54 protein-coding genes and 3 pseudogenes (1 of these 57 cut by a window edge) are annotated in these 57,313 nt (G+C 60.5%); 30 read left to right on the forward strand and 27 right to left on the reverse strand.

What is annotated here, in order from left to right; all coding sequences use genetic code 11:
• Nucleotides 1–455 precede the first annotated feature (455 nt).
• On the reverse strand, nt 456–728 hold the full coding sequence (locus tag Pla111_RS14820) for a hypothetical protein (protein WP_146575234.1): 273 nt from the start codon (nt 726–728) through the stop codon (nt 456–458).
• Nucleotides 729–1,329: 601 nt separating this feature from the next.
• Between Pla111_RS14820 and Pla111_RS14825 the strand changes: the two genes are divergently transcribed.
• Complete coding sequence (locus Pla111_RS14825) at nt 1,330–2,439, forward strand: Fic family protein (protein ID WP_146575235.1); 1,110 nt, start codon at nt 1,330–1,332, stop codon at nt 2,437–2,439.
• A 472-nt stretch (nt 2,440–2,911) separates the two neighbouring features.
• On the opposite strand, the gene Pla111_RS14830 is transcribed toward Pla111_RS14825, so the two are convergent.
• The 8 genes from Pla111_RS14830 to Pla111_RS14865 form a co-directional block, all read right to left on the reverse strand.
• Complete coding sequence (locus Pla111_RS14830) at nt 2,912–4,363, reverse strand: glycoside hydrolase family 130 protein (protein WP_146575236.1); 1,452 nt, start codon at nt 4,361–4,363, stop codon at nt 2,912–2,914.
• Entirely contained in the window at nt 4,353–6,680 is a 2,328-nt protein-coding gene (locus Pla111_RS14835; RefSeq protein ID WP_146575237.1) for a glycosyltransferase family 4 protein, read from the reverse strand. The genes Pla111_RS14830 and Pla111_RS14835 overlap by 11 nt, the downstream gene beginning before the upstream one ends.
• A gap of 33 nt (nt 6,681–6,713) precedes the next feature.
• The gene (locus tag Pla111_RS14840) at nt 6,714–7,769 is read right to left on the reverse strand and encodes a glycoside hydrolase family 130 protein (RefSeq protein WP_146575238.1); all 1,056 of its coding nucleotides are present in this window, start codon (nt 7,767–7,769) and stop codon (nt 6,714–6,716) included.
• Nucleotides 7,766–7,999 carry a hypothetical protein gene (locus tag Pla111_RS14845; RefSeq protein ID WP_146575239.1) on the reverse strand — a complete coding sequence of 78 codons (234 nt, stop codon included), beginning with the start codon at nt 7,997–7,999 and terminating at the stop codon, nt 7,766–7,768. The genes Pla111_RS14840 and Pla111_RS14845 overlap by 4 nt, the downstream gene beginning before the upstream one ends.
• Nucleotides 8,000–8,123: 124 nt before the next feature.
• Nucleotides 8,124–8,360, reverse strand: coding sequence for a CsbD family protein (locus Pla111_RS14850; protein ID WP_146575240.1), 237 nt, complete (start codon nt 8,358–8,360; stop codon nt 8,124–8,126).
• Nucleotides 8,361–8,427: 67 nt separating this feature from the next.
• Entirely contained in the window at nt 8,428–8,841 is a 414-nt protein-coding gene (locus tag Pla111_RS14855; protein WP_146575241.1) for a hypothetical protein, read from the reverse strand.
• On the reverse strand, nt 8,838–9,074 hold the full coding sequence (locus Pla111_RS14860) for a carbon storage regulator (RefSeq protein WP_146575242.1): 237 nt from the start codon (nt 9,072–9,074) through the stop codon (nt 8,838–8,840). The genes Pla111_RS14855 and Pla111_RS14860 overlap by 4 nt, the downstream gene beginning before the upstream one ends.
• Before the next feature lie 298 nt (nt 9,075–9,372).
• Nucleotides 9,373–9,888 (reverse strand): hypothetical protein, encoded by a 516-nt coding sequence (locus Pla111_RS14865; RefSeq protein WP_146575243.1) that lies wholly within the window; start codon nt 9,886–9,888, stop codon nt 9,373–9,375.
• 305 nt (nt 9,889–10,193) lie between these two features.
• Between Pla111_RS14865 and Pla111_RS14870 the strand changes: the two genes are divergently transcribed.
• The 17 genes from Pla111_RS14870 (at nt 10,194) to Pla111_RS14950 (ending at nt 28,466) form a co-directional block, all read left to right on the forward strand.
• Nucleotides 10,194–11,309: a transposase gene (locus tag Pla111_RS14870; protein ID WP_197525064.1), complete on the forward strand. Its 1,116-nt coding sequence runs from the start codon at nt 10,194–10,196 to the stop codon at nt 11,307–11,309.
• A complete protein-coding gene (locus Pla111_RS17700; RefSeq protein ID WP_146575245.1) occupies nt 11,212–11,592 on the forward strand; it encodes a transposase in 381 nt (126 codons plus the stop codon). The genes Pla111_RS14870 and Pla111_RS17700 overlap by 98 nt, the downstream gene beginning before the upstream one ends.
• A gap of 574 nt (nt 11,593–12,166) precedes the next feature.
• The gene (locus Pla111_RS14880; RefSeq protein WP_197525065.1) at nt 12,167–13,294 is read left to right on the forward strand and encodes a GspE/PulE family protein; all 1,128 of its coding nucleotides are present in this window, start codon (nt 12,167–12,169) and stop codon (nt 13,292–13,294) included.
• A 36-nt stretch (nt 13,295–13,330) separates the two neighbouring features.
• Nucleotides 13,331–14,368, forward strand: a complete 1,038-nt coding sequence (locus Pla111_RS14885; protein ID WP_146575247.1) for a type II secretion system F family protein — start codon at nt 13,331–13,333, stop codon at nt 14,366–14,368.
• An 87-nt stretch (nt 14,369–14,455) separates the two neighbouring features.
• Nucleotides 14,456–15,457, forward strand: a complete 1,002-nt coding sequence (locus Pla111_RS14890) for a type II secretion system F family protein (protein ID WP_261342126.1) — start codon at nt 14,456–14,458, stop codon at nt 15,455–15,457.
• A gap of 247 nt (nt 15,458–15,704) precedes the next feature.
• On the forward strand, nt 15,705–16,754 hold the full coding sequence (locus tag Pla111_RS14895; protein ID WP_146575249.1) for a type II secretion system F family protein: 1,050 nt from the start codon (nt 15,705–15,707) through the stop codon (nt 16,752–16,754).
• A complete protein-coding gene (locus Pla111_RS14900; RefSeq protein ID WP_146575250.1) occupies nt 16,754–17,188 on the forward strand; it encodes a hypothetical protein in 435 nt (144 codons plus the stop codon). Before Pla111_RS14895 ends, Pla111_RS14900 begins: the two co-directional genes overlap by 1 nt.
• Nucleotides 17,185–17,694 carry a hypothetical protein gene (locus Pla111_RS14905; protein ID WP_146575251.1) on the forward strand — a complete coding sequence of 170 codons (510 nt, stop codon included), beginning with the start codon at nt 17,185–17,187 and terminating at the stop codon, nt 17,692–17,694. The genes Pla111_RS14900 and Pla111_RS14905 overlap by 4 nt, the downstream gene beginning before the upstream one ends.
• Nucleotides 17,691–18,089, forward strand: coding sequence for a hypothetical protein (locus Pla111_RS14910; RefSeq protein ID WP_146575252.1), 399 nt, complete (start codon nt 17,691–17,693; stop codon nt 18,087–18,089). The genes Pla111_RS14905 and Pla111_RS14910 overlap by 4 nt, the downstream gene beginning before the upstream one ends.
• A gap of 34 nt (nt 18,090–18,123) precedes the next feature.
• Nucleotides 18,124–19,146 (forward strand): DUF1559 domain-containing protein, encoded by a 1,023-nt coding sequence (locus Pla111_RS14915; protein WP_146575253.1) that lies wholly within the window; start codon nt 18,124–18,126, stop codon nt 19,144–19,146.
• A 503-nt stretch (nt 19,147–19,649) separates the two neighbouring features.
• Nucleotides 19,650–21,533 (forward strand): alpha/beta hydrolase family protein, encoded by a 1,884-nt coding sequence (locus Pla111_RS14920; protein WP_197525066.1) that lies wholly within the window; start codon nt 19,650–19,652, stop codon nt 21,531–21,533.
• The gene (locus Pla111_RS14925; protein WP_146575254.1) at nt 21,530–22,453 is read left to right on the forward strand and encodes an alpha/beta hydrolase; all 924 of its coding nucleotides are present in this window, start codon (nt 21,530–21,532) and stop codon (nt 22,451–22,453) included. Before Pla111_RS14920 ends, Pla111_RS14925 begins: the two co-directional genes overlap by 4 nt.
• Nucleotides 22,454–22,460: 7 nt before the next feature.
• Nucleotides 22,461–23,834 (forward strand): SLC13 family permease, encoded by a 1,374-nt coding sequence (locus Pla111_RS14930; protein ID WP_146575255.1) that lies wholly within the window; start codon nt 22,461–22,463, stop codon nt 23,832–23,834.
• Between the two features lie 253 nt (nt 23,835–24,087).
• On the forward strand, nt 24,088–24,948 hold the full coding sequence (locus Pla111_RS14935; protein WP_146575256.1) for a PEP-CTERM sorting domain-containing protein: 861 nt from the start codon (nt 24,088–24,090) through the stop codon (nt 24,946–24,948).
• Between the two features lie 60 nt (nt 24,949–25,008).
• Entirely contained in the window at nt 25,009–26,019 is a 1,011-nt protein-coding gene (locus Pla111_RS14940) for a DUF1559 domain-containing protein (RefSeq protein ID WP_146575348.1), read from the forward strand.
• Between the two features lie 55 nt (nt 26,020–26,074).
• The gene (locus Pla111_RS14945) at nt 26,075–27,310 is read left to right on the forward strand and encodes a hypothetical protein (protein ID WP_146575257.1); all 1,236 of its coding nucleotides are present in this window, start codon (nt 26,075–26,077) and stop codon (nt 27,308–27,310) included.
• 13 nt (nt 27,311–27,323) lie between these two features.
• The gene (locus Pla111_RS14950) at nt 27,324–28,466 is read left to right on the forward strand and encodes a hypothetical protein (protein ID WP_146575258.1); all 1,143 of its coding nucleotides are present in this window, start codon (nt 27,324–27,326) and stop codon (nt 28,464–28,466) included.
• A 741-nt stretch (nt 28,467–29,207) separates the two neighbouring features.
• Here Pla111_RS14950 and Pla111_RS14955 read toward each other — a convergent pair.
• Nucleotides 29,208–29,480, reverse strand: a complete 273-nt coding sequence (locus Pla111_RS14955) for a hypothetical protein (protein ID WP_146575259.1) — start codon at nt 29,478–29,480, stop codon at nt 29,208–29,210.
• Nucleotides 29,481–30,026: 546 nt separating this feature from the next.
• On the opposite strand from Pla111_RS14955, the gene Pla111_RS14960 reads away from it, so the two are divergent.
• On the forward strand, nt 30,027–31,448 hold the full coding sequence (locus tag Pla111_RS14960) for an IS4 family transposase (protein ID WP_146575260.1): 1,422 nt from the start codon (nt 30,027–30,029) through the stop codon (nt 31,446–31,448).
• Between the two features lie 183 nt (nt 31,449–31,631).
• On the opposite strand, the gene Pla111_RS14965 is transcribed toward Pla111_RS14960, so the two are convergent.
• From Pla111_RS14965 to Pla111_RS14975, 3 genes are all read right to left on the reverse strand, one after another.
• The gene (locus Pla111_RS14965) at nt 31,632–32,306 is read right to left on the reverse strand and encodes a hypothetical protein (RefSeq protein WP_146575261.1); all 675 of its coding nucleotides are present in this window, start codon (nt 32,304–32,306) and stop codon (nt 31,632–31,634) included.
• Between the two features lie 177 nt (nt 32,307–32,483).
• Nucleotides 32,484–33,518: an integron integrase gene (locus tag Pla111_RS14970; RefSeq protein ID WP_449240194.1), complete on the reverse strand. Its 1,035-nt coding sequence runs from the start codon at nt 33,516–33,518 to the stop codon at nt 32,484–32,486.
• A gap of 370 nt (nt 33,519–33,888) precedes the next feature.
• Entirely contained in the window at nt 33,889–34,839 is a 951-nt protein-coding gene (locus tag Pla111_RS14975) for a cation:proton antiporter (protein ID WP_231931079.1), read from the reverse strand.
• A 761-nt stretch (nt 34,840–35,600) separates the two neighbouring features.
• On the opposite strand from Pla111_RS14975, the gene Pla111_RS17590 reads away from it, so the two are divergent.
• From Pla111_RS17590 to Pla111_RS14985, 3 genes and pseudogenes are all read left to right on the forward strand, one after another.
• Nucleotides 35,601–35,732 (forward strand): hypothetical protein, encoded by a 132-nt coding sequence (locus tag Pla111_RS17590; protein WP_261342125.1) that lies wholly within the window; start codon nt 35,601–35,603, stop codon nt 35,730–35,732.
• A 46-nt stretch (nt 35,733–35,778) separates the two neighbouring features.
• A pseudogene (locus tag Pla111_RS14980) lies at nt 35,779–36,791 on the forward strand (IS3 family transposase); the annotation flags it as partial.
• Between the two features lie 121 nt (nt 36,792–36,912).
• Complete coding sequence (locus Pla111_RS14985) at nt 36,913–37,497, forward strand: IS630 family transposase (protein ID WP_146575262.1); 585 nt, start codon at nt 36,913–36,915, stop codon at nt 37,495–37,497.
• On the opposite strand, the gene Pla111_RS14990 is transcribed toward Pla111_RS14985, so the two are convergent.
• From Pla111_RS14990 to Pla111_RS15020, 7 genes are all read right to left on the reverse strand, one after another.
• Entirely contained in the window at nt 37,494–38,399 is a 906-nt protein-coding gene (locus tag Pla111_RS14990) for a carboxylesterase family protein (RefSeq protein ID WP_146575263.1), read from the reverse strand. The genes Pla111_RS14985 and Pla111_RS14990 overlap by 4 nt on opposite strands.
• A gap of 78 nt (nt 38,400–38,477) precedes the next feature.
• Entirely contained in the window at nt 38,478–39,356 is an 879-nt protein-coding gene (locus tag Pla111_RS14995) for a DUF1559 family PulG-like putative transporter (protein ID WP_231931093.1), read from the reverse strand.
• Between the two features lie 509 nt (nt 39,357–39,865).
• Nucleotides 39,866–40,882, reverse strand: a complete 1,017-nt coding sequence (locus Pla111_RS15000) for a DUF1559 family PulG-like putative transporter (protein WP_146575265.1) — start codon at nt 40,880–40,882, stop codon at nt 39,866–39,868.
• Nucleotides 40,883–41,357: 475 nt separating this feature from the next.
• Entirely contained in the window at nt 41,358–41,876 is a 519-nt protein-coding gene (locus tag Pla111_RS17325; protein ID WP_197525068.1) for a carboxylesterase family protein, read from the reverse strand.
• A gap of 280 nt (nt 41,877–42,156) precedes the next feature.
• On the reverse strand, nt 42,157–43,794 hold the full coding sequence (locus Pla111_RS15010) for a glycosyltransferase (protein WP_146575267.1): 1,638 nt from the start codon (nt 43,792–43,794) through the stop codon (nt 42,157–42,159).
• On the reverse strand, nt 43,791–44,684 hold the full coding sequence (locus Pla111_RS15015) for a MauE/DoxX family redox-associated membrane protein (RefSeq protein ID WP_146575268.1): 894 nt from the start codon (nt 44,682–44,684) through the stop codon (nt 43,791–43,793). Before Pla111_RS15015 ends, Pla111_RS15010 begins: the two co-directional genes overlap by 4 nt.
• A complete protein-coding gene (locus Pla111_RS15020) occupies nt 44,681–44,959 on the reverse strand; it encodes a hypothetical protein (RefSeq protein WP_146575269.1) in 279 nt (92 codons plus the stop codon). Before Pla111_RS15020 ends, Pla111_RS15015 begins: the two co-directional genes overlap by 4 nt.
• Before the next feature lie 271 nt (nt 44,960–45,230).
• On the opposite strand from Pla111_RS15020, the gene Pla111_RS15025 reads away from it, so the two are divergent.
• From Pla111_RS15025 to Pla111_RS15040, 4 genes are all read left to right on the forward strand, one after another.
• On the forward strand, nt 45,231–47,093 hold the full coding sequence (locus Pla111_RS15025) for an ArnT family glycosyltransferase (protein WP_146575270.1): 1,863 nt from the start codon (nt 45,231–45,233) through the stop codon (nt 47,091–47,093).
• A gap of 67 nt (nt 47,094–47,160) precedes the next feature.
• Nucleotides 47,161–47,874 (forward strand): DUF1573 domain-containing protein, encoded by a 714-nt coding sequence (locus tag Pla111_RS17705; RefSeq protein WP_391581029.1) that lies wholly within the window; start codon nt 47,161–47,163, stop codon nt 47,872–47,874.
• A gap of 40 nt (nt 47,875–47,914) precedes the next feature.
• Nucleotides 47,915–49,006, forward strand: a complete 1,092-nt coding sequence (locus Pla111_RS15035) for a hypothetical protein (protein ID WP_146575272.1) — start codon at nt 47,915–47,917, stop codon at nt 49,004–49,006.
• Nucleotides 49,007–49,780: 774 nt separating this feature from the next.
• On the forward strand, nt 49,781–50,140 hold the full coding sequence (locus Pla111_RS15040; RefSeq protein ID WP_146575273.1) for a hypothetical protein: 360 nt from the start codon (nt 49,781–49,783) through the stop codon (nt 50,138–50,140).
• A 149-nt stretch (nt 50,141–50,289) separates the two neighbouring features.
• Here Pla111_RS15040 and Pla111_RS15050 read toward each other — a convergent pair.
• Nucleotides 50,290–50,547 (reverse strand): annotated as a pseudogene (locus tag Pla111_RS15050) (integrase core domain-containing protein).
• A gap of 175 nt (nt 50,548–50,722) precedes the next feature.
• On the opposite strand from Pla111_RS15050, the pseudogene Pla111_RS15055 reads away from it, so the two are divergent.
• Nucleotides 50,723–50,920, forward strand: a pseudogene (locus Pla111_RS15055) (hypothetical protein); the annotation flags it as partial.
• A gap of 46 nt (nt 50,921–50,966) precedes the next feature.
• Here the strand turns inward: Pla111_RS15055 and Pla111_RS15060 are convergent.
• The 6 genes from Pla111_RS15060 to Pla111_RS15080 all read right to left on the reverse strand — a co-directional run bounded on the left by Pla111_RS15060 (nt 50,967) and on the right by Pla111_RS15080 (nt 54,375).
• Nucleotides 50,967–51,518 carry an IS630 family transposase gene (locus Pla111_RS15060; RefSeq protein ID WP_231931082.1) on the reverse strand — a complete coding sequence of 184 codons (552 nt, stop codon included), beginning with the start codon at nt 51,516–51,518 and terminating at the stop codon, nt 50,967–50,969.
• On the reverse strand, nt 51,515–51,919 hold the full coding sequence (locus tag Pla111_RS17525) for a helix-turn-helix domain-containing protein (RefSeq protein WP_231931084.1): 405 nt from the start codon (nt 51,917–51,919) through the stop codon (nt 51,515–51,517). The genes Pla111_RS15060 and Pla111_RS17525 overlap by 4 nt, the downstream gene beginning before the upstream one ends.
• A gap of 579 nt (nt 51,920–52,498) precedes the next feature.
• A complete protein-coding gene (locus tag Pla111_RS15065) occupies nt 52,499–52,774 on the reverse strand; it encodes a hypothetical protein (RefSeq protein ID WP_146575277.1) in 276 nt (91 codons plus the stop codon).
• A gap of 326 nt (nt 52,775–53,100) precedes the next feature.
• Entirely contained in the window at nt 53,101–53,502 is a 402-nt protein-coding gene (locus tag Pla111_RS15070; protein WP_146575278.1) for a DUF6876 family protein, read from the reverse strand.
• 374 nt (nt 53,503–53,876) lie between these two features.
• Nucleotides 53,877–54,110: a hypothetical protein gene (locus Pla111_RS15075; RefSeq protein ID WP_146575279.1), complete on the reverse strand. Its 234-nt coding sequence runs from the start codon at nt 54,108–54,110 to the stop codon at nt 53,877–53,879.
• The gene (locus Pla111_RS15080; protein ID WP_146575280.1) at nt 54,103–54,375 is read right to left on the reverse strand and encodes a hypothetical protein; all 273 of its coding nucleotides are present in this window, start codon (nt 54,373–54,375) and stop codon (nt 54,103–54,105) included. The genes Pla111_RS15075 and Pla111_RS15080 overlap by 8 nt, the downstream gene beginning before the upstream one ends.
• Nucleotides 54,376–54,710: 335 nt before the next feature.
• Here Pla111_RS15080 and Pla111_RS15085 point away from each other — a divergent pair, with 335 nt between their 5' ends.
• The 3 genes from Pla111_RS15085 to hsdR form a co-directional block, all read left to right on the forward strand.
• On the forward strand, nt 54,711–55,646 hold the full coding sequence (locus Pla111_RS15085; protein ID WP_146575281.1) for an ArdC family protein: 936 nt from the start codon (nt 54,711–54,713) through the stop codon (nt 55,644–55,646).
• A 98-nt stretch (nt 55,647–55,744) separates the two neighbouring features.
• Nucleotides 55,745–56,008: an HTH domain-containing protein gene (locus Pla111_RS15090; protein WP_146575282.1), complete on the forward strand. Its 264-nt coding sequence runs from the start codon at nt 55,745–55,747 to the stop codon at nt 56,006–56,008.
• On the forward strand, nt 56,005–57,313 hold the 5' portion of the coding sequence (gene hsdR, locus Pla111_RS15095; RefSeq protein ID WP_146575283.1) for an EcoAI/FtnUII family type I restriction enzme subunit R. The gene runs 1,088 nt beyond the window's last position; 1,309 of the gene's 2,397 nt are visible here — the first part of the coding sequence; its start codon is at nt 56,005–56,007; the stop codon falls past the right edge of the window. The genes Pla111_RS15090 and hsdR overlap by 4 nt, the downstream gene beginning before the upstream one ends.

Genomic DNA, 57,313 nt, shown 5'->3' on the forward strand with positions numbered 1-57,313 from the left:
CTCCAGGGCCTGCTTCGGCTACGCCTCAGCAGGCCCCTCCGCTACGGAGGGCCAGCGGAGTAGAGTTCAACAATCCCGATTCTCTCATCGCAGGTGGTACATAGATCGGGGGAAGGCCAGCGGCGGGAATCGAACCCCTGTTTCTTTCGACGCAAGTGGCTTGAGCGAGAACGACTTAGAGCGATGCCCGTTGTGCGCGGCTGCACTATGGCTGCACTCGCAGGTCACCGATGAGCAGGAATTGGCACGCATCGGCACAATTCTGAGGGCTTGGCCGACGCTCACTGAAGCGCGGAAGCAAGAACTCGAACGAAGAATTGGCGATACTCAGTAGCGTTGACGAACTGTCCCGTCGACCAGTCGCGAATCGCGTATCAGCGCAGCGATTTCCCAACGACTACCAACAGAAGAGAAGAGCCGCCCGTTTCCAGGCGGCTCTTAGGGAGTAGGCGGGGCTAGGGTTTGCTCGCCAGGTAGTCGGCTTCTTCGAGCTCACGGACCTTGTCGTAAGCTAGGCCGTAAAGCCGTGCCGCTTGGATCAGCTGGGTCCCACTCAGAGAGGTGGTCTCGTGGTAGTTCCCGGCGTCGTCCTTGTAGCTTCGCTGGACCGCCGAGGTCGAGTAGAAGCCGCGGCCGTTCTCGCTCTCGTTCTTCCAGATGGCGATCTGCAAGAGGCCGTCCTTGAGGCGGGCGACAGGTTCGTTGGTGGTTGCAGTTGGGTTCGTCATGGTCTTTCTCCTTTTCATGTTAGTTGACCTACGCATCCGCTTTGTCCACCGCAAAGCGGGCGTGTCCAACGTCTGCCCGGAGGGACCACCAAAGAATCTCTAGCGCAGCGCCTTGAGAGATTGTTTTTGGCGTTTGACTCGACCGCTGCGGGGGGCAGGATAGCGCTAGCCAATCTGACTTGAAAAGCGAAAAGAGCGACGAACCGAACACACGAGACGGACGCTTCGCACAAACCCCGGCCTATGCAAGTCGCTAGCTGACGATGAGTGAGAGGAGGGACGCCCCCCTCGACCCCGTCTTGGGCCGCGGAACTGCCCGGACGATCACGAGAACGATCCCGGGCGCAAGCAAAGAGTGCGGCCCGAGCTGCTCCCGAAGGTGAGGTGCTCGTCTGCCAAGCGCCGCGTGAAGGGAGGTCGGCCGGCAGACAGCGGGCAAGCACAAACCAAACGCCGCTGCCGGGCGCCGACGGCGATGATCGGGGCGGCGGCTTGGGTGGTGTTGCAGCGATAATCCCGCGTTTTCTGGGGCGGTCTCCGCCCAGCCTTGCGCCGTGCGGCGAATAGGTGCTATAATCACCGCAGGAGAAGCGGTGAATAGATGCCTTATATCCATGAACAACCCGACTGGCCCCAGCTGACCTGGGACAACGACGAGCTGGCGGCCCCGCTGGCTGAAGTGCGTCATCAGCAAGGGCGGCTGCTCGGCAGGATGGAGACGCTCGGCTTCGACCTGCGGAACGAGGCGAGCCTCGTCGTGCTAACGGCCGACGTCGTGAACTCTTCGGCGATCGAAGGCGAGCAGCTCGACCCCCATGAAGTCCGCTCCTCGATCGCCCGCAAGCTGGGCCTCGACGTAGCGGGCCTGCCGCAGCCGAGCCGCAGCGTCGATGGCGTGGTCGAGATGATGCTCGACGCCACGCAGCAGTTCCAAGAGCCGCTCACGGCCGAGCGCCTTTACGGCTGGCACGCGGCGCTCTTCCCGACCGGCCACAGCGGCATCCACAAGATCGACGTCGGGAAGTGGCGCACCGACGAGGCGGGCCCGATGCAGGTCGTTTCGGGGGCGATAGGAAAAGAACGGGTTCACTTTCAGGCGCCAACGGCAGACCGTCTGGCTGAAGAGATGGACCAATTCCTGGCTTGGTTCAATAGCTCACAGGTGAACGATCCCGTTCTGAAGGCCGCCCTGGCTCACTTTTGGTTTGTGACGATCCACCCCTTCGAGGACGGCAACGGCCGCATCGCCCGCGCAATCGCCGACATGTCGCTGGCCCGCGCCGATGGCTCAAGGGACCGCTTCTACAGCATGTCGTCGCAGATCGAGGCCGAACGCAAGGATTACTACCGGCAGTTGGAACTGGCGCAGCGCGGCGACCTTGACGTCACGGGCTGGCTGGCCTGGTTCGTCGGCTGCCTCAGCCGCACGATCGACAACAGCGACGGACGCCTCGCCGCCGTGCTCAACAAAGCCCGCCTCTGGCAAAGCCTTCAAGACCGCCCGGTCAACGAACGGCAACGCGCCGTCATCAACCGGATGCTCGACGGCTTCGAGGGCTTCTTGAGCACGTCGAAATACGCCAGGCTGGCGAAGTGCTCGGCCGACACGGCGCTCCGCGACATCCGCGAGCTCGTGGAGCGGGGCGTGCTGGTCCCGAATCCGGGTCGAGGCCGCAGCACGAGCTACCGCCTCCGCCAGGGCGAGGAATGACAAGACGGCGAGCGCTCGGGCGAGACCGGCTTTCGGGGGGTTCTCACGAGGTACACGCGATCCCGACTGCGCGTCGTTCGCGTCAGGCACGACGCGCCGATCGCAGCCATGCAGCAACAGGAAGTTCCCTCGATGCCTCCATCCGCGGTCGGCTGCCTGATCGCCCGCTTGACGCCATCCCGCCGAAGCGCAGAGGTGCCTTATCACGGGCAAGACCTCAGAGAGTTTGGCCTAGGCAGACGTCGCTCGTGATGGTCCAGCCGACTGGACTTTAGAACCATCCAGACTCGCGTCGGTTGCTTGATCTGGTCGGTGCGCATTCGCGAGTCATGGAACGCCCTCGTTGCATGGTATTGTGCCACAGCGACGCCGACGCCCTCTGTCGCTAAGCGGGCTTTGTCCGCGTAGCGCCAAATTCACGGCGACTCCGGGCGATCGACGCGCTGACTGCTCTCGCGGTTGTCGGGCGGCGTCAGACTGGCTCCATCGCCGCGAGCAACTCGTCCATCCCAACGGTTGCGAATGTCGAGGCGTAGTCGGACATGGCATAGGGGAGAACTAGGCGCCCTTCGTGGACGACGGCGCCGCAGCTGTAAACGACGTTCGGGACGTAGCCCTCGCGCTCGTTCTCATCGGGCGTGACGAGCGGTTGTGACAGGCGCCCGATCACTCGAGTCGGGTCGTCAAGTGCGAGCATGAAGGCTCCGATGCAGTATTTCCGCATCGGCCCGACCCCGTGACTCAGCACGAGCCAACCCGCCTCTGTCTCGATCGGCGAGCCGCAGTTGCCAACCTGCACGTACTCCCAAGGGAAGGTCGGCTTTACGACGATCTGCTTGGCGTGCCAGAAGTAGAGGTTGTCGGAGGTCATCACGAAAAGGTTTTCGCCGTCCTGCCGGGAGAGCATCGTGTAGCGGCCGCTGACGCGCCGTGGGAAAAGCGCGAAGCCCTTATTGGCGATCGCGGGACCATTCAGCGTGTGCATCTTGAATCGCAGGAAGTCCTCGGTCTCTAGCAGCTGCGGCAGCACCACTCTTCCGTCGTAGGCGCTGTAGGTGGCGTAGTATCGCACCGAGCCGTCCTCCTCCTGGAAGCGGACGAAGCGGGCGTCTTCGATCCCGGCGGTCTCGGTCGGGCTGTAGGGGAAGACGAGCCGCTCAGACAGCTTGGTTTCCGGGAGGTAGACGATCTCGTAGTTCGACTTTGCGAGCGTGATGATCCCGTCGAATGCCGCTTCGAACTCGTGGTGTCGCGTTCGATTCTCGCGGACAGTGAGCTTTAGGGCGTTTCCCAGCTGCTCGAGGGAGAACTCTTCTTCGAGCCGGCCCATTACGTGGTTGGTGAACAAGCCCGCCAGACCGAGTTCGTTTAGCTTTCTTACAAACAAGGCTTTTTGATACCAGGTGTCGGGGACGACGTCGGGTGGGGTCGCGAAGCGTGTCGGCTTATCGACCGTGATCGTGCATTCGGCGTCGATGACCCCGGATCGGAATGTGATCGAAGAGAGGTGTCCCTCGCCGGTGGCCCGTAGGCTGAGCACGAAGCGGCGTGAGCCCGCGGGCAAGCCCGATTGATCGGGATGCCAGACGATCGATGGGTTGAAGAGCGCCGCCGACTCGACGGCATACTCCTGGGTGAAGTACGCGCCGATCAGCAGCCGACGGTTCTCGCTCAACGGGGCGTCGGTGATAAGAAACTCCCGCACCTTTTCAAACCGCGCTAGCAGGAAGTCCCGTGGGCGTTGGTGACGCCCGTGAAACTCTTCGAGCACCTGGGCGATCAGCCGATCGACTTCGGATTCCGGCAACGCCGACAGGCGCGCGATGATTCGCAGCTTCCGCTCCTCCGGGAACGGGATAAAGGGGCGGAGGACGACCCGCTTGCTGTTAGGCGAGAGGACGATCCCGGTTCTTTTAATCTGCATCGACGAGCCGCAAGGCTTCCTTGGTCATTTTGCCGGCCGTCGTCGTGACGGCATTCGGTGCTGCGCTGATAGCCAGAGAGTTCTCGAGTTGCTCCATTTCAACGAGCGACATTAGAAACGCCAGCGTCGATTCGGCGCCCTGGTTCTCGTTGACGCGGCCCTCTTGCAGTCCGTCGTGACAGCCCCCCGTGCCCGTGTCGTAGAGAGGCTGCCCGAGATCATTGCGGCAGAGGAACCAGTCGAAGGCGAGATGTGCTTGGTCGACCCAGAACGAATCCCCCTCGGCGTTGTAGGCCTCGATTGCCGCGGAGATCATCGCGTGGGCCTCGATCGGCTGCTGGTCGTAGGCGGCGATAGGCTGCCCGCGGCGACAGAATCCGTTGCTGCCGATAGGCCGGAACCTCCCCTCCGGAGAGACCTGCTTGGCGACCAGCCAACGCAGCGAATCGAGGCCGATCCTCGTCGCCTTCTCGTTAGCGCTCCACCGACCGCTGAGGATCAGCGCGTGGGACAGCTTGGCGCTCGCGTAGGAGGCGATGCTCTCGAACCAGGGCCAGTCGTTGGTCGCGCTCCGCTCGTACAGGTCGATCAGTTTGTCGGTGAGGGTGTCACGCATCTGATCGACGAGCCGGTCGCCGCTGAGTCGCCGGAGGTATTCGTGGATGCCGATCAGGGCCAACGCCCAGGTCCGCGGCGATGTCGTCTTCGCGCAGGCGGGCAGGGCTTTCTGGAAGAGCTGCACCGACCACGACTGGAAGCTCCTCCGCCGTGATCGACCGGCACAGACGCCGAGCGCCCACAGAGTGCGTCCTTGCGAGTCGTCGGAGCCATCCACCTCAAGCCACTTCCGGTCGAAGCCCATGAAGTTCCGGAAACGACAGCGGTCTTCGTCGAACGCGTGGTTGAGGAACGCGGCGTAGCTTGAGGCTGCCTGGTGCAGCTCGATCGAATCATGCCCCAAGTCCTCGAGAAGCACCGTGAGGATGAGCGCGCGGGCGTTGTCGTCCGTGCAGTAGCCCTCTTGGAAGTTGGGCAACGAGAAGGTGGCGTGCTGGAAAATGCCGGTCGAGTCGGTCATCCGCAGCACGTGGTCGAGGCGGATCTTGGGGCGCGCCAGCGGCTGTTCGTCTAGCGTCTTGATCGCCAGAGGCTTCGGCAGTGCCGACTGGCTGTGCCTGGCGAGTTGGAACGAGTCGGCGTAAAGACCGGCGACGTGGCTCCAGATCATTTCGCGGCCCAAGACGTAAGCCTTCTTCCGCATCGCTTGTCGGCGTGGTTCGTCTTGCAGCAGGCCGATCGCTTCGCGCGCGATTGCCGCCGAGTCGCCGAAAGGGGTCAATACGCCCCGCCCCTCCGCGAGCAACTCTTCGGCGTGCCAATACGGAGTCGAGATCACCGCCTGCCCGCACCCGAACGAGTAGGCGAGCGTACCCGAGACGGCCTGCGCGGCGTTCAGGTAGGGCGTGATGTAGACATCCGTCGCCCCGATGAAGTTGGTCAGCTCCTCGAGTTCGACAAAGCGGTTGTAGAAGACAACGTTCTTCTGCACGCCCAGTTCCTTGGCCATCCGTTCGAGGCCGATCCGATAAGACTCCCCCTCGCTGCGGAGCAGGCTCGGGTGGGTCGCCCCAAGCACGACATAGACGAAGTTTGGGACTTCCCGGACGATGGCGGGCAACGCCTTCAGGACGACCTCGATCCCCTTGTTCGGCGAGAGCAAGCCAAACGTCAGCCCCACCTGTTTCCCCGCGAGGTCGAATTGGTCCTTGTAGAAGTCTGGGGCGGAGAAGGGACGGTCGGGGATGCCGTGGACGATCAGATCGATCTTCTCATCGGGGACTCGGTACTGCTCAAGGAGCGTCTGCCGACTCCGCTCGGTCATGACGACTAGGCGCGTTGAGAGATCGACCAGCTGCTCCATCACTCGGCGAAGCGTCTTGTCGGGATCAGGAAGGACCGTGTGCAGTGTCGTGACCACCGGGACCCTCAGGTCACGCAGAAAGCTCAAGACGTGAGCGCCCCCTGGGCCGCCGTAGATCCCGAACTCGTGCTGGAGCGAGACCACATCCACACTGCTGAAATTGAGGAAGTCCGCGGCGCGTCGGTAGGATTCCCGATCTTGTTCGGTGATCTGAAACCGGACGCTGGGCGGGTAGTCGTACCCCCCCTCGATGTCGTCCACGGGCACGACAAGACATTCGGTGTTCGCGAGTTCCGCGACGGCGCCGCTCAGGTCGTGCGTGAAGGTCGCGATGCCGCATTTACGCGGTGGGTAATCGCCGACGAAGGCGACTTTCTTGATATCGGGCTCGGACATCAGGGCCTCCTTGTTGGGGTTTGCGGTCGCACGTTAGTGAAGGGAAGCCAGCACCGCGTCGCGTGAAGTGTCCACAACGCCGACCGCGGTGTCCGCGGCCCCGTAGTAGATCGTCAGCCCCGTTTCGCGGTCGATCACGGCGGTAGGGAAAACCACGTTCGGCACGAACCCGGAACGCTCGAAGTCGGCGATTGGTCGCAGGAGGGGTTCACGACTCCGACGCAAGACACGCGTGGGGTCGTCTCGGTCGAGCAAGACGGCCCCCGCGCAGTAGGCGCCAACATCGCCGGGCCGTTCCGAGGAACCGCACCCATGGTAGATCACCAACCAACCTTCGTCCAACTCGATCGGCGGCGCGCCAGCGCCGGTTCGATCGCTCTCCCATCCGCTAATCCCCTGGAACAGGGGTTCGTGCCCGCCCCAGTGCAGCAGGTCGGGCGATCGGGCGATCCACACCTCGGGGCGGCAGAAGTCGGTCTTCGTCGTTGGACGATGCAGCGCGACGTACTGGCCGGCGATCTTGCGAGGGAACAAGACGACGTCCTTGTTCTCAGGCGGGAAGATGATCCCGTGACGCTCGAACCGGACGAAGTCGCTGGTCGAAGCGATGGCGGTCGCCGCCCCGTGCCGCGAAACGGCGACGTAGGTGATCCAGTGGATTCCGTCGATCGTCGTGATGCGCGGGTCTTCGACTCCGTACTCTTCGGCAGGAGACTCCGGCACGAAGACCGAACCCGCTGACCAAGGCTCTGACTCGCCGACTCCGCGACGGAACACACGAAGATGAGACAGCGAGGTCAAACGGGCCACGCCGTCGTGCTTAGAGCGGACGACGCGCGGGTCGCTGAGGTCGAACGCCGCCTCGGGCTCCCAATCGATCGTCACCGCCCCGCTGGGACCAACCCGCGGCAGCCCGACAAACCCCGGCTGATCCGGGAGGGGCCTCTCGGCAACTCTCGCCAAGAGCATCGTCTCATCTACGACACGCGTGGCGCCCGGGTTGAAGACGCCGATCACCTGGAAAGCACGATCGAGGGGAGTCAGGTCGTCGGGGCTCAGCACCCGCTGTCTTGCCTTCGAGTCGGTCATCGACCGGATTGGTACGAGAGGTTGAAGCGATTCCGCTGGGCCGCACGCTCCCCGTCCGTGCTGGGCACGATGGCGACCTCCACGGTGCGTAGCTCCCGACGTTGCTTGTCGGCTTGGTCGCGGCTGCACTGGGGATGGACTCCGCCAGCCGAGTAAGAAGCGTGGCCACAGAACGGGCACTTCTTCTGCGACTGCGGCTTCATCAGGGGCTCTGGCTTCTTGTTGCTCACCGAGAAGGGTCCTTTGTTCTGATTGTCGCCGCGGAAGAGGAGAGAAGATCGGAGACGAGCGAACGAGGCTCGGCATGGGCGTCTTCGTTCGAGGCCGACAAAAGATGATTGACGCATTCGCTGGTCACCGACATGCGGCTCGATCCATATTCTGCGGCCGGGAAGTAAGTCTCATCGCGAACTCGTCGATGCGTTCGCCCGCCCTCGCTTTGCCGCCTCCGTAACGTTGCTCGTAGAGGTCGATGAACCGAGCACGATCTCCCCCAATAAACGCGAGGTCGTCTTCGCTCAGCTTGCCCCAAGTGAGCAGCACCCGTTGGCAAACAAACGCCCATTCCCGCTTGATTTGATCCCAGCTCATGCGTCCCTCCGCTTGCTGCCTCGAATGGGGTGTGTTGCCGGCTGTTGGAGAACAACCTGGAGGCGACTCACCCCGCATCGTGAGAACTCGATCGTGCTACTTCGTATTCGTTCGTCCCGGTGACACGCGATAAACAGTACCGCTGCGTGGCCGGAGGGCTTTCCTCAGCGGCCCCGGAGGGCACGCCCTCGGCATCGACCGCGTTGAGGAACGGCTCATCCGGACCAACCGGGTTGGTGACGATGAGGCTGAATTGGGCCTGGTCGAAAACGCGACCGAGGTAGCCGGCGACTAGCGGGTACGGCCGCGACAGAGCCTCAGCGCCAAGGCGGAAGGCTTCGTACGCGGATCGATCGGTGAAACCGTAGACCGCCACGCACGCTTTCCCCGCGTAGTCCCGGCAGAGCGGGCCCTTAGGTCGTGCGTTGTCGTCGATGAGCACGTAGCGCGGCGCCAACACGGTCGCCTGGAGGATCGTCATGTGGCTCCAATGGATTCGTCCTGAGCGACTTCTCGGCGCTTCGGCACTGGCACGGTGACCGAACCGGGATAGATTGCCGGTTCGCAGGCCAGCAGCTCGCCGCGTAGGATCGGAAGATCTGCCGGGGCGTCGATCCCCAATCGAACGACCGAACCCTTTACGCCGAGCACCCTCAGCAGGATGTGATCGCCGATCCGGATCAGCTCATCGGTTCGTCTGCTTAAAACTAGCACCCGTCCCTCCTTGGCTGGTTACTGGACAATCCCTAGTCGTGCGCCTGGATAGGCGGACAACAAGCCTCCCAGGCGACGGTCCGTGATGCCCGGGCCGTAAGCCACCCGGAAGCTGACACTTCCCGGCGCCGAGCCGGAGATAATCGGCTCGCTCGTCTTGAAGACAAACTCTGAACTGAGTGAGGCGAGCAGGGCGAGTGCCGACTCCACTCCGTCAACAACGACAAGACACGAGTAATCTCCGTCTTGCGACGAGCTATCCCTTGGATTGTCGGCCTTCGTTGGTTGCTCTCTTTGTCTAGCTTCGCTTCGACGGCTTCGCTTTGGAAGTATCCGCCATTCGCTTGCAGCGCTGTGACACGGACGCGAAGGGCATTCCTTCGGCAAGCTCATAACGCTCAGCACGGACAAACCAGAAAGCCAACCCGCCTGTATTGTGCAACGGCTGACCCTCAGCGGCTGGCGCGCGAACCCCCATCGATCCCTTGCGACCGGTCTTCTGCCAGCCTCGCTGCTCCATGATCATCCTTACGATGACACCAACCGCTTGTCGCAAGCGTTTCGTTTCGACGGGGTGAACAGCTGCGAAGTAGGCGTCGATCGAGGGGTGCGCCTCAAACTCGCGGATCACCCCGGCGAGAGCTGCGCGGTCGTGATGCACCTCCGACTCCTCCATCCTTCGTTGGCGGTCACCATCGCTGAAGAAAGCCAGCACCTCGTCGAGCGGTTGTGCGGGGTCGTTCAAGACATCGGAGAACGTCCTACCCTGCCGGTCCGCGGCGAAGTTTTCCCGCAAGACGACCACGGCTGACATCCGATCGACTCCGGCTTGTGAAGACCCCGCCCTAATGTAGATTCCATTATTGTATCTGCACGCGGGCGAATAGCAATCGAGAAAGCTTCGGAATCGTTTGGCGAGTGAGCGCCAAGACATGAACGGTGTCCTGTAGTGTGGCGTCGCATCCGATCTTCGCCCCCGACGTGGCTTCGCCAAGCAACTGGCGACGAGGCCGAAGGGACAGTCCCTAGCTGCCCGTTGAAAAACCGCCTCCATCCGCCGCATGAAGGCGCTAGACTCGCGTCGCCGAAGAATTGAACGCCAGGAGGTCAGCGATGGGGATGCGACGACGAGGTCGAGAGCAGCAGGCCGAGCTGTTTGTGACGGCGGACCGGTTGCCGAAGAGCGAGGGGCACGTCTTCTACCGGAAGCTGAACGGGCTGCTCGGCGAGGCGGGCTTCGACACGTTCGTCGAGGGTCTCTGCGAGCCGTGCTACGCCGACCCGTCGCGAGGCGGCCGGCCGTCGGTCCCGCCGGGGGTCTACTTCCGGATGCTGGTGGTGGGGTACTTCGAAGGGATCGGGTCGCAGCGGGGCATCGCCTGGCGGTGCGCGGACAGCCTGTCGCTGCGGGGGTTCTTGGGCGTGCCGCTGACCGAGAGCACGCCGGACCATTCCTCGCTGACGCGGATCCGCGACCGCCTTTCGATCGAGATTCACACGCGGGTATTCCAGTTCGTGCTCGCCCTGGCGAAGGAGCAGGGCCTGCTGAAGGGGAAGACGGTGGCGGTCGACTCGACGACGCTCGAGGCGGACGCGGCGATGAAGAGCATCGTCCGCAGAGACTCGGGTGAGGACTGGAAGGAGTACCTCCGGCGGCTGATGCAGGAAGAGGGGCTGAGCGAGGAGGACGATGAGCCGAGCGACGAGGACCTCCGCCGGTTCGACAAGCAGCGTAAGAACAAGCGGGTCTCGAACGAGGAGTGGTTCAGCCCGACCGACCCCGACGCTCGGATCGCGAAGCTGAAGGACGGCCGGACGCACCTGGCCTACAAGGCCGAGCACGTGGTGGATATCGACACGGAGTTGATCCTCGCGGCGGAGGTTTACCACGCCGACCACAGCGACCAACAGACGCTGGCCGACAGCGTGATGGAGGCGGTCGAGAACACGAAGCAAGCCAAGAGCGACCAGGAGATCGAAGAGGTGGTGGCTGACAAAGGCCACTCCCAGAAAACACAGGCACTCGGCCGCGCAGTTGGAGTTGGTCAATTCACTCAACTTCCGCACCTACATCCCGGAGCCGAAACAACGGGGCAAGTCGCGGCTGAGCGAGAAGCCCTTCGAGCAGCAGCAGGCGGTGAGGGCCAACCGTCGAAGAACGAAGACCGCCAAGAACAAGCGGCTGCAGCGATTGCGATCGGAGCGGGCCGAACGATCGTTCGCCCACGTTTGTGAGACGGGCGGCTCGCGACGCACGTGGCTGCACGGCATCGAGAAGGTCCGCAAGCGGCTGCTCACGTCGGCGATGACGCGGAACCTGGGCCTGGTGATGCGTCGGCTGCTGGGCATGGGCACGCCAAGGGGCCTGCAGAAGCCCAGGCCGCTTGCTGCGCTTGCGTGGCTCGCCCAGATCGCCACGCGGCGGCTCATCGCCCTCCTACCGCCGCCGTGGCGTTGCCCACAGAAAACAGCAAACAATCGAAGAATCGACACCGCTCCATTCGCGATCGCCGCTTGAACCCGATAGTTCAACGGGCGGCTAGGTCGCACTGCGCGACCTTGGCAGCTGTGATTTGCATTGAGTGCGTAGCTGCCGAGGTTGCCTCACCCGCGGTGCTCAAATCGAGCGACGAACCTGCTGAGGTGCCATCGCCGAAGGTAGACCGCTGCGACTTCGCGGTCTGGCTGAGCCGCTGGTGGTGGTCCAACTTCGGCAACTTGGCCCGAGCCGAATTCAGAAGGAAGCAATGTCCACCGACGCGGGCTAAGGGGATAGTCAAAACTGCTGAGAACGATCAAAACTCCGCAGGTTTGGCGGATGTCGAAAACCGGTAAGTAGTATACGGACGACGCTCACTAGCTTCCCCGGTGAGTCGAACCTCCGTTCGGCGAGCCGGCGTTGCTCGTTCGCCGACATTTCTGGGCCTGCAACTTGGCTGAATCGGCGCCGTGAAAGGGTGGAGAAGGGTCGCGACGTCTCTTAGAATGCCATCTTTCTTAGAATGAGTGCGGCTAGGAAACGGCCGACCTTCGCAGGTTGCTCATCGCCATCCATCTGTTGCCCCACGCCATTCGAGAATCGGCCTAACGCTATGACATGGCCCTCGAATGCGCCGGAACTCGTCCAAGTCTTGCTCGAGCAGACTCTCTCGAAAGGGGCGAGTGACCTGCACCTGACGCCAACGCCCGAGGGGCTTGTAGCCGAGTGGCGGATCGACGGCGTCATGCAAACGATCGTGACATTTCCGCCTTCGATCGGCCCGAATATCGTGTCGCGATTGAAGGTGCTGTCTGGTCTGTTGACGTATGAAACCAACAAGCCGCAAGAAGGACGCCTCCGCCTCGAAGGGCTGGGCAGACCGATGCGCCTCAGCACACTGCCGACGGTTTTCGGCGAGCGAATCGTCGCGCGAGTCATGTCGGAAGACGCCGGGGAACTTGCGACGCTGAGTGGTATGGGGATGCCGGTGGACGTAGCGCGAGTCCTTGAGCGATCTCTGGCTCAAACGAGCGGGGCGGTGCTGTTTGTCGGTCCGTCTGGCGCCGGGAAAACGACGACGGCTTACGCTAGTTTGCGTACGATCCGCGAGCAGTCGGCTGGCGGTCGGAGTGTGGTCTCGCTCGAAGACCCCGTCGAGGTGATTGTGCCCGGCGTCGCACAATCGCAGGCCAATCCCCATGCAGGCTTCGACATGCATGCCGGCCTTCGGGCAATTGTCCGGCAAGACCCGGAAGTCATCTATGTCGGCGAGATCCGCGATTCCGAGACGGCGCACATCGCTTTTCAAGCGGCGGTTACCGGACAGTTGGTAGTCACGACCTTCCACGCCAACGATGCGGCGACGGCCATCACCCGGCTGCTCGACATGGGAGCGCCGGCGTACATGATTCGGTCCGCGACTCGGGCAATCGTCGCCCAGCGTTTGCTCCGTCGACTCTGCACCGAGTGCCGGCGTGCCGCGACACACAGTAATTGCCAGGCCTGCGGAGGGATTGGGTACCGGGGACGTGTCGTCGTTGCCGAAGCGGTCGACCTCACGACATCGACACTCGCTGACTCAATTCATCCCGGATACGATCGGGTACAGTTCGCGAAGGAACTCCAAGATCGCCAAGTCGCTTGCCTACGTTCGCAGGCCGCCGACCTCGTCTCTGCCGGGGTCACGGATCAGCTCGAGGTCGATCGCGTATTAGGGTGGAACGAACGCGCTGGCGCGTAGCCCGGCGTTGTCCTTGTCTGGTGGAGCGGGATAGCAATGATGCCGAAGCGCGCGACTCTCGAAGAGCTGATCGCAGTGAACGCAGAGATTTTAGCTCTCACACGAGGTGGGCTGCCGCTCGCCCCGACGCTTACGCAAGCCGCCGGCATGTTGAAGGGCGCCGACTCGATAACGACCCGGCTGGGAGAGAGGATCCAATCGGGTCAGACTCTCGGCGAGGCAATTGAGGCCGACGGCGCTCTACCCCGCTATTACGCCGCGTTGGTGCGAGCCGGTGAGGCTTGCGGCCAATTACCCGCGGCGTTGCAAGAACTGAGCGATGCGCTGACACGCTCGCTGCAACTGCGGCGCACTTGTGTAATGGCGGCCGTCTACCCGGTGTTCGTGGCCGTCGCCGCGTGGACTCTCTTGCTGTTCGCTAGCCAATCGTTGCTGCCCGAGTACGACTGGATCACCGCGTCGCCTAGCGGCAATCCCGACGCCGAGTCGCGGCGCGTGGTGATGGGGGCATTCCTCTACGGCGTGCCCCTCCTCTTAGGCGCGTTAGTGCTGTGGGTTGTGGCGCGAGGTGGTCCCGATGGAGGAGTATTGGCGGCGCCATTGGGCTCCGCCGCCAATCTGCCCGGCGTGCGGAACGTCCTCAGGCTGACGGCAGCCTCCACCTACTGCCGACTGCTGACACTGATGTTAAAGCAACGAACATCCTTGCCGGTCGCGTTAGAGCTCGCCGCCGAGGCGACAGGATGGCCACGGTATGTAGGGCCTTCTAAACGGCTCGCCGAGGCGATCCGTCAAGGAAACGCGGTTAGCGACGAAGGCGATGCGTTGAAGCAGCTGCCACCCCTTGTTCGCTCGGCCGTGGCGATGCAAGGAGACGCCGCCGTCTTAAGCGAGGCGATCGACCAAGCCGCCTCGTCTTACGAAGAGCGAGCTTCGTTGGCGGCCGACACCACCGCCGTTATGCTGCCAGTAATCTCTTCAGCTGTTCTTGGTGGAAGCGCGGTAGTAATCTACGCGGTATTAATGCTCTGGCCGTACATCCAATCGTTGAAAGAGATGGCGGGGTGGTTTTAACGTTCGGCATCGGCCCCTCTACGAAGGCCCCGTGTGTTTCCGTCTGAAGACACCTCGATCGATCGACCCGCCAACGACGGCGCCCGGGTGACGCCCGCCGCTCAGATCGCGTTGGGAACCGAGTGGCAGTTGCCGCTGCCCGCGATGCTGCGCGCACTCGGGGAAGAGCGTGGCGGCCGTGTGGGCGTTGCGATTGAATTGCTTGCCGATGAGCTCGATGGCGGCCGCTCGCTGAAAGCCGCCCTCGCGGAGGTTTCACCGCGCTTTCCGACGAGCCTCCGCAAGCAATTGCAGATGGTCGCTGAAGCGGGTGGGGATCTATCAACGGTGCTGCCGGCCTTGTCGAACGTCGTCACCAGTGAACGCCAATTACGGAGCCGTCTGTTTGCGATCTTCACCTACCCGCTGCTCGTATCGACGATGCTGGTGGGGGTCGTCCTCTTTTCATCTTGGGTTCTTGTCCCTGAATTCGCCTCGATGTACGGCAGTTTCGGGCTCCAGCTCCCGGCGGCTACCGAGTTCTTCTTCTGGTTTGGCCGCTGGGCTCCGCTCACCATCTTACTTATCGGGCTGACAGTAGCCGGACTCTTCGTGATGGCAATGACGCCGGGGTTGGCTCGCTACGTGCATTGGTTCGTTGGCAGCTTGCCCTTTATTGGTCCTCTGTGGACCTACGAAGGCCATGCTTCGCTCGCCAGAATGCTGGCGGCCTACACCAAGGCGCGTCTTCCGCTGGGCGAATCGTTGCGTTGCGTCGCGGCGGGATTGGTCGATCAAAATCTAGCCACGGCGGCGCAGCAAGTCGCGCGACGTTGCGACGAAGGCAAAAGTCTCGCCGATGCGATGAGTGCGTCGCGTCACTTCGAAAGGGATTTGGTCGGGCAAATCCGAGAGGGCGAAGAAAGCAGTGTCCTGCCCGACGCCTTGGAGTCAGCTGCGTCGAACTATTCGGCCCACGCACGACGACAACTGGAATTTCTCTCTTCCACGCTTCCCCCCCTCATGATCTTGCTAGTGGGTGGGTTTCTCATGCTGTTCGTCCACGCGATCTTCTTGCCGATGGTCAAGTTGATCGAAGGGCTTTCCTGAATCGCCGGCTGCTTTGGACATCAATCCGCTAACCATCGTTTTCGCAACGCTCGCCATCGGCTTGGCGATCCGGTTCCTGCTGTGCCTTACGTACGGAGCACGCGGTCCCGAACGGCGGGACCCAGTGTACTCGCTATTCCGCGTCATCAGCTGGTTGCTGCTGATCCCGCTTGCTTGCGTGCTCGCGGTGTTGTCGCTGTTTTGGGGGGTCGTCCCCGTGTTTGTCGTGTGGTACTCAGGGCTCGAGATGACGCTGGCGAAGCGATCGCAAATGCGTCAAGAAGCGTGGTCGATCGTCACCCGAGCGATGGCCGCCAACCTCCCCGTTGGGCCCGCTTTGCAAGGGCGCCTCGAACGTTTTCGCGGGCCGGTCCGCCGACGCCTGCGGCGATTCGTCAAGGACCTTGCGAAGGGAACGGAGTTGCCCGTCGCTATCGGCAAGAACGCAAGAGCGTTCCCGCCGATGGCGCAGGCCTACGCCGCCTTGGCGGCCGACGGGGGACTGCCGATCTCGGTCGTGGCGGGTCTTGAGCCGGTAGAGGATCAACGCTCGCAAGTGTGGGGCCTCACCCGCCGCTTCAGCTATCTGGCATGGGTGACCTTGCTGATGATCGGCATCCTGACCTGCATCTTCGTGGCGATCGTCCCGTCCTTCGAAGCGATCTTCGAAGAGATCTTCGTCGATATCGGGTTAGAACTGCCAGCAATCAGCCTTTCACTGTTTGGACTATATCAGTTTCCGTTCGCCGAGTTATTGGTCAGTCTCATTTCGTTGACGCTGGTTCTCGTCGGACTTCTCGTCGTGGTCGTCATGCTCTGCTACGCAGTCGACCTACCCGCCTTAGGACTGTTAACCGACTACCTCTTTAGTGCTTGGCGTCGGGCCGATGTCCTGCGGCTCTTGGCGAAGGTGATAGAATGCCGAATGCCGCTACCCGATGCGATCAAACGGTTCGCGCAAGGTACGCCGAGGTACCCCATTCGCTTCATCGCCCATCGTCTCCGCCAATGCCACGACGAGATAGATGGTGGCGCCGACTGGTTGATTTCACTCGAACGGGCGGACTTAATCGATCCGGTTGAAAGAGACCTACTGCGGGCTGCTCAATCAGCCGGCAACACCGCCTGGGCATTGCGGTCCATAGCCGACCGTCGCGTCGCCAAGGCCGCGTTTCGATGGGAGGCGTGGCAACAGATCGTGTTCACACTTGCGATAGTCTTGTTCGGTCTCATTGTCGGTTGGATTTGCATCGCGCTGTTCGTGCCGCTCGTCAAGCTAATCAACGGACTCGCTTGATGTTCCATCACTCCAGAGATCACACGTCGCGAAGCCGCAAGGGGTCGCTCCTCTTGGAGTGCGTCGCGGGGCTGGCGGCGTTGGGCATCGCCCTGGTTGTGATCAGCCGCACGACTCAGACAATCGACCGCCAGTGGCGTCTGACGACGCAAGAGCGGCTCGCCGCCGAAACGCTCGACAATGCAATGGAACTCGCCGTCGCACTCGACTGGAGCGACATCACTGCCGAGAGGTTAGCCGACATCCAGCCATCGCCGCATGCCGTAGCGAGGCTGCATCGATGGACCCTATCCGCCGAGGTAGCAGAGGAAGCCACTCCAACCACCGGCAAACGCCTGCAATTCGTTCTCACTTGGCAACCAACGCCAGCAGCCGAACCCCTTCGCCGAAGCTTGACGACTTGGGTCTATCCCCTAGAGGGGGTCGAGCCATGATACGCACCGTCCAATCTCGCCGTCGCGGCAGCACCAGCGTCGTCGAACTCGTCGTCGTCATCTTCCTGGTTACCATCGCGTTCGGACTGGTGGGCAACGGGCTCGCAAGCCTCGCCCGCGTTGATCGCCGATTCGATAGAGTCAGCGCGGAGTTAGGCGACCTCGAGCGCCTCGCCGCGCGCCTCCGGACCGATGTCCGAGCCGCCGAAGAAGCTCGCTTCGAAGCGCCTACGCTGAGCCTTACTTTGCCGAACGGAGAGAGCATCACTTACATCCCTCAGGCGGGCCGATGGGAGAGACGTTCGGACGGAAAGTCAGCCTACTTTCGACTACCTACCGACGTGGGATGGTCCGTGTCGAGTGATCGGCTGGACGATGAGGGAGTCCTCGAGCTGAACTTCTACCGGTCACAGCCAACTGACGGCGAAGCTAAGCCGGTCTTTAGAACTCTCGTCGCGGAACTGAATCGTAACGCCCGTCTTCGGATCGCGAGGGACTCGGAATGAGACAGCAACGTCGTTCGAAGCTCGCCCAGCGGCCCGGGTTCGTCATGATCGCGGTCCTCGTGCTGCTCGTGGTCACGGCCGCCCTCGCAACGGGCTGGACAACGAGCGTTCTTCAGGGGCGTCGTCAGGCGCGGCTTGAGCTTAAGCAACGGCAAGCCGAGCGGCTTGCCGAGGCCGCCGTCGCCCGCGCAGTCGCTCGATTGTACGCCGAGCCCGATTACGTCGGCGAAGTTTGGCAGGTTAGCGCCGTCCAGCTTGGTCAAGAATACGGCGCGGAAGTGCAGATCACCATCGACGCGACCGATAGTGGCGACGCGCAGCGTGTCATCGCCCAGGTCGCGTTGTCCCCCATCGCCGATTCTCCTGTCCGCCACACGGTATCGCACCGCTTTTGAACTGCGGTTCACCTTCAACAAGAAACGAGTCGCCATGTCCGCACTACTACGTCGCTCCCTGCGAAGGTCGTTGGGCTTCACCCTAGTCGAACTGCTCGTAGTGATCGCGATCATCGGCATCTTGGTCGCGTTGCTGCTACCAGCAGTCCAAGCGGCTCGCGAAGCCGCCCGACGATCGTCCTGCCAGAACAACTTACGGCAGGTGACGATCGGCGTGCACAACTTCGAGGCGGCCTTCGAGAGATTTCCCAGCGGCTCGACCAATCCGACCGGACCGATCCGCAATCTGCCCGAAGGCGATCACAAGAGTTGGATCGTGCGGATCCTCCCCTACATGGGCGAGCAGGTGCGTTACCGCGCGATGGACCTTGAGGTAGGCGCCTACCATCGGTTGAACAACGCGGTGCGGCAGTCGGGGATTCAGCTCTTGCGATGCCCTAGCACGCCCGCGGACAATTACCCCTACTCGAGTTACGCGGGGGTCCATCATGACGCCGAGGCGCCTATCGCGGAGACCAATACGGGCCTCTTGTACCTCAACAGCCGCATCCGATTCGAAGAGATGCTGGACGGCGCCGGCTACACACTGCTGCTGGGAGAGAAGATCACTGACGGCTTGACCGATCTCGGTTGGATGAGCGGAACGCCCGCAACGCTGCGCAATGTTGGCGTCCCCATCAACGAGAACGGCGGCAAGGAAGCCGATCGCTGGGGCGGCGGCTCGCTTCCACCTTGGTGGGAATCAGCGGCAAATTACCAAACCTACGACGGCAGTGGCGGTGACGACTTCGGAGGTGATGAGGGCCTCGAGGAAGAGTCGGGCGACGAAGCTCCGGTGGATGACGCCGAACAAAGCGATGACCCCTACATCCCACGGGGAGGCGACTCGAACAACCCGCTCGCTGTCGGTGGGTTCGGCAGCTACCACCCGGGCGGCTGCCAGTTCGCGCTAGCTGACGGGTCCATCCGATTCGTCAGCGACGACACCGAACTCGGTGTCCTCGCGAAACTGGCCAATCGCGAAGACGGCAAGATGGTCGATATCGACGGCCTTTAGCCATACGACCAGACTTGCGATTACGACCGGCTTAGACTCAAAAGAGTACTGTCACGCTCCGGGCTGGTTTCTTTACAGCCGCCGAAGGTGCTGAGAAGTGATATTTCTCACCACCTTCGGTGTACGGCATAGTCGCAGCGGTGCAGCTAATTTCGGACGCTTCGCAGATTGCCCATGCGGCGTCGGCTGCCTCAACCGGCCGCAGATGACGGGTCCACCAACTCGCAGCGGTGTCCAAGCTTGGCCAAGACCTCTGCGTGTTCGGCGGATGGCGAACTGAGCGGTTTTGGTCCAGCCGACGCGAATTCGTCGCCAGGCCGCCTCATTCGGTCCGGTCGGACTCCGACAATTCTGCGATGGGACGTGCAGCGGCGCTCCCGCCGGCCCTCGCGGAGTGGCTAGAGGCCAACTGGCGTTCGCACGCCCCGTTGGATACGTTACTAGGCGGGGGCCCGGCCGACTGGGCAGAGCCGCGGTGAGCCAGAATAGCGAGGCATCTCTTCTTGAAGGGTCTATCCGATGCCGGTCCCCCGGGGCTAGTGCCCGCGGACTCATCGCCCACCCGGGACTGGTGGCGTCTCGCCGTTGGGTTGGGGGTCGCGGTCGGCGCGAGCATCGTGGCGTCCGGCGTCCAGTCGAGTTGGGGACGGGTCAGCGTGCGATCGCTCACCATTCCGACCGAGAATGGCCAGTGGGTTGTCGCTGATCTGTTCAAGCCAAGTAGCGCGACCAAAGAGAACCCTGCGCCCCTCGTGGTGGTCGTTCCCGGGTTCCAGCGGTCAAAAGAGACCCTCTCGAACCTGTCGATCGAGCTATCGCGGCGTGGCGTCGTTGTGATCGCAATCGACCCGTACGCCCAGGGCGCGTCGAGTTCCTCGCTCAGCCGACGCGCAGCCACGACCGAGGGCTACGGGATGTTCGCCGTCGTCCACTACGCGCATGACACTCCCAACCTCAACTACGTCGATAAGCGGCGTATCGCGGCGACGGGCCACTCGGCCGGCGGCAATGCCGCGATCCGTGGCGCCAACTACTTCGGAAGGTTGGCTGCGAAGCAAGGCAAGCCGTGCAAATTGCAATCGGTCTTCGTGTCGGGATATGTCCTGACGCTAACGGAGAGGGTGCTGAAGCCAGTTCGCTGCAATATGGGCGCCAGCTACGCGTTCTACGACGAGGGCGCCTACCGCAACGAACTCGGCGATGGAGACATGCGGCGTGCCCCCGAAGCGCTGAGACTCATCAACTCGGCCCTGCCAGACGGCGGACGCGTGAAAGAGGTCGAGATTGGCCGATACTACGGCGACGCCGCCGACGGGACGCTGCGGGTGATGCATAATGAACGGCTTATCCATCCTTTCCAACCTTACGACGTTGGCGCCACGGCGAATCAACTCGCCTACTTCGAGCGGGTTTTCGACCTGACGCCGAGCCTCTTGCCCCGCGATCAGGTTTGGTGGTGGAAAGAGCTGATGACGCTAATCGCCGCTGTCGCGGCGTTCTCCACGCTGGTCCCACTCGCCCGACTATTACTGCGGACGCCGTTCTTCGGGTCGCTCGTGCGCCCGTGCCCGCCGCCGTCGCCGCGGCCCGGCGGCGCGGGGCGATCGGTTTTCTGGGGGGTCTTGGCGTTGTCCGCGGCGGTCGCCTGCTTCAGCTATATCCCGTTGGCTTACTGGTCCCAATCCCTGTTCGCCGCGGCGTCGGACCGCGAGGCGACCTGGTTCTTCCCCCAACGGATGAACAACGCGGTCATGCTCTGGGCGGTGCTGAACGGGGTGTTTGGATTCATGGCGATGCTCCTAACGCACCGGTGGTTTGGCCATCACCGCGGCGCTCGCGTCGCCACGTGGGGCGCCGGCACGACCTTCGCTGAACTCGGCAAGTCGCTCACGCTGGCGACTTGCTTGTTCGCTTTCTTCTTCGCGCAGTTGTTTGCCATCTACTACTTCCTGCACGTCGACTACCGTTTTGTCTTCTTCGGGGCGCGGGTCTTCCAGCCGGTGATGTTCTTGCTGTTGGCAATGTACGCGCCGATCTTCTTCGTGTTCTTCCTCTCCAACTCGTTGCGGGTCAACGGCGCGATGCGTTTTGAAGGCGAGTCGGAGTGGCGTAGCACACTGCTGGCGGGAGTCGCGAACTCGCTCGGCCTCTTTTCGATCCTGGCGATCCAGTACACCGTTTTCGCGGCAACCGGGACGGTCTTCTGGAGAGACGGCTGGCTCTACGTGAACCTCCTCTTCGCCGTGGCGCCGATCATGTTTGTCCTGCCGTTCTTCCACCGCTGGTTCTTTCGCATGACGGGGCGCATCTACCTCGGGCCGATGACGACCTGCCTCATCTTCGTGATGATCTTGCTGTCCAACACCGTCTGCTACACCCCGCTATGACTGGGATCGGCGTAACGAAGCGACTCGACCGATCGGCCTTGTGGGCAGTCCTGCTTGCAGTCGCAAGCGCTCCGGCAATCTCGCTGGGCGCCGAGGGCGGCGCGGTTGTGGTTAGGCCCTTCGAAACGGGGCCGATCGGCGGCTACGACACGAAAACACCCGCCGGGGTCCCGCTCCGCGTCGAGTATTGTGTCCCGGCAGACTCAACGCCCGACTCTCCGATCCTGATTGTCATCCCCGGCGCACGTCGTAACACCGCCGAGTACCGCGACGAGTGGATCGACCTGGCGGTCGCCAACGGATTCGTCGTGGTCACGCCGGGCGCCACGCACGAGCACTTTCCGACCGAGTACGACTACAACGCCGGAGGCGTCGTCGACGCCACGGGACGGTTGCGACCTCAACATGAGTGGCTGTTTTCCGCGATCGAGCCGCTCTTCGACGGGTTCCGGCTCCGTTTCGGGCTCCGGAGTCGGTCTTACTCTATCTACGGGCACTCGGCTGGCGGCGGGTTCGTTCACCGGTTCCTGTTGAAGGTGCCGAACGCCAGGGTCGATCGAGCGGTCGCCGCGAATCCGGCGTTTTGCACCTACCCCGTTCCGGACAACGCCTACCCGTTCGGCGTGGGCGGCGCCGCCGTTTCGGATGGCGATCTCCGGGCGTGGTTCTCTCGCCCCCTGGTCGTACTGCTGGGAGATCGAGATACCGGCCCTCGGAAGCACCCGTTGAGCAACGGCCCCGAAGCGCTGGAGCAGGGCCCCAACGTGTTCGCCCGGGGGTTGGGCTTCTTCCGGTCCGCGCTCGTCGAGTCGGATCGCCTCGGGGCTCCGTTTGCGTGGCGCCTCGAGGTCGTGAACGGGGTTGGCCACAGCAACACGCACATGGCATCCCACGCCGTGCGGCATCTCTTCCCAGAATGAGCTCGGAATGGATCGGACGATGCTGATCGTCGGGCCGCTGCTCGGAGCGGCTGCGGCATGGGCGGCGTCCCTCAGCGGCCTGGGAGCGGCGGCCGCCTGGACGGCGGCGGTTGTGGTGCTGTGCGCCGTCTGGTGGGTGTCCGAACCCGTGCCGATTCCCGCGACCTCTCTCATCCCGATCGCGTTGTTCCCGCTGGTCGGGGTGCTCACCCCAGCAGAAGTGGGGCAAGCCTATGGGAATCCCCTCGTGCTGCTCTTCCTCGGCGGCTTCCTACTCTCCACGGCGATGGAACGCAGCGGGGCCCACCGCCGGACCGCCTTGAGCATGGTTTCACTGTTCGGGGCGTCGAACGGCCGCTGGCTGGTTGGTGGGTTCATGCTCGCGGCGGGCGTCCTGAGCATGTGGATCTCGAACATGGCGACCACGCTAATGCTGCTGCCGATCGCGCTCGCGGTGATTGAGCAAACCGACGACAGAAAGCTGCAGACGGCGCTGATGCTGGGCATCGCGTATGCGGCGAGCATCGGCGGGATCGGGACGCCTATCGGCACGCCCCCGAACCTCGTCTTCATGCAGGTGTACCGAAGCGTCGCAGGGAGCGAGCCGACTTTCTTGGAGTGGATGTCGTGGTCTCTCCCGGTCGCGATCGTGATGGGTCCTCTGGCAATGCTCTGGTTGACGCGCAACCTCGGTAAGTCCTCGCCGATCGAGCTGCCCAGCGCCGGGGAGTGGCGGTCCGAGGAGTTGCGCACCCTGACCGTGTTCGCGGTCACGACGGTACTCTGGATCACAAGGAAGGAGCCTTTCGGTGGGTGGAGTGGCTGGGCCTCACTCCTCCAAGCGAACGACGCGAGCGTCGCGTTGCTGGCCGCCGTCGCGATGTTCCTGATCCCCAACGGCAGGGGCGAGAGGCTACTCGATTGGGAGACCGCCGTGCGTATCCCCTGGGGCATCTTGATCCTCTACGGCGGGGGGATCGCCATCGCGACGGCTTTTACATCTTCGGGCCTGAGCAATGCCATCGGCGAGTCGCTCTCTTCGGTCGCGGGCACGCCCGTTCCCGTGCTAATCGCTATGGTGTGCATGGTCGTCACGTTCCTCACGGAGGTGACGAGCAACACCGCAACAGCGACCCTTCTCATGCCGTTTCTGGCGGCGGTCGCTCACGGGGCGGGTGTCGATCCCCGGGTGCTGATGGTCCCCGCGACGCTCAGCGCCAGCTTCGCGTTCATGCTACCAGTAGCGACACCGCCCAACGCGGTGGTGTTCGGCACAGGCTGTGTCGGGATGCGAACGATGGCCACCGAGGGTTTCGTGCTCAACCTGATCGGCGTCGCCGTAGTGACAGCGGTTTGCTCGTGGACTTTTGCCACGTTCTAGCTTGGACTGTTCGCGACGACGAGCTCACCGACGCGCGAACGCGAATGGCCGCTGCCCGGGAAACTGTTACCTCAAGTCGCGGGGTTTCCGCACCCGGGAAACGCTTGACGCAGCGGGTGGCGCAGCCTATGTTGCGCTCTGCTGCCGGGGGTTTCCCAAGCGATTTCGTCGATTGGGAGGGCCGCCTTCCTCATCTTCGATTTCTCATCATTGTTTGAACGGGTAGCGCTCGGCGCCCGGAAGGAGAGACCCAGTGACTGTTTCTCGGATTGTTGTCGCGGCTTTCTTGCTGGGGTCGTTGGCCCCCGCCGACGCGGCGATTCTAATCAACGAAATTCTGATCAATCACTCCAGTAATCTGACCGCGGCCGACGACGACCGCGAGTTCCTCGAGTTCCGTAGCACCACGGGCGGCGTTGAGGCGATGGCCGGCTTGACGTTCCTCTACATCGAGGGCGACGGCGGCAACACCGGAGTGATCGACTTCGCCCTCGACCTTAGCCCCTACTCGACTGGGACCAACGGCTTGGTCCTCTTCACCGACGGGTTGACCGCTTGGGACCCCGCGGCCGACCCCGCGACGCCGATCAACGCTGTGGAGTTTGTCAATGACGACGGCGGCGGCGACGACCTCGAGAACGGTTCATCGACCTACGCGATCGTCACCGGGTTTACGGGAGCGGGCGGCGATGACCTGGACACCGACAACGACGGCGTGCTCGATGCAACGCCATGGGACAGCGTTGTCTCGGTCGTTGGGTGGACCGAGGCGAGCACGAGCGATGAGTTCTCCTACGCGGCCGCGTTGGGTGGGACCACGTTCACGGGAAACAACGGGCTATTCGACCCCGACGCGTACGTCTTCGCACCCGACGGTGAGTTTGCCTTCGACGCCTTCACGACCGACGACGACACGCTGGACGACGGCCCTTGGGTCGTCGGGACGACCGGAGGCCGGGCGTTGAACGCATCAGACTTGGTTGTCGGCAACTTCAACCCGCTGTTCACGATGACCCCGGGCAGCGCGAACTCGGTGAGTTTCACACCGGAGCCGGGATCGCTGGCGATGGCAGGCCTCGCAACGTTCGCCCTGCTCGCGCGACAACGCCGGTGATCGAAGGCGCTCTGGCGCCCGCGGGCGACCCCTTTTCATCCTGGCAAGGAGAGCAACCCGATGGCTGTCGTCAACCGATCTCGAGCCGCGTTCACGCTCGTCGAGTTGCTGGTCGTGATCGCGATCATCGGGATCTTGGTCGCACTGCTGCTGCCCGCTGTGCAGGCCGCGCGGGAGTCGGCGCGGCGGACTTCTTGCACCAACCAGATGCGGCAGATCGGGGTCGCACTAATGAACTACGAGTCGGCGAACGGGGTCTTCCCGCCGGGTGACCTGCGGACCCGCGATGGCGGCGAGCTGAAGTCGCTATCAAGTTGGGTCACCCATTCGCTTCCTTACCTGGAAGAGGCGAACCTGCACGGCCAGATCGACTTCACTGTGGCCTACTACGAGCAGACCGAGGTCAATCTCAAGGACCAGTACTTCGAGGTCTTCGAATGTCCCTCGGACCTTGACAGCTCAAGCATCCAGCTGGTCCGCCCTCCGAGCGACGCGGACCGGTACGGGGCCCGCGGGAACTACGCCGGCAACGCGGGATACTCCGGCCCTAGTAGCGGAATATGGGCCCGCGACGTGTTTTGGCAACAGAACGGCTTGGTGACTCCCGACCCGGAGGGCCTCTTGCTTTACAACCCGACGTTCAAAGCGGAACGTCGCTCAGCGCTGCGGGGCTTCGGCCCGTTCATGGTGAACCGGCAGCTCAAGGTCGGCCAAATCATCGACGGACTCAGCAAGACGATCGGCGTCGCCGAAATCGTCAAGGCGCCGGGGAACGACACCCGCGGCGTGCTGCACTGGGGCGCCGGCGTCCTCTACCTTCACACGCACACGCCGAACACCAATGAGCAAGACGTCACGCGTTTCTGCGACAACCAGCCGGACGCTCCCTGCGCTGACTCGGACGGCACCTTCGGATGGTTCAAGCACACCGCGAGGAGCCGCCACCCCGGCGGCGTGAACACCTTGTGGATGGACTCTAGTGTTCGCTTCCAGAGTGACGACGTCGATCCAGACTCCTACGTCGCGGCTTGCACGTTCAACGGCGAAGAAGTGCTGCCGTCCGGCATTTGACCGGCTTAACGAGCTCGCACATTGTGACCCCACACCTTCCGACACAACACCACCGATGACCTATCCGAAGCTCGTATGGTTGGCTCCCACACTGCTGCTTGTGCTGGCCGCGCCGTCCCATGGCGTCGAGACGCCGCTGGGCTCGGCTTGGATGCTCAACGAAGGCGCGGGTCCCGGCGGTGAGAACACAGCGCAGCTGAGTGGCAACAGCGCAGACGGTTATTCGTTCCTTGGCGAGGGGACGACCGGCAACCAGCCGGGCACGACCAATCCTGACACGCGGACCCGTGCTAAGGTGTTCAACGATTTCTCGACAGTTGACCTCAGCGCTGTCGGGAGCACGCTGACGATGAGCTACGACATCCTGTGGATGGGTACGGAGCGGCCGTCGAACGAATCGCAGGACTGGCGGTTCGGCTTCGTGAGCATGTCCGGTAATGGCGGGCGTGGAGTGACCCTCGGCGCCAATTTCGATATCGGAAATCTAGCCGGCACGACCTACTACGAGTTCTTCGCCGACCCCGAGGTCAATCCGACCAGCACCGACAGCGGTGTCCCCGCCGGAGACATGGACTTCGCATTCACCGGCACGAACAACTCGGGAAATATCCCCGACTTCGCCACCGACCAGGCCCGGATCGCCCAGTCGCAGAACGATCCGTTCAACCTGGGCCTCGGTCCCTTCGATGGCGACTACAACGATGACCAAACCGTCGACGCCGCCGACTACACAGTATGGCGCGACAACAACCCCTCGAGCGAGACGCTCCCCAACGACCCGTCGCCGGGGACCGTCGACGGCTCTGACTACACCACGTGGGTTAACAACTTCGGTCAGCGCGACACCGAAGACATCGTGGCGTTCAACGACACGACCGACACTCACCGGGTCACCCTGACGCTGACACGCATCAATGACGGCGTAGCCGACGGCTACGACCTGGAGATGACCTGGACAAACCTCGACCAGATCGTAGATGGCGTGAACCCAACGATCACGCACACCGCGACCATTAAGGAGAACGATTCGTTCACCGATGGTGACCCTTTGGCGGCCGCCGCACGGGTAGCCGCGGTGACCGAGTGGGACCGGCTGGGATTCTTCATCAACGCCGATCTCAACCGCTCCCCAACCCCCGACGAGCCTTGGCAGTACGTCATCTCGAACGCCAGCGTCGAGACCACCGGGGTTATCAGCTCGACCGGGTCCGCGGTTCCCGAACCGACCGCGGCCGTAATCACTATCGGGGTGCTCGGCGCGGTCGGCGGTTGCCGACGCCCGCGGCGCTGAGGTTGCGTCTCACATGCTTGCGAGCCTTCGATGGTTGGTCCTTAGTGGGGTCATCGCACACGCGGCCACTGGCGCGCTCGCGTCCGGCGACACGCTTCGCGTGTTGATGGTCGGCAACAGCTTCACGCAGGGAAACTCCTCCGCACCCGCCACCTACGCGGACCTGCAGGGGTTCTTCGACGCGTCGCCGACGGTCAACGGCGCGGTCATCAACCGCTCCGAAGGCGGCGCCACGCTGCGGAGCCACGCCGAACCCGACGGGGCTACGGTCGCGCTGCTGGTGGCCAACGCCGGGTTCTACGACGTGATCGTTCTGCAAGAGCGAAGCGATCGGCCGGGCCGCGCGATCAAGTTCGGCGGCGCCCAATTGACGGGACTCGAAGAAGGCGGCCCGGTCTTGATCGAGGACTACATCCGGGTCCACCAGCCACAAGCCGAAGTCGTGTTGTTCAGCACCTGGGCCCGACACCCGAGTCTCGAGCCCGCTACCGACGACGACTTGGCGACGTGGTTCAACGACAATCCGGTTGAGATGCAGTTGTTTACGAATCTCGGCTACGAGCACATCCGGTCAAGCAGTCCAGCCGGAGACCTCTCCGACATCACGAAAATCGCCCCGGTCGGCGACGCCTGGCGCCGATGGTACGACGCCTACGGCTACTTGGACCTGGCTTCAGCCCTGCACGACACCGATGGTTCCCACCAAAACTCGCTCGGGTCTTATCTTGCCGCTGCGGTTCTCTTTGAGTCGATTACCGGAGAACGTGTAACCGGCAGCGGATACCTGGGCGGGGTCGGCAGCCTCCCCGGCGGGGTCGATCTGGCGTTTCGACTTCAGCAGAACGCCTCGGCGACGGTTAGGCTCGTCGATCTGGCCGGCGACTACAACGCCGACGGGCACGTCGATGCTGCGGACTACACCGCCTGGCGTGACCACGTGGGCGCTCCGGCGGGCGCGCTGCCTAATGACGCCGATGGCGGTGTCATCGCGTTGGCCCAATACCGAACGTGGCGAGAGAACTACGGCAGATCGTCCGCGTCGGTAATCGTGTTGGTCCCGGAGCCCTCAACCGCCGGAGCCCTTCTCGTCCTGCTAGCGGCAATCCTCGGCGGGTGCATCGACTTCGCGGACTTTCGCCCCTGGCTAAGTCGCTGAGGGTGCCTCATCCGCGGCGCCGAATGGTAAGGCCGAACCTGCCGAGGTCGTCCGCACCGACCTCAGTTCCTGGGGAGTCGGGCGCGGTCGATCAGACGCACGTGCTGGTTAGGAACGATCCCGTGCCGTGATCGACCTTTCTGAGCTGAACTGCCGGAAGAAAGCCTGCTTAGAGGCTGGGGCAGGGAGTTAATTGCCACAGGCGCTGCGGCGACGAGCGAAGAGACTCAAGGCCGGCGAAGTGGCTGCAATAGGGCTGCATTTCGGACAGCCTTCAACTTTTGATTGCTCCCCAACACGTTGTTCGGCAGCGATTATTGCCGAAAAACATCGAAGGACGCGGGTTGCAACCCGCGTCCTTCGAATCGCTAAATTGTTACAGGTAAACAGTTTAGGGCAAACGAAAAGTGGAGGCGGCGGGAATCGAACCCCGGTTTCTCTCGACGCAAGTGGCTTGAGCGACAACGACTTAGAGCGATGCCCGTTGTGCGCGGCTGCACTATGGCTGCACTCGCAGGTCGCCGATAAGCAGGAATTGGCACGCATCGGCACACTTCTAAGGGCTTGGCCGACGCTCACTGAAGCGTGCAAACAAGAACTCGAACGAAGAATCGGCGATACGTAGTAGCGTTCGCGAACTCTCCAGTAGACCGGTCAGGAATCTCGTTGCAGCGGAGCGGTTTGTAGGAACAGAAGAAAAGAGCCGCCCGTTGCCAGGCGGCTCTTGAGGAGTAGGCGGGGCTAGGGTTTGCTCGCCAGGTAGTCGGCTTCTTCGAGCTCGCGGACCTTGTCGTAGGCCAGGCCGTAGAGCCGTGCCGCTTGGATCAGCTGGGTCCCACTCAGAGAGGTGGTCTCGTGGTAGTTCCCGGCGTCGTCCTTGTAGCTTCGCTGGACCGGCGAGGTCGAGTAGAAGCCGCGGCCGTTCTCGCTCTCGTTCTTCCAGATGGCGATCTGCAAGAGGCCGTCCTTGAGGCGGGCGACAGGTTCGTTGGTAGTTGTAGTTTGGTTCGTCATGGTCTTTCTCCTTTCATGCTAGTTGACCTACGCAGCCGATTTGTCCACCGCAAAGCGGGCGTGTCCAACGTCTGCCCGGAGGGACCACCAAAGAATCTCTAGCGCAGCGGCTGTAGAGATTGTTTTTGGCGTTTGACTCGACCGCTGCGGGGGGCAGGATAGCGCTAGTCAATCTGACTTGAAAGCGAAAAGAGCGACGGGACCAACTGCGGCCAAGAACCGTTCGGCAGAATCAGAAGTTCGCAAATCGCCAGCTCGAAGACTCAGAGCCGGGCGACTGACTTCCACCCGCCAATACCGGTGGAGTTGCGAAGGCAGAGATGTCGGTACCTAGTCGCAATCGTGTGGGCCGCGGCCAACTCGCAGCGGTGTATCGGCTCGGGCAAGACCTTCGCGAACGCTCTGGTTGTGAAGTTGCTGAGGCTGGTCCAACGAATGGCACGTAGTTGGCCGCAAGTCGTTGTTATGAATTGACCTACGAAGAAGGGCCTCGCTCGCCTAGATGGGAGTTGTCAGACAACCCATCCAAGGCAAGGAGGCCCCGCGATGCGAAGTGTTACCGACGGACGCTGTCGTAGCCAGATCAGCTTTCTGCGCCGGCAGTTCTTGCAGGACGAGGGCTTACCGTTTGGCGACGTGCTGAGCGCGAAGACGTTATCAACCGCACTCGCCACGATCGAGGGCGGTTGGGTCGATCGGATCTACACACCGCTGACGACGCTGTGGGTCTTCCTCGGCCAGGTGCTCAGCGCCGATCACTCGTGCCGAGCGGCTGTAGCGAGGTTGATCGCTCACCGGGTTGCCGGTGGCGAGAGCCGTTGCTCCGCTGAGACCGGCGCGTACTGCCAAGCTCGCAAGCGATTGCCGGAGGCGTTCTTCGCCGAAGCGGTCCGCGAGACAGGGCGATCGCTCGACGCCCAGGCCAAGAAAGAGTGGCTCTGGAAGGGACGCCGGGTCCGGATGTTCGATGGATCGACCGTCACCATGCCCGACACGGCGGCCAACCAAGCCGAGTACCCGCAGACGATCCAGTCGAAGCCGGGCGCCGGCTTCCCGATCGCTCGGCTGGGCGTGATCTCGTCGCTGTGCACGGGCGCCGTGCTGAACCTGGGCTTCTGCCCGTACGCCGGCAAAGGGACCGGGGAGGTCACGCTGCTTCAGCGTCTGTGGGGCGTGCTCGCCGAGGGCGATGTCTTATTGACCGACTGCAAGCTGGGGACTTGGAAGGAGATCCTCACGCTGAAGCGGCGGGGGATTGACTTCGTGAGCCGCATGAACCGAGCCCACCGCAGCGCGGACTTCCGACTTGGGCAGCGGCTCGGGAAGGAAGATCACATCGTCCAATGGTCGAAGCCCAGCTCGATCCGAACCATCGACTGGCCGACTTATCACGCACTGCCCGACTGGCTGACGGTCCGCGAGGCGCGGGTTCGCATCACAACGCCCGGCTTCCGGACGAAGGAGATCATCGTCGTCACGACGCTGCTCGACCCGAAACAGTACCCGAAGGAAGACTTGGCCGAGTTGTACCGGGCGCGTTGGAACCAAGAGCTCGACCTGCGGTCGATCAAGACGACGATGCAGATGGATGTCTTGCGATGCAAGACGCCCGAGCTGGTCCGTAAGGAAGCTTGGACCCATCTGTTGGCCTACAACCTGATCCGCACCGTCATGGCGCAGGCCGCCGCGAAGCACGGCGTGCTGCCTCGGACCCTCAGCTTCAAGGGAGCGATACAAACGCTCGAAGCCTTCCAGCCGTTGATCGCGCAGATCGGGCCACGCAACCGTTCTCGCCGCAGTCACTTCTACCAAGAGCTGATCGACGCCATCGCCACCCACCGGGTCGCCGACCGACCCGATCGCTTCGAGCCCCGACGGAAGAAAAAGCGAAAGGCGCCCTACGATCTGCTCATGAAATCTCGAGCAGAAACCAAACTCGATATCCTCAAAGGGGTTAGCAAGAACTAAGTGCCATTCGGTGGTCCAGCCTCGGCGCGAAAGGAGTTGCCCGGACTGCCCGAGGTATCCTCATCAAAGAGAGACCGCTGCGCATAACGTAAAAGGCTCAGTTGCCGGCCGCCCGCGGAGAGCAGGTTCCAAACCGACAACAACATCATAACGCGGGCGCAGCCGGTCAACTGCAGCCGGTGGTTAGCCACCTTCTCTATCATTTTTTGGCTCTTCATCTACAACCTCGACGCCACTTACTTTCTGCTGGTCAACAAGGTCAATAAATGTCTGTTGACGCTCGTCAACCCATTGAATAAGTCGTCGCTCTTCGGCATCAGCACGCACTGATTCATTCCGCAATCGTACGAATCGCCGCGCATTGTCGATTCTCAATGCATCGTTCCGCAGCTCACGTTCTTCGTTTTCCGAGTTGAGTTGGCGGCGGCGCTCTCGAAACTCCAATAGATAGATTAGGAAATCCTTGACGTGGCCGATGATTTCGCCGAATCCGGCAAAGTCTTTCAGGCCAGGAGAGGCGTACGATACACGGCGTACCTCCAATACTTCGCCAGGAAGTACGAACCCGGTTAAACGGTTTAGTTCAGCAGGATCGAGGGGGAGGCTTTGAAATGGTGAGTACGCAAACGGAAAAAGAAGAGGTAAGGGTGGGTAACGTTTTGATTTCCGACGTCGCCACGGAACCATATCGCGATAGTGAAAATAAAAATCTTCGAGGTCACGTTCATCTTCGGCGCTGATTTCGAGTAAAAGGCGAAGGTTGTAGAGGTCACGCATATGAGCAAAAGAGCGCGCCATCTCATCTGCTGACCAGCGTCCGGCGATGTGGCAACGAAGTATGCGAATGGTTTCGTCCATTATCGAGGTACCCCGTGAATGTATAGGTGGCTAACTTAGTTATAGGTTGATCAGTGTATCACCTGTAGGCAGCAAGGTTGTCAACCTAACGCGCCGTACGCCGATCCTTGTAAGTGGTTGCCTGTTCTTTGGTTGCGTCTAAATCGCGATTGTCACGGCGTGATAGGATGTTTCCGTCTATCGCTCCACTGGCCCGTGAGCCAGGCCGTCTGCCGGGCTGCGGACACCGCGGCCGCCTCGATTGAGGACATGCGTATAGATCATGGTCGTGCGAACGTCCTTGTGGCCCAGCAGTTCTTGCACCGTCCGGATGTCGTAGCCGTCGGCAAGCAGGTGGGTGGCAAACGAATGGCGGAACGTGTGGCTCGTGACTCGCTTCGTGAGACCTGCCTGCCTCACCGCGGTCTTCAGCGACCGCGAAAACAACGATTCGTCGATGTGATGCCGGCCCTGCTCACCGGTCTTGGCGTTTCGCCAACGGCGTTCCTGTGGGAACACGAACTGCCAGCACCACTCGCGGTTGGCGGTGGGGTACTTGCGGGCTAGCGCGTGGGGCAGGTCCACGCTGCCGTAACCATCGGCTACGTCTTGCTGGTGGATCGCTCTGACTCGCTGCAGGTGTTCCGTCAGGGGGGGCACGATTGCTCGCGGCATCGTGGTGATGCGGTCCTTGTCCCCTTTCCCCTCACGAACAGTCACCTCACCACGCTCGAAGCACAAATCCTTGACCCGCAGACGGAGTGCTTCGAGCAGACGCAGCCCGCCCCCATAGAGCAGCATGGCGACCAGCCACCTGTCGCCAGCCAAATGTGGCATCACTCGCGAGACTTCGTCGACCGTCAAAACAACGGGCAATCGCTTGGGCCGCCGGGCACGCACAACGCCCTCGATGCGGTCGAGCGGCTGCTGCAGGACATGCTCGTAGAGAAAGAGAATCGCCGAGAGCGCCTGATTCTGCGTAGACGCAGCAACATGCTCTTTGACAGCCAGGTGAGTCAGGAAACGGTTGACCTCGTCTTCGGCTAGTTCGCGGGGATGGAGCCTATCGTGAAAGTCGATGTATCTGCGGACCCAGTGGACGTACGCTTCCTTCGTTCGCCGGCTGTAGTGCCGAACGCGAAGCACTTCGACCATGTGGTCATGGAGCCGGGGCGTCGGCTTGTCGGTGAACAAACCAAGCGGTGAGCGGCGTTGCTGCGACGAGTTGGGCACGACCAAGTTCCCTCAGAACTCCACATAGCACCAAATATTAGAGCCGAGGGGTGTGGCGAAATCAAACAATTGTCGTCGAGGTGAAGAATAGGCCAGGCGACGAGGTATCAAGACCGACGCTTCTTTCGCGATTTAGTTGCAGCGGGCGGTTGCATCGACTTCGCGGACTTGTACCTCCGGCCAACTCGCTGAGGTGCCCCGGCCCGGCGACGACCTCCGTCGCTATAGCGGACGGCCAATCGACTGGGGTTGGTCCGCTCAAAAAGACCTACGGCGGACTTGAGTTGACATGCGATCGGTCTGCTAGGGGCGTTTACGAGCACGCGACTCCGTACTCGCTAGAAAATTGCTACCGGTCCGCTACCCGAACCTAAACGACGTCTGCTTTGCCCCGCCCCGCGAGACCCAGCTGGCTCAGCATCGGCCCCATGGTTAGCCCGCCGACGAGGATCGAGAAGGCCACAACGACATAGGTCATAGTTAGGACGAGTTCGCCGACATTGTCGTACTGCGATTGTTGGGCGTGGATCTCTTCTTTGAGCGATAACGCGAGTGCCACACTGATCCCGCCGCGCAAGCCGCCCCAGGTCATGACCTTGATGGTATGCGGGGTGAATTCTCGGACGGTCGCCTTCCTCAAGGCGATCACCACCGCGCCGACGGACAGAAATCGCGCCAGCAGCACCGCGGGGATCGCCAGAGCCCCGGCCAGCAGATAGTGCTCCTCGAACGACAGCACCAAGACTTCTAGCCCGATCAGCACGAACAACACCGCGTTCAGCAGCTCGTCCACCAACTCCCAGAACGTGTCGAGGTGCTCGCGCGTTTTGTCGGACATCGCCAGCGTTCGGCCATGGTTACCCAGGATCAGCCCGGCGACCACCATCGCCAACGGCCCGGACAGGTGCAGCTTCGTCGCTAAGGCGTACCCGCCGGTCACTACCGCCAGCGAGAGCAGGATCTCCGTCGCGTAGTGATCGATCGATCGCAACAAGGAAAAGGCGAGCAGCCCCAATACGAATCCCAACGCAATCCCCCCGCCGGCTTCCAGGGCGAAGAGCTTGGCGACGTCGAACGCTCCCGTCTGGTTCCCTACCATGCCTTCTTGGACTTCGTGGGGGTGTTCGCCTTCGAGTCGTACCGCTTCGGTTGGCTGGACAAGCGGGACGGCGGAGGGACCGGCATCCGCGCTGGACCGAACGCCGGAATCTCTTTGGATCGGTTCAACGACGCCACTTACCTCGGCCTTGTCCTTGATGTCTCCGTGCGGCTCCCCGTGCCCGCCCAACCCCGCGATGCTTAGTAGCGCAATAAACACCACGACGCCGACGCCATCCTCGAAAAAGTCGCCCGGGCAAAGGCTAACCTCGATAAGATCACGGAATAGCGACGCGGTACACTAGTACGTGTGGTTCTGGATACCTACGACAACAGTGGGAACTCTAAGTTTCTAGAAGAGAGGCACCTCCCGGAAAGAGTACTTCAGAGTGCCGTCCCAGGACGCGATCCTGAAGTTGAAAGACGCTTTAGGCTCGTGGTGGAACGGCGATACAAGATTGCCAAAGGCGTAAAGCCAGCATCTATAAGGACCATTGCAGGCGACTGTGGGATCGCAGAAAGCTCGTTTAGGACGAGTGTTGAGGGTCCGCTGAAGCGATTCCTGAAAGACCTGCAAGAGGCAGTAGATGGGGGGAAATCTAAACGTGCAGTCGCTGCTGAACGGGAACTCACAAGTGAGGGCCTGTCGGTTGCTCTGAGCGATTTTAGTCGAAAGCAGATGGAGTGATGTTATTGACTGTTGCATCGCGAATGAGCCGTTCCCATCGGTAGCGTTGCAATGGGTCCATGAGACCCACAGGCTGTGTGGCGGAGCTGGAAGCTTGGCACGGTCGCACTTCGGCGTGCTTCTAAGCCGGGGAGTCCGTTCGCACGGCGGCCGAACGTTTCGGTGTCGATAGCAGCAGCGGGAAGCGTTGGGGGCGTGAAGGGGGCGAAGACCGCCTCGCCGCTAGAGCGGATTGCTCTTTGAGGTAACGAGGCTGTTGAGTTAAGACTGGGGCTTCCACGGACAGGAGGTCGGGCATGGCGGCGTACTCATCGGACCTGCGTGAGCGGGTGTTCGAGGCGTATCAATCGGGGCTGAGCAGCCCGCAGGTGGCCGAGCGTTTCGGGGTGAGCTGGTCTTCCCCCCTGAAACAGAGCCACTCTGATTGAGAGAATCTCGTGCCGGGCGGTCCCCGGTTTTTGGAGGATTCTTTCGATGAAGCGGACAAGGCACACGACGGAGCAGATCATCGAGAAGCTGCGTCAGGCGGACGTGGTTCTTGGTAAAGGGGCGAAGGTCCCCGAGGTCTGCAAGACGCTCGGGATCACCGAGCAGACCTACTACCGCTGGCGTCAGAAGTACGGGGGCATGGCCCCCGACCTGGCGAAGCAGCTGCGTTCGCTGGAGAAGGAGAACGCGAGGCTGAAGCGGCTGGTGGCCAATCAGGCGCTCGACATGGAGATCTTGAAGGAAGCCGCCAAGGGAAACTGGTGAGCCCCGAGTGTAAGCGTGCGACGCAGCGTTACCAGTCGAAGCGTCAGACGCTCGACGCGGAGTTGCTCACGGAGATGCGGAGCATCGCGGAGAAACGTCCTTGCTGGGGCAGCCCTCAGGTTTACGAGGCGCTGCGTCGGCAGGGACGCGAGGTGAACCACAAGCGGGTCGAACGCCTGTGGCGAGAGCACGGGATGCAGGTGCCCAAGAAACGCCACAAACGGCTGCGTTTATCGCTAGGCGGGAGCGATAACAGCTGCGTGCGGAAGCGGCCCGAGTATCCCAACCACATCTGGAGCTACGACTTCGTCACCGACTTCACCGAGCGTGGGCGTCAGCTGCGGATGCTGTGCGTGCTGGACGAGTTCACGCGGGAGAGCCTGGCGATCGAGGTGCAGCGGTCGTTCACGGCCCGGCAGGTCCAGGATGTGCTGGGCTACCTCTTCGCGGTGCGTGGTGCCCCAGAGCACATCCGGAGTGACAACGGCCCGGAGTTCGTGGCCAAGAGCCTCCGTCGATGGCTCGACCGGGCGTGCGTGAAGACGCTGTTCGTCGCCAAGGCGAGCCCTTGGGAAAACGGATACGTCGAGAGCTTCAACAGCCGCTTCCGCCAAGAGCTGCTGGACCGTGAGCTGTTCTTGGGGCTGGAGGATGCCCGGTGGTGCGTTGATCGGTGGCGGCTGGACTACAACCACCACCGGCCGCACAGCTCGCTGGGTCACATCCCTCCGGCCGAGTTCGCCGCCCGTTGGGCCGCTTCCGCTCCGGGCCCTGCTCAGCCTACGGCTTCGCAGGCCCCTCCGCTCCAGCTGCCCAACGAACTACCATCTAATCATCCCGATTCTCTCATAGCGAATGGCACATAGATCGGGGGAAGACCACCGCCGCGTGAAACGGGCCGACGCCCGCCGGCTGATCTTCCTCGATGAGAGCGGGGTCCGGGTCGGCATGAAGCGGCTCTACGGGCGATCGGCCAAGGGCTGGCGGGTGGTCGATCGCACCTCGGGCGGACACTGGCAGACGCACACCATGACCGCCGCGATCGGGCTGGGCGGCGTCGTCACGGCGATGGTGACCAAGCGGGCGATCAACTCGATCACGTTCCTCGGCTTCGTCGAGGAGTTCCTCGCCCCGAAGCTCACGCCGGGCGACGTGGTCGTGATGGACAACCTGGCGGTCCACCGGGTGAAGGGCGTCGAAGAAGCCCTCCACCGAGTCGGAGCCCGGGCGTGGTTCCTGCCGCCGTACTCGCCCGACTTCAACCCGATCGAGCAGGCTTGGTCACAGGCCAAGAGCTGGCTGCGGAAGAAGTCACCGCCGACCTTCGACCGATTGGTCGATTCAATCGGCGACGCCCTGCGTCGCGTCACCCCCGAACACTGCCGCAACTACTTCATCAACTCCGGCTACCGCGTTACGCGAAAGAACAAACCGCCCTAGATCGTCGGGTTTCTCTTAAGTCGCCGTCCTTTGCGGAGTAGTACCGCTAACAACAAGAGTCCAGCTGACCAGATGAGTACACGGCGCAAAAAGGAAGCTGGCGGTTTACCCGGCGACGGCGCGAAAAAATCTCCTCGCTTCTGTGAGAGCAACCATTCGAGCACGTTGTAGTCTCGGAAAGCAACAGCCCAGCAATTGTGGTAGTTGGCCTCGATGATTGTCAGATGAGTATCGCCGCCGGCTTCCTGAATGGCTGTCAAACTCCGAAGGATGCCATCGCTCGAAATCTTTGGGTCTTCCGACGCATGGAAAGCCCAGATTGGTGTCTCGAGGAGGCTTTCTAGTCGGGATAACTTTCCTTCAGGCGAACCTAGGAGCGCCATACCGGCGAACCTCCCCGGATAACGCATGCCCATCTCCAGACAGTCGGCACCGGCTCCGGAGATGCCAATCAAGGTCACCTGTTCCGCATTGATCGGCTTCTCGTTGATCAGCTTCTCGATTAGCTGAGCGGTAACATCACCAGGCTGGGGGACACCATCAGGTTGCTCCTCTAGAAAGAAGCCTCGCTGGTCGGAAGGGCACTGCACGACCAAGAAGTAGAAATTGAACTCGTCAGCATCTTCCACTGAACTAAATACGGCGCCAGTATGCTTTAGGTGGCCCGAGCCAATCTCCTCGAACTCAACATCCCCATAACCATGCAGCCAAACAATCAGAGGGTACTTGCGACCCGCCGTCAGTTTCGGTGGTTTGAAGAGATGGTAGATGTAGCTCTTGGTGCGGTCGTGTTCGTACTGGACATCGTAGTAATGCCGGTCGAACAGGCGGAGCACCTCGCCGGACGGAACCTCGTCGATCGGAAGCGAGGCAATTGCCATCACCATCCACAGGCAAGCCATGCAAGTCAATTCAACGAAAAAATCAATGAGATTATTGAAGCCAGATGGCTGACTTTCCCAAAACGCTAGCGGTACGAGTTAATCAACATACCCTGGCTCTTCGGCAGCCGCCGACGAGTCCTTCCGGTTGGAACGCATCATGAAAACAACCGGATCGACATCATAGGCGACCGTCTCCACCGAACCGTCTCCTAACAAGAAATTGCAGCCTGCAGGGTGGTTTGATCCGAACGACTCGTCGTGCTGGAACCCTTCCCGATCAGCTATAGGAAGCAGCGGATGGCCGCGGAAGTGGCCGGTCCAACGCACCGTGTCGCTGTCGGCGCCGATGTAAAGGTGCTGGTTATCACCGAAGGTCGTTACCATCGCCCGGTAACGCAGCGGGTCAAGGTACTTTTCACCGACGAAGAAGGTCTTGCCGAGCCCGTCTACGACGTCTTTGCTACGGGTGAGGCTTGCTTGGTAGAAGACGCCGGTTTGCGTCGCGCGGATGATCCAGAAGGGAGCAGTCTCCCAGTTCTCCTCGGCGTCGGCGATCTCGTAGGTACGGGGCCCCCAGTTCGCCTCCGCGTCCTCGGGGTAGTGGTCGCCGGCGCACCCTGCGTAGTCCCCTTTCCCAACGAAGTCGCTTGGGTAGTAGTTGCGATAACGCTGCGTGCGATGGTTGTAAGCGATCGGTTCGGCTGCGTTTCGTCTCCCGGGGCATTCAAAAAGTGGGACGCCGTGGGCAGTCATCTCCCCTCCCACCTTTATCTTTTCTTCTCCGTTGAGGCCTGATCCGATGTCATGGATCTTCTCGTATCCAGCATAAGGAAGGAGGTTGTACGTCCAACCTCCTGGCTGCTCGCGACCCTTGCCACGGTCAGGATCGCCGAGCCACAAGAACCCCCACCCACCGTGAGGAAAGTGTTGCAGTGAGTCATCATGGAGTTGGATCGCTCGCCCGATGTGTCGCAACTGGTCGTGGCAGGAGAGAAGTCGCGTTCGCTCACGAGACGACTGAAGGGCTACGACAGCGAGCTGAGCTAAGAGAGAGATCGCCAAGAGGGCGATCAAGATTTCCAGAAAGGTGACGCCGAAACGAGGGTGTTGTGTTCCCTTGGAGCGTTGTCCTTGTCGACACTCAGGCCCATAGTGGCTATTCAAGTGATTCTCCTGTGGCTGACGAAAGCTATTCATGCCCGACTTCAAGAGGCTCTGTTATCTCGTCAGTGCGAGGGCTCTCCTTCCAGAGCAATAGCCGGAGCCGTATGATAACGCACACCAAGAGAGCTATCGCGTTGATCGCGATCCATTGTGACCGCGTCAGATTGCCGAAGCCGTCTACCAAGACTGAATCAGCCCCCTGAAGAACGCCTACTTGCCAAAGCAGCAGCAGTAGTGCGGCCAATAGAGCGATTTCGATTCTTCCCAAGTCTGGCTCCTTAAATCTCGCTACGTGTCGCTCGATGCCAAAAGGATAACGATCACGGAAGACTCACGTCGGACGGCTCGGCGCCTCTGCTTCCCATCGCCGAGAACAGTTCCATGTCAACGTCGTACGCCACCTTGTTGACAGAGCCGTCACAATGGACGAAGTTGCACGATGAGAGATGGGGACTGCCAAAATTCCAGTCGATCACATCTGCGGAATCGCCGTAGCGCATCCACGCGCTCTCTCGTTTAGCGTCTCGGAGGGGGGGGTGGAGAGTGTTAGTTGAACGGGCCGTGTCCCGGTCGAATCCAATATACAAACTCTGGTCGTCGCCGTGAGAGTTTCCGTCCTTGTAGTGGGCTGGGGACAAGAACTTCTCTCCGCCGAAGAAAGTCTTGCTGAGGCCATCGGTCACCTTGGCGGGCGACACTTTGCTCCGCTGGTAGACCACGCCGTTATGCCCCATCGCCGCCCAGTTCTTGAAGATGTCGTTTCCTTTAACCCAGTCTTTAGCGTCGGCATACGACACCGGACCGGGACTCCTCTGATCGCGCGGTTCCAGGCTGCCAATGTTGGCGGCGTAATCGCTCCGACCAGCCTTGTCGGTGTCCGCGATGTTATAGAGAGTGCGGGCGAAAGGCCAAGCGCGGACGAGTCGCCGCGAGGGACAGACGAAGACGGGAACTGGCGTCTCGAACATTTTCGCTCCTTCCGCGCGCTGGTCGATCGGCGCTAACTCGAGCCCCATGTCATGCAACGATACCTCTTCAAGGTAAGGGAGAACGTTGTAGCACCACCCACCGGGCTGGTCTGGCCCGTAGCCGCGTTTAGGATCGCCACTCCAAACACTCGACCAACCCCCGGTGGGAAAGTGTCCATGGGTGGTGACGTGCAACTGCGCGGCGAGGCCTATTTGTCGCAAGTTATTCAGGCACTGCGTCTGCCTCGCCGCCTCCCTCGACATTTCTACCGCCGGGAGGGCCAACTGGAGAAGCAGAGCAATGATTGTGATAACGATAAGAATCTCGACCACGGTCATGCCTACGCGCGTAGATGCTGAGTTTCTCATGACAATGATTTCTCCTGGAGACGCCGTCGTGGCAAGGCTGATCCTGCTAAATGATGCCTACAGAACTTGGTCGTTTCGCGAACAGCAATATGGTCATGGTCAAGGAGGAAAAGGAAGTGACAAACACTTTGTCATTCGTCAAGACAGCCGTCGCCACCTACCCTCTTTAATCCCTTCGATCCTCTGCTTACGCTCTCGCGCCGACTTAAGCTGCTCCGCTTTCTGGCGAACTTCGGATCGTTGTTTCTTCCGCTCTTGGTAGTCGTCCCAAAGGCCTGGGCTCCATTTTATACTGACGAGGACAAACAATACGATCACCGTCCCTAGAAACCGTGCTCCCCACGTCCAGTTGCGGAGGTCAAACGCCCGGAGCATGGTCCACCACGCCGCCGGGAACAACTGGAACCCGAGCGCAACCAGCGCTACGCCAAGGGCGATCTCAATCCAGGGTAAAGACAGTCGGTCGCTTGAAGGGTTAGCGTTCATGTAAACTCTCAATCGACGGTACGCGATAAGTCAAGTTTCTTTTACGCTTCGTGAGTAGCCAGTCGAAAATCTCATTGTCGTTGTAGACTAGTGAAGTGACATTATGACCGGCTTCCGGAAAGATAGTCAGCTTTGCTTCACCGCCCGCCTGCCGGACCGCATCCACCATCCGTCGGCTCGAACTTGGGGGAACGAGCTTGTCCTTCGCGCCATGAAAAGCCCAAACAGATACGTCTTTTAAGCAACCCGCTTTTGTTTCGTCTCCTCCACCGCAAACCGGGGCTATCGCCGTAATCTTACTTGGGGCAGTTTGCGCAAGTTTCCACGCGCCGAACCCACCCATGCTGTAACCGGTCACCGCCACGCTCGCAACACGGAACCGTTGCTCGGCAGCCTTGATGAGCGACAACAATTTGTCCGGACGCCAAGATTCACCGAGCGGACATTGCGGGGAGACCACAATCGCAGGCAAGTCGTATCCCTGATCGATGCGTGCAGGCAGTTCCATCAGCCTCAAAGAGTCCACGTCACTACCCCTTTGGCCGGCGCCGTGAAGATACAATAGTAATGGCCAAGAACTCTCCGAAGATCGGATTTGTTTCGGCAAGTACAGTAAGCATGAATATGCACCCAGGGCGGTAGCGACCTGTTGTCCGGGTTGAGGTCGGTTACGCCATGCCGTTAACGAAGGCGTCGCCAGTTGCGCGGCCAACGCCAGCATGCTGAGCATGAGGAGTAGCTCAAGTCGTCCGAAACCCACCGACTCTGGCGTCGGTTTCACTTCTTCCTCACGGTTCAAGCGGTCCCTCCACCATTACGAATCGTACGGAGCCATCGCAGTAGGCCACGTTGCAGCCCCCTGGGTGAGGACCGCCGAATCCTCCCCCTCCCTCGCGATCGCTTGTCGGTACCGGTGAAACAGAACGGCGGATGTCCTCGCTATCGCCTGCATACATGCTAAGTCGGTCGCCAGCCCCTCGGCCTGTCGAGTAGTCACTTCGCGCAAGTCCCTTCTCAGCAACTAGCAGTGTCTTGCTCATTCCTTTGTCAAGCTGGACTTCCGAGAGGATGACCTCGGACTTATTCGACGAAACGACCAAGTTGATCGCGTAATCGCTTTTGGCGACTTTTTCTGGTGGATTAGCGTTCCTCAGGGGTTGTGGTCCACTATAGGGATAAATCGAACAAGCCCTACGCGAAGAGCAATTGAAAACCTCTAGGGGCGACTGCATCAGTTGCGTTAGGGAATGATTTTTTTCCTCGGCCGGTTGGCCACTCCCGAGGTCACGCAGAGTGCCTGCTTCGACAAAGGGCAGGACGTTGTAGACCCATCCTCCCGGCTGTCTCACCCCGAATCCTAAGTCGGGGTCGCCCACCCATTCCTCGCCCCACCCGCCGGTAGGAAAATGCTGGTGCGAGTCGGTGTGAAGCTTGGCGGCAAGCGCCAACTGCTTGAGATTATTACCGCAGGAACTCCGGCGCGCCGCCTCGCGCGCCATCTCAACCGCTGGTAGCGAGATCGCTACCAGCACACCAATAATAGCGATCACCACCAAGACCTCAATCAGCGTGAAGCCAAGAGGAGAGGCGATAGAAACCGACACAGCATCCAGATCTTTGCCCGCCAGCCCCCGTTTCTTGTCGCCACTAGAATCTCGATCTACCTTTGCTCGTCGTCGCGAATAGCGCGCGATGCACCAGAGTGCCCACAAGCCGTCGCGAAAGCCGATCTTCTTGCCATCTTGATAGCTACGAGGTGAGTAGCGGATTGGCCTCTCTGTGACGCGCCATCCGGCCGCAGCTACCTTGGCGGTCAACTCGGGCTCTACGCCAAAGCGATCCTCTTCGATCGTCAGACCTTCCAGGACTTCCCTCCTGAACGCCTTGCACCCGGTTTCCATGTCGGTTAGCTGCAGCCCTGTCCGCCGGTTGGATAGCCATGTCAACAAGCGGTTCGCCATGCGACGAATCCAGGGGGCGCCTTCATAACGGCTTCCCAGTTCACGAGAACCGTAGACGACATCCGATTCGCTGTCCAAGATCGGCTGAACAACTTCTGGGATAGCCTCGGGGAAATACTCCAGGTCGGCATCTTGAATAGCGACCACTTGCCCGGTGCACGCGGCGAAACCTGAACGCAGCGCGGCGCCTTTGCCGCGGTTCCTAGGATGGCGAAGCACATGGACACGCCGCTCCGTTGAAAGTTGCCCCAAAACCTGCTGAGTTGCTGCGTCCGAGCCGTCGTCGATGACGACGACTTCAGCAACAATTTCAAGTTCGAGGAGTTTAAGGACGACCTGGGCGATGGTCCGGTGCTCGTTGTAAACAGGCACGACCACTGACAACGGAAAAGAAGGGCTTTGCGAAGCGTCGTTCTCCCCCACAAGGGAGTTCTTTTCAATGAACGCATGGTTTGCGGCGGTCATAGCCTCGCCTCCTCGCCGGAAAGCAGTTCCCGGTTGACCGAGACGACAACCCCGTCGGCAACAACGATCTCTACCGGGGTGTGAACGAACCATTCGCGGTCACTAGGAAGCCGCGCGTGGCCTGAGTCTAACTCCGCGTCCGGTTCAGAATACGGTGGTGTCTCGACAAGCAGCACTTGCTCACCCTGGACGATCCGATTTTCATAGTCGGGCCGCACTCGCTCGCAATCGGGACAGCCGTGATGGTGCATGAGCACCGTCCATTCACCGGACGCCAACCCCGATGCCCCTTCTAAGACGCCAAGCAGTGGCAACCGCCTGCCGACCCAGGTTTCAGGCTCTAGAAGCACGAATTTTACTGTAGAAGCTATCGCAACATCCCGGACTGGTGAACTAAACGCCATCGCTACTCCTAGTGGGACGCCGATTGCCACCAATGCAACGGCGCCGACAACAACTCGCCTACCTGCTACGAAGAAGGGTTCCTTGCACCCTGTTGCCCGCGTCCAGAGCAAGGCAACGACTGCCGCAAAGTCGATGAGCAGAGTCAAGCGTGGATCGACGGCGATGGCCCCAAAGCAACCACAAGACTGTTCGCCGACTAAAACGCTCCGCAGAGCAATCAAGGCAAACCCGGTGAAGATCACAATAGCGGCGTTATGCACGTGCGACCGCCAGAGGCCCAGAAGCAGTACGACTCCGAACGCCATCTCCGCTTGCACGGCCAACAGTCTTGCTGCAAATGGCCACCCGTCGAACATCGCCTCAGCAGAACCCGCCGGAGAAAGCCCTTTGGCGAAAGCAGCGACGACCAGCAGAACACCAAGGAAGATGCGGACGATGCTCCCTGCCACAACCCGCCTCGGAGCTTGCAGGTTATCGGAAGTCATGGTTTTCCCTTCTCAGCCAGCTTAGCGAACAACTCTTCCCAACGCTTGGAGTTTCGGAGGTTGACGACCCGTAACGCGACGGCGCCCACCACCGCCAAGGTGACAAGTGAAATCTGGAAGACTGCTTGGTCAGAAGTAACGGGCGGACCGTTAACGAGGTAGAGTATCGGAGCCAGACTGACAACGACCCAGCAGAGGAACTCGATCGCGGGGGCGAACTGCCAAAACGGGATCGGTTCTTCGGGCCCATCGGCGGGGCGTTGCGGAATCGCCACCTTCTGATCTCCGCCAAGTGGGTTATACCGTCGTAACGCGATGATTTGATTTTACCCGAAAGCTTTGGCATCAGGCAATCACTTTTCCACCTTTCTGACGGCGGACAAATCTTTTCTATCTCCATGACACGTGGCACAATAATCCGCCGCGAGGAAAAACGAGAATGCGAGGCAGGATTTTGCAGGAACTTTCTGGACTTTCCGTAGCAAAGCTTTAACATGCGTCTAGTTCTTCTCATTGGCGAGAATTTGGCTTCGTACTGGAGTCCCTGTGCTCGCGACTCGCTTGCTGATCAGCCTCGCAAAGGCGTATCAGTTCTTTGATAATTCACGTGTCGCGTGGAGAACGATTTTCTCCTTGCTCGTCGTGCACAGCGGCTTGCTGATGTACAGCGCGTACGTGCACAGCCCGACGCTCAACGAACCCGCGCACTTGGTAGCTGGGCTCAGCCACTGGAAATTTGGGCGGTTTGAGTTGTACCGGGTGAACCCACCGCTGGTGCGCATGGTGGCCGCGCTGCCCGTCATAGCGGCCGGCTATGAGGGAGACTGGTCAGGCTTCTACGAAGGGCCTGGGGCCAGACCAGTTTTTGGCATGGGGGAAGACTTCGTAGCGGCCAACGGCGAACGAACCTTCTACCTCACCATGATCGCCCGTTGGGCGTGTATGCCGTTCAGCTGGCTAGGGGCAATTGTTTGCTACCTGTGGGGCCGTGATTTGTGCGGTCGATTGGCCGGACTAACAGCCTGCTTCATTTGGTGTTTTGAGCCGAACATCCTCGCCCATGCCTCGCTCTACACCGCCGACGCTCATGCGACAGCCCTGGGCCTCAGTGCCTGCTACACGTTCTGGCGTTGGCTCAAGAAACCGACTTGGACGCAGGCGGCGATAACGGGCGTTGTGCTAGGCCTAGCCGAGTTGGCTAAGACGACTCTCCTCCTGTTTTATCCGCTCTGGCCACTGCTTTGGCTGATCTATCGCTGGCAGGATCGTGCCTCAATGACCGTCCGCATGTGGGGACGCGAAGCGGGAATGCTGATGCTGAGGATGGCGATCGGGCTCTACGTCGTCAATCTAGGCTACGGCTTTGAAGGCAGCTTCCAGCCACTGGGGGACTACCACTTCGTCAGCCAACTCTTCACGGGCAACCTGGAGGATGGCGAGTCGGCTGACTCTCAGGCAACCAATCGCTTCAGTGACACAGCGCTGTCACCCCTGCCGGTGCCCTTCCCGAAAAACTACCTGCTTGGGATCGACATCCAGCAGAAGGATTTTGAGAGCTATGGCCGCCCCTCCTACTTGCGGGGCGAGTGGAGAGATCACGGGTGGTGGTACTACTACCTCTATGCAGGGCTCATCAAAGTGCCACTGGGGCTCTGGGGGTTAGGTGTTTTCTCTCTAATATCACGGTGGATAAGCCCAAAATCGAGAGCTGGAAGGGCTTCGGCACGCGATATGCTGATCCTGCTAACCCCCGCGTTGGTGGTGGTGTGCGTGGTGAGTTCCAAGACAGGCTTCAGCGAGCACTTCCGCTACGTCCTGCCAATCTTTCCGCACTTATTCATCTGGCTAGGAGGAACAGCTGGCAACGCTTGGTCGGAATTGGTTCAAAAAAAGCTTGCATTAAGCCGCAGATTTTGTCTAATACCACGCGGTGTGACTTCTGGCGTAGCAAGGCGGCTCTTGGTAGCGTATCCTGTATTCTTTCTTCTCTGGTTTTCTGTGAGTAGTTTGTGGGTTTATCCTCACAGCTTAAGTTATTTCAATGAGGTAGTAAGTGGCCCTCGTCACGGTAGCGACTACTTACTTGGAAGCAATTTAGACTGGGGTCAAGATTACAGGTACTTAGAGGACTTTTTGTCTAGGGTGGACCGGGGAAAAGTTGTGACCGTGCGTTGTTTGCCTTATGTTTACCCAGTTGTGAAGATGAGAAATGTAAGGCCCTGTGAATCGGTCGAATGCGTACCTAATATTTTAGTTATTGCGGCAAGCTTCATTAAGGGCAGCACGATGCCTGCTTGGGTTGGTGTCAAGTCGCGACCAATAAATGATGCGCTTGAGAATGTAGCATCGCTTGTAGGTTGTGGGCGTGTGCGATTCTTGGGGTATACGCATCGAGTGTACGAAAGGTAGCTGGGGGCTCGCTGGAGGTCTAAACGGTGTGCGATGCAGGATGGAACCATGGAAATGAATGAATAGCATGTTTAGCACGGGTATTGGATTTAGATGCATATTTATTGTCTCATGCGTGGCGGTCATCGCATCGTATCGGACGACCGACGAAGGAACAGATTCTCAGGTTGCATCGAAGGGAAATCGTAGCCGCGATGTTCACGCAGGAACGGTATGTAATGCGTCCTATGCCGAGTACATATTCGAAATACTTAACACCGGACATCAGGGGTTTACTATAACCGACGTCGTTAAGTCTTGTGGGTGCCAAGATGTTGGCGTAGAAGTCGGTCGATATGTGAAAAGCGGTGAGTCGCTCTCTGTTGCCTACAAGATTCCAATCGGCTCTGGTGGGGAGCAGGTTGGCAGACTACTGATTAAAACAGACTCGCAGCACCCAAGGTTAGGGGAAATAGCTCTTACACTAAGAGCTAATTTTCCGCGTCGAATATTCTCCATCCCGAGAGAGCTTGAGTTTATTAAGAATAAATACGGAGGGTATGAGCCCTTAAGTCTTGTGTTGAGTTCCGATGTGCCGGGTGTGCTGAGTTCTTTATCTCGGGCCGAGGTCAGCAAGGGGCACGTGAGTGTAAGTCAGAATATGAAAACGGAGTCTGCGGTTGGTTACGAGGTGAGCGTCGTTGACTTAGGGTCCTCGGGTGATGCTTACGACATGGTAACGTTTAGATTTAGCGACGCAATAACAAAGGTGTATGGTGTCAGGGTCAAAGTGCGCAACTAGATTTTCAGTAGGCGACGTGCTTCACGGGGATATCAACGCCATGTATATGGCCTTGCAGGGAAGGGGCGCAAACCCATCAGAAGGCATGGGGGTTGCTAAAATGCCGCTGTGCATTTTTTTGTACGCGATGGTTGCAGCGTTGGCGAATGGTGCTCTGGTTGATGCGGGCGAATTGGATGATGCTGAAGTTATAAGATTGTATGAGGAAGCTACTGCTCCACCTATCCAGTACACCTATGTTTCATCCGGCGTGGAGACGTTCGTCGCCCAACAGCGGATGGAAGATGGTGAGGTAGCCACAAGAACCGAGACAACTACGCCACGGCGTATGCTGACCATCGCGTATAGCGATAAGCGATATGAGGTGCATGTTGAGGAAAAAATAATTATCGACACTAGTAATTGCATTTCTGGTGTTAGAGAACAGATCGGTGGAGTGGTGGCTGGGGGAGCGGGCGCTCTAAGCAGCACCAAGGCAGATGTTTCGGATATAGTGTTCGATGGAGTGAAATGCTACCAAATAGACATGGCGGCCAACGTGGACGCAATCAAGAAGTTTGCAAAGCAGCTGCCGCGATCTGCTGCCGCGGCTTTACCAGGAGGGAGCCGTATTGTAATTGATACTAATAAGTTCTTGCCAATCGCAATCGAAACATACGGCATAGACGGAAGGACGCTGCAGACGACTAGGGTTATCGATATACAGCATGAACAGCTTCCTAGGGACATGTTTATACTCCCGTCAGGATTTCGGACGGAGGTTCCGGCTACTGTATTAGAGTATGGGCAAATTGTAGGTAATCTGTTCGTGAAAGACGCTCGCCGACAAAGAGGCGCAATCGCAGAAGCCCCTCTCCGCAGAAGCATGCAAAAACTGCCGGAGATAGAGTATGACCCAGATACTGGGCTTGCAATCCCGCCTGTGCCGCCAGAGATGACAAAAGAGCACTTCCGCGCACTGGTAGATAGCGAAAAGCCTTCGAACGTTAAGATTGATTCCGAAGGTGTTTATACGGCTAGCGGTTGGACCTATAAAACTTTGTTTCTGACCATCAATGCTTTGTTGGTTTTCTTATTGGGCGCTGTGCTCCTAGTCCGCAAGCTGACTAAGGCAAGAAATGCTAAATCGTAGTGTATTTGATTCGCGCAATTCGCACCCCTTACTAGCTATAAAGGTATTTATATGTATCGCCGCAGGAATTTACTAAGCCATATATCCTCTTGGATAGCAGTCGCCTCTATGATTGCATACCAGCCAATGTCGGCATACGCCAACAGGGCGTCTTGCTTGCAAGCATGCGATGACGCCTATAACCAGGCTGTACAAGCCTGCACCAATTCCCTCAATGCGGCCCGTGAGAATTGCAATAATTCATACCAGACTGCCACGAATAATTGTCAAAACAGCTTTGACACAGCAATAGAAAATTGCAACAATAATCAAGACGCACATACACAAAATTGCGGTATTGCTTACGCAGCCGCGGTGACAGTCGCAACAGCGGCCTTTATCGCCTGCGTGGCTGGAACCTGGGGTGCCGCAACGCCGGCTTGCCTAGCGGCTTATGCTATTGCAGAGGCTGCTGCACACGCAGGCTTCTTTGCATGCATAGCGGGGGTTAACAATAACTATCAAACATGCGTGGAAAATGCACGTAATACGTTGGATACTTGCATAGAGAACGCAAATAGCACACGAGATACTTGCCTAGAAAATGCAAATAATAGTTACGCGGCATGCATAGCGAATGCAAAAGCGGCGAGAGAACAGTGTAAGGCTAATTGCCCGCCAGAGTAGCCCTTTGTAGCGTGCGGTTACAGTGGATAGATTTGTATCCATCTGGGGCTTCTCGTGCAACGGCGGGAATAGCGAGAAGCCCCAGAGTATTCATATGGGGAGCGAATCATGAAGAGTAAGACCAAGACGTTGTTTGCAATAGCGTTGATGCTCGCCTTTGCAGCTGTATCACCTTTATACAACATGCTTTTCCACGCTGACGCATTCTCTGGGAATGCACGTGTTGCAATATACGTATCAGTTGCACTTGGTTTTTTGGTGGGCATTGCGGGCATTTGGATTTGGTTCCTGCTGTACGCAAATGACAATCCGACGATATTGCCAAGGTCAGCGGAAAGGAGAAATGCAGCCATCTGCGGATTGTTTACTGTAGCGGTGGGGGCATTTAGCGGATTTCTCGTATTGGTACCCATTGGGTTTACGATAGTTGCCCTGGCGGTTGCATATAGAGTAGACAAGAAAACTTGACGTACGCGCAGATGTGGAACTGACCTTCCCCCGATTCATGTACCAGGCGCTATGAGAGAATCGGGCTGGTTGGACGCTACTCCGCTGGCCCTCCGTAGCGGAGGGGCCTGCTGAGGCGTAGCCGAAGCAGGCTCCAGAGCGGAGGGGGGCTAGAGTACGGCGAACTCGGCCGGGGGGACGTACCCCAGCGAGCTGTGTGGCCGGTGGTGGTTGTAGTCCAGGCGCCATCGATCGACGCACTAGCGGGCGTCCTCCAGGCCCAACAACAGCTCGCGCTCCAGCAGCTCTTGGCGGAAGCGGCTATTAAAGCTCTCGATGTAACCGTGCTCCCACGGGCTGCTCTTGGCCACGTAAAGCGTCTTCACGATCTGCTCCGGCGTGTGCCGCTTCCTACGCTTCGAACTCATCCTTCGGTCTCCTGGCCCTTCGGGCGGGTGTGACCTTCATAACGACTGGATCAGGATTTGGGGAGCAGGCCAGGCACCCGCGGGCGATACCCCGAAGCGGTCGAGCTGTGGCTGAAAATCGAGTGGCCGCAGATCAAAAAGTCCCCGTGAGAAGAGGGGGAGCGTCGTCTTCCTCGACGAAACGGGTTTCATGCTCCAGCCGGTGGACCGGCGGACTTGGGCTCCTGCGGGTCACACCCCGGTGCAGCGTTCATGGGACTCACGCGACCGGCTGAGCGTGATCGGGGCGGTGGTTGTCTCGCCGACACTAACCCATGTCGGCGCGGTCGAATCAGTAGGGCCTTTAGAATACCACTGCCGCATCCGCCGATGACCGAGGGACTCTCGTGAACTGCCGAGGTTGCATCGACTTCGCGGAGTTAGGGCGGTTTGTTCTTTCGCGTAACGCGGTAGCCGGAGTTGATGAAGTAGTTGCGGCAGTGTTCGGGGGTGACGCGACGCAGGGCGTCGCCGATTGAATCGACCAATCGGTCGAAGGTCGGCGGTGACTTCTTCCGCAGCCAGCTCTTGGCCTGTGACCAAGCCTGCTCGATCGGGTTGAAGTCGGGCGAGTACGGCGGCAGGAACCACGCCCGGGCTCCGAATCGGTGGAGGGCTTCTTCGACCCCCTTCACCCGGTGGACCGCCAGGTTGTCCATCACGACCACGTCGCCCGGAGTGAGCTTCGGGGCGAGGAACTCCTCGACGAAGCCGAGGAACGTGATCGAGTTGATCGCCCGCTTGGTCACCATCGCCGTGACGATGCCGCCCAGCCCGATCGCGGCGGTCATGGTGTGCGTCTGCCAGTGTCCGCCCGAGGTGCGATCGACCACCCGCCAGCCCTTGGCCGATCGCCCGTAGAGCCGCTTCATGCCGACCCGGACCCCGCTCTCATCGAGGAAGATCAGCCGGCGGGCGTCGGCCCGTTTCACGCGGCGGGCCCAACGTTCGCGCTCTGCCGCGACGTCTTCCCGGAGCTGCTCGCTAGCTTGGAAGGACTTCTTTTGAAAGAGAACCCGGCCTTCTTCAGCTCCCGCCAGACGGTCGTCTCGCAGCATCGTAGCCGCAGGCGGCTCTTCATCTCCGCGAGCGTCAGGTCGGGCTCACGGCCCGCTAGCTCGATCAGCCGATCGCGCTGCTTGTCGTCGAGCACCGGCTTGCGGCCTTGGGTTACGGGCCGTCGCTCGATCGACCCATACCGGCGGTGCAGCAACGCCAGCTTCCGCACGAACGGGGCGCTCACCCCGAAACGCTCGGCCACCTGCGGGCTGCTCAGCCCCGATTGATACGCCTCGAACACCCGCTCACGCAGGTCCGATGAGTACGCCGCCATGCCCGACCTCCTGTCCGTGGAAGCCCCAGTCTTAACTCAACAGCCTCGTTACCTCAAAGAGCAATCCGCTCTAGGGCTCCGGCTAAGTCGCTGAGGTTGTTTTCACCGAAGCATTCAAGAAACCGATCCCGCGATCCTCACAGGTCCGACCGACCGAGGCGACTTGGAGGGCGTACCGACCTGCGGTCGGTTGCATCAACCGAGGCGGTTTGGAACTTTGGCGAACTGCTGGAGGTGTCTCGCGGCGGAAGACTCCTCAGCAAATTCGGGGGAGCGAAAAGTGTTGTCAAAATGATCGCAACCGGCAACGTTTGGAGACCTTGGAGCGGCTGCGTTCGTGGCCAATGTCGAACCGTCCTGGGTCACTTACGCACGACGGCCGACAAATCTTCTCCGAGGCGCAGCGGTCTCGGATTGAGTTGGACACCGCCTCCAGTTTCGTGCTGCGGAAGTGCGCGTCGGTTGCCTCAGCCGCGACACCGAAGAAAGTACCCGACTCTGCCGAGGTTCGTGTTCACCGACGCGCGTTTGAGGAGGGAGGCATCACCAGTGCAACGCCGCCCTCACTTTAAGTAGCACCTAAGCGGTCGGCTCGGGGGCTTCGTTTTTGTCCGCTGATCTCTGAGCCAACTCGGCATCGTAGGCCTGCTCCATCAGCCTCGCCGCCCGAAGGAACTCCGTCCCCGAGAGGTACTCCGTGTCGTGCCAATCGCCTTGCGCGTCGCGGTAGCTCCGCGTTAGCTTGCCCGAGTAGCGGGGGCGGTCGCCTTCTTGCTTCGGTTCGTTGCGGAAGATGGCGATCCGCAGGCCGCCGTCGCGAACTTCCTGGACCGGTTTGTTGTTGGTATCGCTCATTGAGTTACTCCTTCTGTTGCTGGTTTCTATCTTATCGGCTTAGCGCAGATCAACTGCGCGAGTCAAGTTCCTTGACCGCGGCGGTGCGTAGATAGAGGAGCTTCTCGCGCAACCGTAATAGACGCCGCGAGATTGCAGGCGAGGTGCCAAGGAGCGAAACGCCGTGCTAACGAAAAGCGAGGCGGCGAGTGTTATCGCAGCCGAATCGAAATGGTCTCGCTCGAACATCAGGCGCTGATCGGGCAGTCCGGCGATTTACAACCAAGCACAAAATTGAACTAGAGAACCGGGCCGCCTCCTAGGAAGCGACCCGGCTCGGTGAGCGATCAGTGCTGACCGTCAAAGCCGGCCCAGATTTCGATGCTTTCCAGCGGGAAGTCCGTGAACGGGATTCGCTGTGTGATGAAAGCCATCGGTGCGTAGGGAGGCTCAGCCCCTTCGATCAAGGCCTGCAAAGTCGCGGATACATCGGCAGCGACTTCTAGTCGCCAGCGGTGAAGCCCCGCAATCCGGTCGTCTTTGTTGAGCGCCTCGTTGAACGAGTGGCTGCCGATCCAGCTCGCGATGGCGTCGATGAGCCAGTAAGCGCCAGCCCGCTCGGCTACGTGCTTGACGCCTGGCGTGTAGATCACCTTGCGGTTGATCGGGTGCCGGTAGCGCTCCAAGTCGCCAGTGAAGTGCTGAAGTTCGTTCCGCAACTGTGCGGCCATCTGTTGGTCTTGAGACATCGTAGGTTCCTCCTTTCGAGGGTTGGTTGAACGATGCCGAGCGAATCTAGCGAGCGGCCACCCGCGGCGGCGTCCAGGGTGTGCCCCACCGGGGTACGCCGAAGATGCGCAGCGTCTGCAGGCGTCCCTTGACGATCGTCCGCGACGCTCGCTTATCGTCTGGCCCACGTTCAGCCATGCCCCGAAGCGGAGGGGGCTCTCTGAAGATCACAACGGTGGCGGGAGCATGCGAGTCAGACTGCTACAAGGTTACTCGCGTTACGCGGCATAGCGGCGTAAGGAAGAAACTCCGGAGCGAAGGCAGGGTAGGTGGATTTTAAGCCCATGAGGAAGTAAAGACCGTCGCACACGGCGTGGACGGTCTCACCGGAACGCTAGGCTTCAGGGAAGAGATGCTCCGCAGACACGCGGATCGTTTCCCAGTGGATGCCATGCTCGGCATCCTTGCAGCGATCGACGGCTTGCAGAACGAGCCAAGCCTGCTCGTCGCTTAAGTCGGTTCGCACCGACTGAACGTCTTCGATGCTCCAGATATGGGCAATCTGCCGGCGCTGCCGTAGTAGTTCATCGAGGTCGTAGCGACCGATTGTCTTGGCGGGATTAGTCATCGCGATTCTCCTTGCCGTACGTCTGCTCGATGGAGCGAAGGTGCTCCTGCGCGAGCTCGATCAGTTGGGCGACGTGGGCGAACCGGTTGGGACTGGAAAGTAATTCTGCGACCGCCCGTAGCTCACAGGCTTGCTCGGTTAGTCCGGTGTAGCGGTCGTAGTCGAGCCGCTCGGTGAAGCGATCGGCGACCCGATCGAGTTTGTCGGACCAGAGCCGAAGTTCGTCGGCCCGGTCGGCGTGGACTGGATTCGTGGAGTTGGTCATTGGTCTGCTCCTGTTACTGCTTGGTTGAAGATGCCGAGCCCCTGGCGACCGCTCAGAGCGAGCCGCTCAAGGGTCTGCCCCACGGGGACAGGGCGAAGGGGGGAAGGGGCCCCGCTGCAGCCATGCCCTTGAACGGTCGATCGCGGCCGCCACGCTGCATCGAAGACTTTCACCAAGCGATTAGGGAGTAAGGCCGTGCTGGCCCGCGTCCCGACGACAAACGCCTCTAGGGCGCGTTCATGGGGTCTGATATCAGCCGGTGAGAATCCGCTTGACTCGCGCAAGCGCTCTATGGCAATCAGAAAGGAGAGCAACCGAGTATCAAAGGCGATTTCGTGGCGTGGGGCGATAGGAAGAAGGCGGAACAGAAACCGAGGCGAGACATCTATCAGGAGGTCACGAGCCGGATTCTTGAATTGCTCGAAACGGGGGTAGCGCCGTGGCGGCAGCCGATCAAGCGATCCAACACATCCGACGGCATGCCTAAGAGCCTCTCGACCGGCAAGAACTACCGCGGCATCAACGTCTTTTTGCTCGCGATGACCAGTTGGGCGCACGGCTACGGATCGGACTATTGGGCGACGTTCAATCAAGTCACCAAGAACAACGGCAAAGTCCGCAAAGGGGAGAAGTCAACGCTCGTGGTGTTCTGGAAGCAAGCGGCGACTACCGACAAGGAGAGCGGCGAAGCGATCACGATCCCGGTCCTGCGTCACTACAACGTCTTCAACGCCGAGCAGTGCGAAGGGCTCAAAACGCCCGACCAAGCGACCGACGTCGTAGTTGCTGAGCCCTTCGAGCCGATCGCCGAGGCGGATCGGATTGCCACCAGCTACGCAGGAGGACCGCTTGTGCTGCATACCGGCGCAGCGGCCATGTACCTCCCCAAAATCGACACGGTAAGGATCGCGGCGCCAGACCGCTTTGAGACGCGCGAATCGTACTACGCGACGCTCTTCCATGAGCTAGCCCACTCGACAGGCCACAAGTCGCGTCTGAACCGTGGCCTGGACGAAGCCCCGGCCCCGTTCGGCTCGCCCGACTATTCCAAGGAGGAACTGGTCGCCGAGATGGGCTCGGCTTTTCTCTGCGCCGCAGCCGGCATCAGTCCGCCGACGATCGAGCAATCGGCCGCCTACATCGACGGCTGGCGGAAGAAGCTCAAGGACGACAAGAAGCTCGTGGTGCAGGCGGCCGGGCAGGGGCAGCGGGCGGCGGATCATATCCTCGGCGTAAGTTTAGAGGCCGAGAACGCCCCGGAGACACCGTAACTCCAAAGCGTCAGGGCGAGGGTTTTCGACAGCCCTGGGCGCTGATTGCAATTGCTATCAGAAAGTGATAGACATGGGGCTCACAAGGAGGGAGCATCATGCTCTACGAGCGTTCTCTAGAAATCGAAAACCGTCTCCAGGCGATTCTGGACCTGATCGCGACGGGCCGGTACTCCACGCCCGAACTGGCGGAGGAGATTGGTGTCTCGGTCCCTACGATTTCGCGGGCCGTAATGGCTTTGCGGCAACGCGGCCACGCGATCCGCGCCGAGCGGATGGGGACGGTCTGGCACTACGTGCTGGAGGAGGTGGCCAACGAGAATCAGCTCCACGGTCGATACCGGGGGAGAAAACCTCGATGAACGAAGCGGATACTTGCACTAAGTACGTGGTTCCGAAGCTCGTTTCGGCTGGTTGGGACGCTGCGCCGCACTCGTTCACGGAGCAACGCACGTTCACTGATGGCCGTGTGTTCGTGAAGCCCGACGCCAAGACCCGCCGCGGCGAAAAGAAGCGAGTCGATTATCTACTGCGCTACACGCGCGACTTCCCGATCGCAGTCGTCGAGGCGAAAGCCAAATTCAAACACCCAGCCGACGGGCTGCAGCAAGCGCGAGATTACGCCGAAGCGCTCGGGCTGCGTTTCGCGTACTCGACAAACGGACAAGGGATCGTCGAGTTTGACTTCGCCACAGGCTCGGAAAGCGAGCTGGCTGATTTTCCCACTCCGGGATCGCTGCTAAGCAGAATCAAGCAGGCTGACGGTCTAGATGACCACAAGGCGCAGCAGCTGCTTGAAGGCTCGTATATCCAGCCAAAGAAGGTGCCCCGTTACTACCAAGAGATCGCGATCAATCGCGTTGTCCAGAACCTCGTTCAGGGCCGCGACCGTGTGCTGGTGACGATGGCGACCGGCACCGGCAAGACGGTCGTTGCCTTCCAGGTTTGTTGGAAGCTGTGGAACGCCAAATGGAACCGCCGGGGCAAGGCGAACGAACGCCCCCGCATCCTCTTCCTGGCCGACCGCGACATTTTGGTTTCAGACCCGCTGACGAAAGACTTTTTTCCGTTTGGCGACGCCTGTCACCGCATTCAAGGCGAAGCGATCACGAGTCGCCAGATGTACTTTGCAACCTATCAGGCGATCGCGGCCGACGAACGTCGCCCAGGACTCTACAAAGAGTACGCCCCCGATTTTTTCGACCTCATCATTATCGACGAGTGCCACCGTGGCAGCTCACGCTCCGACAGTAACTGGCGCGAGATCCTCGACTACTTCACCGGCGCGGCCAAGTTCGGCATGACGGCGACGCCGCTCCGCGACGACAGCCGCGATACCTACGAGTACTTTGGAAACCCGCTCTATACCTACAGCCTGCGGCAAGGAATCGAAGACGGTTTTCTTGCCCCTTACCGAGTTCACCGCGTTGTTACTACAGCCGATGCCACCGGCTGGCGCCCGAGCAAAGGTGAGCTTGATCGCTTCGGCCGTGAAATCCCTGACGACGAGTACCAGACCAAGGATTTTGAGCGTGTTGTCGCACTCCGCTCCCGTACTCAGGCGATCGCCAAGCATTTGTTCGGGTTCTTGCAGAAAAACAACCCAATGGCGAAGACGCTTGTCTTCTGCGTCGATCAGGAACACGCCCAGGAGATGCGGAGCGAGT

The sequence above is a fragment of the Botrimarina hoheduenensis genome (assembly GCF_007859815.1).
GTDB lineage: Bacteria > Planctomycetota > Planctomycetia > Pirellulales > Lacipirellulaceae > Botrimarina > Botrimarina hoheduenensis.

Bases quoted from the DNA above. Each gene is read 5' to 3' on its own strand.
- Pla111_RS14820 (WP_146575234.1), bottom strand. From the start codon at position 728: ATGACGAACCCAACTGCAACCACCAACGAACCTGTCGCCCGCCTCAAG.
- Pla111_RS14825 (WP_146575235.1), top strand. From the start codon at position 1,330: ATGCCTTATATCCATGAACAACCCGACTGGCCCCAGCTGACCTGGGAC.
- Pla111_RS14830 (WP_146575236.1), bottom strand. From the start codon at position 4,363: ATGCAGATTAAAAGAACCGGGATCGTCCTCTCGCCTAACAGCAAGCGG.
- Pla111_RS14835 (WP_146575237.1), bottom strand. From the start codon at position 6,680: ATGTCCGAGCCCGATATCAAGAAAGTCGCCTTCGTCGGCGATTACCCA.
- Pla111_RS14840 (WP_146575238.1), bottom strand. From the start codon at position 7,769: ATGACCGACTCGAAGGCAAGACAGCGGGTGCTGAGCCCCGACGACCTG.
- Pla111_RS14850 (WP_146575240.1), bottom strand. From the start codon at position 8,360: ATGAGCTGGGATCAAATCAAGCGGGAATGGGCGTTTGTTTGCCAACGG.
- Pla111_RS14855 (WP_146575241.1), bottom strand. From the start codon at position 8,841: ATGACGATCCTCCAGGCGACCGTGTTGGCGCCGCGCTACGTGCTCATC.
- Pla111_RS14865 (WP_146575243.1), bottom strand. From the start codon at position 9,888: ATGTCAGCCGTGGTCGTCTTGCGGGAAAACTTCGCCGCGGACCGGCAG.
- Pla111_RS14870 (WP_197525064.1), top strand. From the start codon at position 10,194: ATGCGACGACGAGGTCGAGAGCAGCAGGCCGAGCTGTTTGTGACGGCG.
- Pla111_RS14880 (WP_197525065.1), top strand. From the start codon at position 12,167: ATGACATGGCCCTCGAATGCGCCGGAACTCGTCCAAGTCTTGCTCGAG.
- Pla111_RS14885 (WP_146575247.1), top strand. From the start codon at position 13,331: ATGATGCCGAAGCGCGCGACTCTCGAAGAGCTGATCGCAGTGAACGCA.
- Pla111_RS14895 (WP_146575249.1), top strand. From the start codon at position 15,705: ATGACGCTGGCGAAGCGATCGCAAATGCGTCAAGAAGCGTGGTCGATC.
- Pla111_RS14900 (WP_146575250.1), top strand. From the start codon at position 16,754: ATGTTCCATCACTCCAGAGATCACACGTCGCGAAGCCGCAAGGGGTCG.
- Pla111_RS14905 (WP_146575251.1), top strand. From the start codon at position 17,185: ATGATACGCACCGTCCAATCTCGCCGTCGCGGCAGCACCAGCGTCGTC.
- Pla111_RS14910 (WP_146575252.1), top strand. From the start codon at position 17,691: ATGAGACAGCAACGTCGTTCGAAGCTCGCCCAGCGGCCCGGGTTCGTC.
- Pla111_RS14915 (WP_146575253.1), top strand. From the start codon at position 18,124: ATGTCCGCACTACTACGTCGCTCCCTGCGAAGGTCGTTGGGCTTCACC.
- Pla111_RS14925 (WP_146575254.1), top strand. From the start codon at position 21,530: ATGACTGGGATCGGCGTAACGAAGCGACTCGACCGATCGGCCTTGTGG.
- Pla111_RS14930 (WP_146575255.1), top strand. From the start codon at position 22,461: ATGGATCGGACGATGCTGATCGTCGGGCCGCTGCTCGGAGCGGCTGCG.
- Pla111_RS14940 (WP_146575348.1), top strand. From the start codon at position 25,009: ATGGCTGTCGTCAACCGATCTCGAGCCGCGTTCACGCTCGTCGAGTTG.
- Pla111_RS14945 (WP_146575257.1), top strand. From the start codon at position 26,075: ATGACCTATCCGAAGCTCGTATGGTTGGCTCCCACACTGCTGCTTGTG.
- Pla111_RS14950 (WP_146575258.1), top strand. From the start codon at position 27,324: ATGCTTGCGAGCCTTCGATGGTTGGTCCTTAGTGGGGTCATCGCACAC.
- Pla111_RS14955 (WP_146575259.1), bottom strand. From the start codon at position 29,480: ATGACGAACCAAACTACAACTACCAACGAACCTGTCGCCCGCCTCAAG.
- Pla111_RS14960 (WP_146575260.1), top strand. From the start codon at position 30,027: ATGCGAAGTGTTACCGACGGACGCTGTCGTAGCCAGATCAGCTTTCTG.
- Pla111_RS14965 (WP_146575261.1), bottom strand. From the start codon at position 32,306: ATGGACGAAACCATTCGCATACTTCGTTGCCACATCGCCGGACGCTGG.
- Pla111_RS17590 (WP_261342125.1), top strand. From the start codon at position 35,601: ATGGCGGCGTACTCATCGGACCTGCGTGAGCGGGTGTTCGAGGCGTAT.
- Pla111_RS14985 (WP_146575262.1), top strand. From the start codon at position 36,913: ATGGCACATAGATCGGGGGAAGACCACCGCCGCGTGAAACGGGCCGAC.
- Pla111_RS14990 (WP_146575263.1), bottom strand. From the start codon at position 38,399: ATGGCTTGCCTGTGGATGGTGATGGCAATTGCCTCGCTTCCGATCGAC.
- Pla111_RS15000 (WP_146575265.1), bottom strand. From the start codon at position 40,882: ATGAGAAACTCAGCATCTACGCGCGTAGGCATGACCGTGGTCGAGATT.
- Pla111_RS17325 (WP_197525068.1), bottom strand. From the start codon at position 41,876: ATGGAACTGCCTGCACGCATCGATCAGGGATACGACTTGCCTGCGATT.
- Pla111_RS15010 (WP_146575267.1), bottom strand. From the start codon at position 43,794: ATGACCGCCGCAAACCATGCGTTCATTGAAAAGAACTCCCTTGTGGGG.
- Pla111_RS15015 (WP_146575268.1), bottom strand. From the start codon at position 44,684: ATGACTTCCGATAACCTGCAAGCTCCGAGGCGGGTTGTGGCAGGGAGC.
- Pla111_RS17705 (WP_391581029.1), top strand. From the start codon at position 47,161: ATGTTTAGCACGGGTATTGGATTTAGATGCATATTTATTGTCTCATGC.
- Pla111_RS15035 (WP_146575272.1), top strand. From the start codon at position 47,915: ATGTATATGGCCTTGCAGGGAAGGGGCGCAAACCCATCAGAAGGCATG.
- Pla111_RS15040 (WP_146575273.1), top strand. From the start codon at position 49,781: ATGAAGAGTAAGACCAAGACGTTGTTTGCAATAGCGTTGATGCTCGCC.
- Pla111_RS17525 (WP_231931084.1), bottom strand. From the start codon at position 51,919: ATGGCGGCGTACTCATCGGACCTGCGTGAGCGGGTGTTCGAGGCGTAT.
- Pla111_RS15065 (WP_146575277.1), bottom strand. From the start codon at position 52,774: ATGAGCGATACCAACAACAAACCGGTCCAGGAAGTTCGCGACGGCGGC.
- Pla111_RS15070 (WP_146575278.1), bottom strand. From the start codon at position 53,502: ATGTCTCAAGACCAACAGATGGCCGCACAGTTGCGGAACGAACTTCAG.
- Pla111_RS15075 (WP_146575279.1), bottom strand. From the start codon at position 54,110: ATGACTAATCCCGCCAAGACAATCGGTCGCTACGACCTCGATGAACTA.
- Pla111_RS15080 (WP_146575280.1), bottom strand. From the start codon at position 54,375: ATGACCAACTCCACGAATCCAGTCCACGCCGACCGGGCCGACGAACTT.
- Pla111_RS15090 (WP_146575282.1), top strand. From the start codon at position 55,745: ATGCTCTACGAGCGTTCTCTAGAAATCGAAAACCGTCTCCAGGCGATT.